Here is a 56704-nt window from a genome sequence, read left to right as displayed (position 1 = left end):
TGTGAAATTATTTCCCTTGATAGTATTGTAGAAGGAAGGGGGATAGGTTCATTGCTTGTACAAGTAGTTGAAGAAAATGCATTCGAACAAGGCTGTACAATGATTACCCTCATTACGACAAATGATAATTTACACGCGATAAAATTTTATCAAAAGCGAGGCTATCACTTAGTCGAAATCATACAAAACGCGGTCGAGCAAGCAAGAGCATATAAACCTGAAATCCCTTTCATCGGCAATGATGGGATTCCAATACGTGATGAAATACGTTTAGCAAAGCAATCTGGCTTATATTGAGTCAGATTGTTTTTATTTGGGTATAAAATTCAGCGAAGACAAAGAAGTTAGGTGGAAGTGAAGAAAAATCCTTACTGTATATTTCAAGCTTTCATCACCTACGATTTCTCGCTATACTTGATAGGTAGCAAGAAAGTGAGGAATGACATGAAAAAATTACTATTTGTTTTATTATTTAGCGTTCTAGTGGTGGGAGCGGCCTTCATCATTTATTTAAAAAGCAATCCACCACTTGTCATGAACAGCTATACGAATCCTACAGATAATTCAACTATAAGAATTGTAGAGATAGAGAATAAAGGACTGCGTGAGATAGAGCTTCAACAAATTCTCGTTAATGATAAAGTGCCTAAAAATGCCGAGCTTGTCGTGAGTAAGTCTGAACCGTTTGAAGCAGAAACAAAGCTGGTGGGTAATCCAAATATTACCTATCATAAATTAAGGCAGGTAACTATTTTTCCTAGTCAATACATAGATCGCCAGGCCATTGGCAAGCAGCCTCAGCATTATGCAGTAAAGGTTGAGGCACCTTCTATTAAAAAAATAACGATTAAATACGATTATTTAAAAATACCATTTACTTTAACAGCTGAGTTACAAACGACAAAGTAAAGTGAAACTAAAATCAGTGGGGGTTTCTTACCCCACTGATTTTTAGTTTTCACCAATCGCACTTTTACGGGCAGTTGACCTTTCGTTTCATTTCATAGCTTTCACTATTTTTTTGGGTGGAATACTTGTACCAGTCGCTTCGCTTATTACGGCATGTAAAAGCGGGTTTGAATGGCTAAGTTAGTCCATTCTCGTTTTTTGTCTTATCATTTATGCCTATGTCATTTCATAAGATTGTTTGGTGAAAAAATACCATTATTCCTAAAACATGGTAATCTAATAGTAACAGCAATTGCAATGTCGGGAGGGACTAAATGGGATTTATCGTCGTTAGTATAGTACTTGTTATCTGTATTTTCACTGTGACTTTAGTGGTTATTCTAAAGCATTCGAAGGAGGATATTAAGCTAGAAGTAACTGCTGTATGTGAAGGGGAAAATGAATTAGGTCAAGCTATTATGAAGATATATTTTACATTTTCAATTGGCAAACTGGCTCAACGTAAAAAAGAAATAATAGGCAGTATTGATTGGTCAAAAGGATGGATGCCTGTTTGCTATAATTTAAAGGAAAATGGGGCCTATCAGGAGCAACGATTACTCTTTGCTACAAATGAGACAACCTATATAACCTTCGAAATAAACGCTATAGATGATCTAGGACGGGGGGAGGGGTATGTTGTATTAGTATTAGAGGATCCTATTTCTACAGATATATCTAGAGCGGGTGTGATTCTTGCTGTAACTGCCAATATGGTGACTTATCAACTATCTGATTCAACTAGCTGGAATAATGACTTTGCTGTTAATCATTAAATATTGACAAAAGCTATTCATTAGGGAAAAAGTGCCTAATGAATAGCTTTTCTATTTGGTAGGAAAATAACGGAACCTATTAGAGTATATTTCGTAGAATATATTAAAAGGAAGGAGTGTCTCAGTAAAATTCATTATTATAAGGAAAAACAAAATGAAGAGGAACTTCATCAATATGCCCTAAAGCACATCGCCATATAACCTATGGCAATACAAGCCTTTGAAGAAATTATTGCAACCTATTTAAGAGTGGAGAGTTGTGAGGGGCCAAATAAATTCAATATAAGATATGATACATATGATGACGATGTGAAAAGTCTCCATAGGAATCATTGGATTTCTAGTATTCAAATGGAAGTAAGAGGCATACATTGCCAGAAAAAATGCAATCGCTTTCTCTATCAGTACAATTCCTCATAAAGAATGGGGAGTATATGAACGAGATTGGATCAAACGATTACTCAAATTCATGCAAGAGTGTCGACCAATCAACAACCGAAAAGAAGGTAACAGACTTTGGATATTTTGACAGAAAAATTAATAATGATTGCTTTGTTTATTCTCATCATCCATTCGATAGAGACACTTGCGTATGCAGTTCGATTATCGGGTGCACGTGTGAAATTATTAGCCTCTGCACTATCCTTGTTTAATGTGATGGTCATGTTTTCGAGGCTGGCAAATATGATGCAGCAGCCTTTTACTGGCAGTCTGACTGATACAGCACCAAAGGAAAACACGCTGGCATTTGTGGAGCAGCAATTCCGAGTACTTATTGGCGCCGCTTCACTAGGTACATTAGTAGGCATTCTACTATTGCCTACATTTGTAGCGATATTTTCAAGGGCTATTATACATTTGTCTGAGGAAAGAGGCTCCATTCCAGCATTATTCAAAAAAGGCTTTAGTATCGAGTATTTCAAACGCGGGATAAAGCATATTCGCCTGCCGAGTTTTTCGTATTTAAAGGGGATTAGTTGGCGCGATATTCCCCTTAAATTATTTATCGTTAATGTCGTTATTACGGCCATCTATACAATTGGAGTACTGTCTGCACTTTACGCCGCATTATTAGTTCCTGAAAGATCGAATACAGCTGTGATGTCGTCAGGGCTTATTAATGGTATAGCAACGATGTTATTGATTATTTTTATTGACCCTAAAATTTCCATTCTAGCAGATGATGTTATCAATCAAAGAGGAAGCTACTTAAGTCTTAAACAAGCTTCTGTGATGATGATGGGTTCAAGGCTGCTAGGAACATGTTTGGCGCAGCTATTATTTATTCCCGGGGCAAAATATATTGCATGGTTTACACAATATATGACTTAGGAAGATTTACATGAATCAAGAATCGTATGACAGACCAACAGATTATTATGATGACCAGCTTGTTACTATTGATGAACAAATTTGTGCGCTCATAAAGCAGCGTAACCATCTATCAAATAACAATCCCAGTTTTTCACCAGAGGAAGCGCTTTCTCGTTGGGCTAAAAAATATGGTTTTTATGAGGCTTATCTTGCATCATTATTCGGGATGATGAGAACGGAAGAGTATTATAAACCTCGCGTGGAGCCGACCGCTTTTAGTAAGCATATCTCAGTTTTAAAGTCCGTAGAAGTTGATGAACGATTCTATACGGTAACTTATATTCGGCAATATAAAAATGCAAGTGTTGTACAGCTATTAACGGATTGGGATCCAAGACAAGAATCAAAATGTTTATATTAATGAAACACACAACATTTTTGAGTTGTTTGTAGGAGAAGAATACGACTGTTGGATAGATAGTGGAGGGGGAACAAATGGACATGAAAGTTGCACTTTTATCATCTCACCTCCGTTACCTGACAATATAAAAGGTCTAGATTTTGTCTTTAAAGAATCTAGCGACGCCTTTGGAGAAAAAACGACTGGATTGGTGATTACTTTTTAACTTATTTCAGTAGATGTCACGGAATTGGAAAGAAGTTCTTAGGGGATGTTAGCCTAAAATCATCGCATCCATGCGATAACGGCTAACTGACCTGCTTCGTGCAGGCCTAAGTACAAAGCCTATTCCGGTCGCAATTATGCCGAGGCATAACTGATGCTGAATAACACCTTACTCTAGGAATTAAGAAGGATAGATTGAAGTTGATATTATCATGATAACTTTCAAGGAAAGGGAAATCGAGATCCAATGAAAAAATTATGCTTCCTAATTTTAATGATGTTTGTGTTAGTTGCTTGTAGTACGAATCAACAAGAGGAGGTGCATTACATAGCGAAAAGTGAGCACTGGAAGGCCGTATATCATAGTAATGCGGAGGAGGGCTTACGGCTTTTTTATCTTGGTGAAGGTAAAGACTTGGGTGATTTACAAATAACGATTGAAGGGTCTAAAGAATCACTAACTATTGATGACGCCCGAGTGAATATAGATAAACAATTTGCCTTAAAGAAAAAAGAAAGTGCGAAAATTTTTAAAAAGGATGCTGCCCCAAGCATTCAAATTCAATGGCAGTCTCACAATGAGACTTTAGAAGTGCGAAATAGCTGAAATAGATGAAGACATGAGCATAGGAGTGCCCAGACACCATCGCTCAAAAAATTCAGTGATCGACATCGCTACTTTCCTGCTATGCATTTGCAATAAAAACACCTTAAATTGTTTCATGAAAACGAATTTTCGAACATTGACAAGTAATGGAGCATTCGTTATAGTAGATAACAATTTCACAAAGCAATGAAATTGGCGATGAGAAGGACACGAGTTTTGAAGAACGATTCATAGAGAGGGAGGCCTTGGCTGAAAGCTTCCTAATGCAGCTATCAAAACTTACTACCTTTGAGCAGTGCTTGGAAACTTGCACCGTTAATGCAACGTTACTGCATTTCAATGAGCCACTAGTGCATCTAGTGGGAATTTGGGTGGAACCACGGGTAATCAACACATGCTCGTCCCTTTATGGGGCGAATATGTGTTTTTTTTATTTTAAAATAAAGGAGTAGAGAACATGTCAAATCAAGTTATTAACATTCAATTTCCAGATGGTAAACAACAAACATTTTCAAAAGGTGTTACATTAACCGACATTGCACAAGCGATTAGTCCCGCTTTACGTAAAAAGGCAATCGTAGGGAGTGTGAACGGAACCATCATTGATTTGACGCGCCCGATTTTGGAGGATACACAAATTTCCCTGTACGATGCTAGCACAAAAGAAGGAATTCAAGTGATTCGTCATTCAACAGCCCATTTATTAGCCCAAGCGATAAAACGTTTATACCCTGATGCTCAATTTGGGGTCGGACCAGTAATAGAAAATGGGTTTTATTATGATATCGACGTTGCGCATTCCTTTGCGCCTAGTGATTTGCAACAAATTGAAAAAATGATGAAGCAAATTGTTCAAGAAAATATACAAATACAGCGCAAAGAAGTAACAAGAACAGAGGCACAACAGCTATTTGCTCATGATGCGCTAAAGCTAGAGTTATTAGAGGATATTCCTGAACATGAAGTTGTGACGGTTTATGAACAAGGAGACTTTTATGATTTATGTCGTGGACCCCATGTACCTTCTACAGGTAAATTACAACACTTTAAATTAATGAATGTGTCAGGTGCTTACTGGCGTGGAGATAGCAATAATCAAATGCTTCAGCGTATATACGGTGTAGCATTTGCCTCAAAAAAAGAGCTTGAGGAATATTTTGTTTTCCTAGAAGAGGCGGAAAAGCGGAATCACCGAAAGCTAGGAAAAGAACTAGCGTTATTTATGTTTTCAGAGGAAGCGCCAGGGATGCCATTTTATTTAGCAAATGGCCAAATTATTCGTAACGAATTGGAGTCTTATTTACGTCATTTACAAGAAAAATTTGATTATCAAGAAGTACGCACACCATTCATGATGAACCAGCGTCTATGGGAGCAGTCCGGACATTGGGATCACTACAAAGACAATATGTACTTTACACATGTAGATGACCAAAGCTTTGCATTAAAGCCTATGAATTGCCCTGGGCATATGTTGATTTATAAAAATGATTACCATTCATATAGAGATTTACCGATTCGTATGGCTGAATTTGGTCAAGTTCATCGACATGAATTTAGTGGCGCATTAAATGGCCTTTTACGAGTTCGTACGTTTTGTCAGGATGATGCACATATTTTTGTTACGCCACAGCAAATTGAAGATGAAATTGCGCTTGCACTGAAGATTATTGATGAGGTATACAAGGTTTTTGGCTTCCAATATGATATTGAATTATCAACACGTCCTGCTGATTATATGGGTGAACTTGAACTTTGGAATCAAGCCGAAGCGGCGTTAGAAAACGTACTAACGAATCTAGGCTTTCCATTTACAATAAATGAAGGTGACGGAGCGTTTTATGGACCAAAAATTGATATTCATATTAAAGATGCCATTCATCGCAGTCATCAATGTGCAACGGTGCAGCTCGATTTCCAACTACCTGAAAAATTCGACTTAACGTATGTCAATGAACAAAATGAAAAAGTAAGACCTGTCGTTATTCATCGAGCAGTATTCGGTTCTATTGATCGCTTCTTAGGCATATTGATTGAGCATTTTGGAGGGGCGTTCCCAACGTGGCTTGCACCTCAGCAAGTAAAAGTCATTGGGGTTGCAGATAAGCATCGAGAATATGTACAGCAAGTTGTTGAGGCTTTACAAAATGAACAAATCCGTGTAAGTATTGACGATCGACAAGAAAAGCTAGGTAAAAAAATTCGTGAAGCTCAAATGAAAAAAATACCTTATATTTTAGTGCTTGGTGATCAAGAAATGGATACTGAAAATGTCACTGTTCGTAAATATGGTCAGCAAGCATTAATTGAAAAATCATTGCAACAGTTTATAGTGGAAATAAAGCAAGAAATACAGCAAAAGGCCTTATCTTAAATAGGGATAAACGATTCCTATAAAACAAATTAGCTCGACTCTAAGGGAAGTCACTACCCCCGAAAGTCGAGCTATAACAGCCATGGAATATATGTTATTTTCAGAATCCGCTTAAAAATGTTGATTTTTTCTTCGAATGTGCTACTATTAATCAATTTTCAAGCATACAATAAATTAAACAACAAACGAAATACAATTATTTGATGGTGTTACTTTGGTAATTACTATTTCCTAAAAGGATAGTTTGTGTTTCAGCGTCAATGACCAGGTATTTATGATAAGTCTCCTGATCCAATTGCTTATAGGATGCTAAAAAATATACTTGTCGATTGGGATGAATAAAAGTATGTTGAGAGAGGTCTGTTTTTTTACGTATGAAATTTGTCTTTAGATTAAATGTTTCCTCAGCCTTCGATACGTCCTTAAAGGCTATTCTTTGACGAATGTTCAAGGTAGCATTGTTATATTCCTCATAGATTGTCCTATCTAATTGATGATAAAAATCATTCTCAGTACGAAATGCTTGATATTGATTATTTGGATATTTATAAGATGTAGTTACAGAAGGTATGCAAAGAATCGGTGCTGTGTTTTCTACTGAATCTTGAGGCTGTTGTAGTAAAAAGCTTGAAGCGACCAATGATAAAATAAATACCTGCATTAATAGGCCTCCTTTTTCCTGTCATAAAGAAGATAGCCCATTTCTATGTTATTTATACGTATCTTTACAACAGCAATAGGAATTTGATGTCTATTTTATAACCGGAAACTAATACAGGATAAAACTAGAAGAGTTATCGGAAATAGTTTTAGCTGGCTTTATTGATCGCTTTTGAATATTTATTTAGTAGGACATCTAATTCTTGGCTACAATCTACTACACTAGGATGGGTGAAACCTAAAGCCTTAGCCTTTCTATACATAATTTTTCTTTTAATTTCAATCTCCATCTTCAAGAATTGTTTATGCGTTAAATAGTTAACCAAAATCATTTCCCCCTATTATTTTTTCTCCATATTCTTGAAATACATTGACCTCGATTCAACTTTTTCATTGTATCTCACCTAAAATGAAAAATATGTCACATTGTGTATAGGTTGAGAAATTCGTAATTTAGTCATAGAAGAATATATTTATTCTTATATTGGGAAAAAAATTAAAAATAGCAACGATGATTATTTCGGACTATTTAAATTACTTTTATTGTATTATTTATGTATTTTATTACCCTGTATACTAGAATATTAGGGTTTTTTTTTGGCCAGATTTTAGAAAAGGTACAGAGTGATATTTAATAGATTAGCGTCCTTTTTACTATAAAAATTGTTGCCTTCATCGACTGAAAATTTAATAGTCTTCGTATCTTGTCACAATTTATCAAATAAGCTTCTTTGTTGTTTGTTATTGAGGAGATTTCATTTTGATTGAAAATGTTGAGAATTTTCGAAAAATATAGAATGGTGGATATATAGGGTTGAATCTATTAAATAATAGGGGGGATACCGTGTTGAAGTTAAGGTTGCAATTTTTAAGTGTTATTATCTTATCTTGTTTAATGTTAATCGCCTGTTCAGAAGTGAAAACAAAAACAGGAGAATCTCCCGGATCAACGGCAGTTACTAACCATTCTGTTCAACACGTGGAAGAATCAAAACCGACACCTCCAGTCATTGATAGGGATTATGATTTTACATATTTAGAGGAATTTACAGAAGAAAAAAGAGCTTTATATGAAGAATTTTTAAGCAATGGGAATATGAATAGTTTAAAGACTTTTACACCAGAGGAAATGGTGTTAATTATGATGAATTTAATATTTGAGAATAATTTCGATAAACTCTATGCAATTACTTACAATAACAATGAGCTTCCAGATAAACAAACTTTTATATCAGAGTATATAGATTTTTTATTTGATGAGGATATACAAAATTATTTAATGTACAGATACTACGATAATATTTCTTTGAATAAAGATTCTAGCACCGAAAGTATAGCAATTGTTCAATTGGAGATAATTTTTGGAAGCTCGCACTATCTCAAGAATTATGCCTTATTAAAAGAGGATGATATGTGGAAGGTTGATATATATAATTATATGAAAGAAAAGAAGGCAAAATCCGAAGAAAAATTGAGGAGATATTAATGACCGTAATATATTTTGTAAGACACGCTCATTCTCACTATACAGCTGATGAGTACAATCGTCCGCTTTCCGACAAAGGGTTTAAGGATAGGAATCGTATTACTAAATTATTTACAAATAAAATAATCCATACTGTATATTCAAGTCCCTATAAAAGAGCTGTTCAGACGGTGGAAGGTATAGCACAAGAACATAAGTTAGAAATAAATACGATATATTCTTTGAAAGAAAGAATACTATCTAAAGGGAATCTACTTGACTTTGACACTGCGATTCATCAAGTGTGGCGTCATCCGAATTTCGCGTTTGAGGGTGGAGAATCAAATGAAGTCGCCAAGGAACGAGCTATTACTACCTTGCAAAAAATTATCCTTGCACATCCAAATGACAATATAGTGATTGGTACACACGGCAATATAATGGTCTTAATGATGCAATACTTTGATGCGCAGTATGACTACTGGTTTTGGAAAAAACTTTCAATGCCTGATGTGTATCAACTTACATTCCAGCATTTCGTGTTAAGTGATGTTCAAAGAGTTTGGGAAGAATAAGAGAAGGGGCTGTCTTCTGGCAGCCCCTTGGTTCATTTTATCGAGAAGAATCTACAATTTATCGACGAGAAATGTGGATTTATCGAGAAAGCCGAAGTATTTCCACACTGAGGAAAAAAGCTTATCCTATTTGATTCCATTCTTCCCGTAAAAGGCCAAATAACACTACATCATGAAATTGACCGAAGCGGAAAAGCTCATTGCGTAAAATACCTTCTTTTGTAAAGCCACACTTTTCATAAGAGCGAATAGCTCCTTTATTAAAGCTGAAAACCTGAAGCTTGATTTTATTAATGGAAATATAATTAAAAATAAAGTGAATAAGAGTATTCATTGCATCCGTTCCAAGCCCTTTACCATGCCATTGTTCGCCAATTGAAATGCCTACAAAGCAAGTACTGTTTTTCCAGTTGATTCCATAGACAGCGCAGGAACCGATAAGCTCATTTGACGACTTTTCGAATATACCGAAGATAAACTCCTCTTTTTTTCCACTAATACTTTGAAAGAATGAAGAATGATCCTCAAAAGTATTAGGAAAGGGAATGTCGTCATTAGCCAGTAACAACGTTTTCTGTTCACTTTCAATTTTTACAAATGCTTCTAAGTCGGAAGAAGTCATTTGCTGTAAAGTAATAGATTGCCCTGTAAGAAATTCTTTAAAATAGTTTTCCATTTGTTTTCTCCCTTGTTCAAGGGCTGCAGTTTGAGTTTACATCCCTTTGAATATTTGTTGTATAAACAAAATATCTACTGCACTTTTCGCACTCATATTCACAACCCCTTACGTTTAGATAACTTTATAGTAGCATTTTTGGTGATTAGTGGAAATAAATATTTTTAATGGCTCATCTCCATATCGAGGGGTTGATTTCCGTTCCAACTGGGCGCTTTGTTGCTGCCGCTACGTTAGCACTACGCTTTCGCACAGAGCAAAGCTTCCTGGGGGCGTCCGATGAGCCGCTTTTGTTGTTGCTGTCGCTACGCTTTCGCACAGATAAAACATTTGCTGCCGCTACGTTAGCACTACACTTTCGCACAGAAAACATCCGCTCCGCTGCAGGGTCTCGGGCCAACACGATGTTGGTCACGAAGGCGTTATCACAGGAAGTGATGCTTTTAGCCTTCGTTCCTCTATTGCTGATCCCCAAGGAGTCGCCCAGTCGTAACGAAGATCAACTTATACCAAATAGTAACCATTAAATGGTGTTTCCAAATAATTACGATACTTTAATTCTAAAAATTTTCGAATTGCTAGTTAAATCAGATAATATAGTCATAGCTTCTGCTGCATTAGGGCGAACACAAAATGTTTCGATATCGATATTTTAATCCACTAGTAAATCATACGCTGTAGCGCCGACAACATAAGCTTGTCCAATAGTATTCCATTTTTCTATCAGTTCCAATTCTTCTAGAATAAGATTAGCAGTTTCTTTTCGCTTTGAAGCTCTCTCAATTAGTGCCAAAATTTACACCTACTCTAAAATAAATTTCTAAATCATGCTAGAATACATTATATTTTCTATTTATTCAATATATTATTATGGAAATAAACTGTATTAAATGCGTATTTTCAATCTATAAATGAATTATCATAATCCGGTCGCGTTGTTTATCTGGCGAAAGTGAACCGTCAGTGGCGAATCTTTTGTGTAGCAAAAGCAAAGCGACAGATACAATTACGCCAAGGTGGAACGACGACTAAAGAGGAAAAGGGGAGCTTTGATGAGATTAAAATTTTATGAAAAAAAAGATGATCACTTAATTGAACGATATACGATTACAAAGGAGCAGCTTCGTTATACGATGTCTCCGAAAGAGAGCATTGAACTAGTGCAGCAGGATAAAAATCGTCATGCCGTTCTTGTAATAGATGAAGACAGGCTCGTGACATTCTTTGTGTTGCATGAAAAAGAGGGCGTTACGCCATATTCCTCAAATGAACAGGCGATATTAATCCGTGCCTTTTCGACAGACTTTTATGAACAGGGTAAAGGCTACGCAAAAACGGCATTACAGCTTTTGCCGGACTTTATTTTGGAGCATTTTCCAACTATTAATGAGCTTGTGTTAGGCGTTAATAGTCCGAATACTGCCGCACAGTCACTTTATAAAAAATGCGGATTTGTCGATGAAGGAAGGCTGGCAAAGGGGTTCAGGGGTGAGATTAAAGTGATGAGTTATTCCTTAATTAAAAGTAACAGCTAAAAATTTGATTAGAAATGTTGTACTTGTACGATGATGGGGCTACTTAATGTTTAAATCAATCTTTTCGTATATAAAAGAAATGAGGTGACAGAATGATAGATTTGCTGGAAGCACGTATGGAGCATCTCGATGAAATATGTGCGATTGATCAAGAAGTAATGGGGGATTTTTCGAGAAGCGGATATTTGCGTACAGCAATTAACGAAAAACGTTGTATCATTCAACAAACTGAAAAAGGAATTGCTGGTTTTCTTATTTTTACGAATGACTTCTTTGAAAACTGCTTCATCTCATTAGTTATTGTCAAGCTATCTGAAAGAAGACAGGGTGTTGCCACAGCATTATTAAACTTTTATGTAGAAATGGCTGCCACTCCCAAAATCTTTTCATCTACAAACCAATCAAATACTAGTATGCATAAAGTATTTGAAACGGCAGGATTTATAAAAAGTGGGTTTATTGAAAACTTAGACGAGGGAGATCCGGAAATTATTTATGTGAAATTAAAAAATTAGCAAGGCCTCGCAGTAGAAGTACTGCTGCGAGACCTTACCATATGAAAGATTATTTTCTTGCTCGTATTACTAAAAAGGAGGGGCGACGATGTTCTTTTTCTAAGGAAGGCAGTTTTTGAATAGCCTCTGAATCAGGAATCGGCTCTAGTATTTTTTCTATCGTTAAGTCATGTTCGATCAATGTATTGATGATTGTAGAAATGCTACGGTGATATTTAACAACACCATCCACAAACCAAGTTCGCTCACGCAAGCCCTCATCTTGGTAATTGTCAATCGCGTAATGGCACCTATTGCGACTGTTGTCATACATCCAATTATCCTCCATTGTTTTACGAGCTGAAGCAATCGGATGCTCCACAGAAAAAACAAATACGCAACCTGGACGAAGCATTTTCGCAATTTTACCAATCGCAGCACTAAAATCCTTTATATAATGCAAGGAAAGAGAGCTTGTTATACAGTCAAAGCTGTCAGGAGCTGCATGAAAATCCTCTATTGCTCGCAATAAGTACTCTATATGCGGATGGGCATGTTCACGTTGAGCCATTGCCAGCATATTTTTTGAAACATCTATAGCCGTTACATGCTGTGCGTTATTTTCTATACAATAGTACGCGAATTGTCCCATTCCACAGCCGATATCAAGCATCTGTAAATTAGTTAAATTAGGAAGTAAGGATTTTAACGCTGGTTGTTCAAGTAAGTTATTGTAGTTATATGGTGCTTGACGTAGCTTTTGATATTGGTGGAAAAATTCCGGATGGTCATAAATATTTTGTTTCATGGCTAACCTCCACTTGTCTCACATAACGTTATGTAACATTTGCGCATATTTATTGTCACATAGCTACCTTAAAAGAAATAGACTTTTATTTCAACTTTTAGTAAGATGTAGGTAGAGTCATGCCATCTTTTTGTAATTTGCCATCTATTTGCATATATAGATGGTTTATTTTTTTGACATGAGGACGTCTTTAAGAGATTTATTCGCTATTTTATGTCACGGGATTGTAACAATTCTGAAAAAATAAAATTATTTAAAGGGAAATGATGGCACTTACTTCGATGAATAACGTTATTTTTATTGGAAGCTACTATATAGTTTCCTCAAAAAATGGATCATCACAAAAGGGTGAGGAGGGCAATACCATTTATATAAGTCGGAACGGAAATCAACCTCACATTATGGTGATGAGCAAAAAAATACTTTGGAGGATTTTACATTGAGTAAAGAAACATTATTAAGTTTAAGTAGTAATTCATTGTTCGTGGCATTTATTTTACTACTGATCGCGATTATACCGATTGGACTTGCCGTGAAATCAAAAGGGAAGATGTTTGGAAAAGTCGGTCTTCTACTTACATATATTGCTTTTGCTTTACAGCTAGTTTATTTCATTTTAAGATGGATTGCTGTTGATCATGCACCTGTAAGTAATATGTATGAGTTTATGACGTTCTTTGGCATCATGCTTACTGGTAGTTATTTGATCATTCATTTTTTATATAAGCAAATTGTTGTAGGCTTGTTTGCGATCCCTGTGTCATTAATTATTCTCGGTTATGGAAGCGTTTTTACAAAAACGGTTTCACCACTTGTTCCATCACTGCAAAGCAATTGGTTAACGATTCATGTTATGACAGTTGCATTTTCAAGTGCTGTTTTATCGATCTCATTTGCAACAGGTATTATTTATTTGTTAAGAACATTAGATGTTTCTAAATTTTCGATGAGTACAGTTGCCTTGGAATTTGTTATGTATTGTTTAATTGTTGTGATTGGCTTTATCGGGGTGGGCACTTATTTTAATTTAGCAGGAGACAAAATCGAGGTTCAATTTGAAAATAAGCTAGAGAAGAAAGAAACAGCAGTTTATACGATGACGCCGCTGATTGTCAATAAAGATGCAGTCACAACTAGTGGGGATCAGGTTGGCGCTTTGCAGATTACTAATAAGTTAGATGCGAAGAAATTGAATTCTATTGTATGGTCATTTATCGTTGGAACAATTTTATATGGGGTAATTGTACTTATTACGAGAAGACGATTAATTGTTTTATTAAAGCCATTAACAAACCGTGTACAACCAGCATTAATGGATGAAATTACATATCGAGCAGTTGTTATAGGTTTCCCATTGTTTGCCCTAGGAGGTTTATTGTTTGCTATGATTTGGGCACAGATTGCTTGGAGCAGGTATTGGGGGTGGGATCCTAAGGAAGTGTGGGCACTTATCACATTTTTATTTTATGCCGCTTTCCTTCATTTCCGACTTTCTAAAGGCTGGGAAGGGGAAAAGACAGCTTGGTTAGCGATTATTGGCTTTGGCATTATCGTGTTTAATCAAGTATTTGTAAATTTAGTCATTGCAGGGTTACATTCTTACGCATAAGAGAGCTTGCCAATTTCCTAAATTGAATATAGTGAACTAAAAAAGAGACATCCGCAATTGGGATGTCTCTTGAATTTTGCACTCTACATGCTAAAGCTATAAATTAAAGCTTTACAACATTAGTAGCCTGAGGTCCGCGATTACCTTCTTCTACGCCGAACTCAACTTTTTGGCCTTCATCTAAAGTTTTAAAGCCATCTGTTTGAATAGCAGAGAAATGTACAAATACATCATTTCCACCTTCTACCTCGATAAAACCAAAACCTTTTTCTGCGTTAAACCATTTTACTGTACCTTGTGTCATGTGAACAACCTCCCAAAAAAATTAAACAATCATATTGCTTCGATAACTTGCAAAAAAATCACATATTCAAAAGCTCGTATTACTTTTGAATACGTGATTTTAGCGGTTAAGATGAAGTAATGTAATTATTGTTTTGATTATATAACAGTTTCAGACATTTATCCAGTATATTCCGATTTTAGTAATATAAAATTTACATTAACGTAATTTAACGATAATTAGTTGATCCATGCCTTCTCTTTAGCGACGATTACAGCCTCTGCACGAGATTCTACCTTTAGTTTGACAAAAAGTTTGGATAAATAATTTTCTACAGTGCGCTGTGTGACCCCAATGGCTGAAGCAATTGCTTTATTTGTACAGCCTTGTGCGACAAGTTGTAAAATTTCTTGCTCCTTGTTACTTAGTAAAACATCTTGTTGCATGTTTGGAAGATTGGTACGCTGCTGTACAAAATCTAAAAAATCAGCTGCTAGTAGAATCTCGCCCCTTAGTGCAGCTTCAATAGTTTGAATCACTTGCTGTTTCGTGGCAAGTTTTGATAATAGTCCATCGATCTTTTTCTCGATCAGTAGTTCGTAATAATCGGAAAGCTCATATCCTGTATAGAGTAAAATAAGTGATTCTGGTTGCTTTTTCTTAATCATTTCTGAAAGCTGGATGCCGTTGATTGGTTTCATGTTAATATCGATTAAAAATAATTGAAAATCTTGAAAATCCATTCTCGACAGAACAGCGGCACTATCCTGCTCTGTGTCTATATGGACATTTGTTAAATCTTGTAATAATGTTTTTGTACCATCTAAAACGACAGGATGGTCATCTATAATAAGAATATTAATCATCTGAATCCACGTCCTCTTGTATTTGAATAAATATATGCATTCCTTCATTTAAATTGGAAGTTATCGTGATGTCCCCATTAAAAGCACGGACTCGTTCTCGAATACCATTAATGCCCATAGAAGCTGAAGATTGCATTAAACCTTCAATATTACAGCCAATACCATTATCATCATATTGGAGGATGAAGCCACGATTGATCGCTTGTAATCTTAGTGAAACTTCGGTTGCCTCAGCATGCTTAATGGCATTATTTAAGAGCTCCTGCACAAGGCGATAGACGACTAAATGTAAAGTTACATCCTGAAATTGGACACGTTCTATTTGGGCATTTAACAAAAAGTCTGCTCGTATTTTCACCTTTTGAATTAGTTTTTTTAAGGCGATTTGTAGCCCAAATGTGTCTAACAAAGGAGGGCTTAAATTCTCACAATACTCACGTAAGTCCTTCGATGCATTCAGCAACTGCTCACGAATATCTAACACCTTTTCTTTTTTTATAACAGGCGAGCTAGCAAGTACATCTAACTCTCTCGCTAAATGAAGTTGTTCTTGCAAAATAGTATCATGTAATTCCTGCGCTAAAATACTTTTCTCTTTTTCAATGATATTCCATAATAATTTGTCGAGCCAAGGAAGCTGAGTATCATTGTGATCCTTCATAAGCTTTATTTCATATACTAAATCTTCAATGAGCTTTAAATTATCTATAAACATGGAAACATAGAGGGCCAGTAACTCTAGCCAAAGAAGCTCTTCTTTTTGTAATATATGTCTAATGTTTAACATGATTTTTTCTTCACCTGTATCATGTAATAGTAGGTGATTCCCTATGTTGACTTCATCACGAGCGAAGGGCGCATCTTCCGTTATTATTGTAATCGTAAAGGCTGTAGTACCAAGCTTTTCTGTTATTTCATACTTGAATTGTTCCAGTAATTCTTGTTGATTTTTTGCTTTCCCCATACGATTAACAGCAGCATATAAATTATGTACATAATTGCCAGTGGATGAAAAAATAATCTTTCGATATTTAAAATCAAGCTGCTCTTTTATATAGAAACTAGCAATGATAACAAGGAATACTAGTATAAAAACACCCGTAATTTTAACGATCGATAATTTGTCAATAAACAGGAGAGTAATGCCCGTAGTTAATAGTAATGCACAAAAAAAAGCAAGTGTTGAATAATAACGTAAACGAGATAATTGATATTCAATATCGAATAATCGTTCATTCACTTGAATGAAGATAAATGAAAAAGGAATAAATAATAAGGATGATGCAGCTACCTCAGCATGTAAAATAGGATCCAGACCAAATATTAGAGGTATGACGAAAAACAGTAAAAACGGCAAGAAAGGCGTAATAAACGCAATAGTAATCAAACGGATTTTTTCCAGTCTAGTTCGTAAATAACTCGTTAGTAAAATATAAATCGCATAGAGAACAAGTACAGCAAACATTCCTAACTTAATTAATGATATGATTGTCCAAAAGTCAGAATTAACTATTCTTATGAAATCACAGCAAAGTATAAATGGTAGTGTTAAATAAAGCCACTTTGTATTGAGGCACGGCCATTCTATACGTAGGTAGCGGAAATAAAATTGTAAGAAGTGAATAAAAAGCACTATGCATAAAACTATACCAATACCTATTACGAATCCGCCAATTAGATTTCCTCTAACTGAGGCTCCTGTACTTATATAAGCTAAAGAACAGGTTAATAAAAATAATGTTAGTAGACTAGTTAGTAGATTATCAGTATTTCTTCGCCATAAATAGATAGCAACGCCAAAAGATAGAACAAAATAAAAAAGTGGAAAAATAATTTGCAAATAAAATTCTTCCGGAATATCTTTATGCTTAACTGAAACAGCATGAACATCTCCATTAGGCTTCATAAACGTTAGTTCTTTTGCACAACGTACAGAAGAATCGAGTTGATTAGAACGAACGGGCTTGCCGTCGATTGTCAGTAGTAGATCCCCTTTTTCAATATTATGTTGCTGTGCCCAATTTGGATAATAGAACTCGGTCATGACGGGTTGTTCGCTAGTTGTGTCTAGTGAAATACCAATATAAGGTATTTTTGATGCAACTACAAGTACATAAATACCGAGGAGTAGGTAGGTTATGAAAATACTATATGTCCATTTACTCATCGTTTTCTCTCAATTTTTTGCATGATAATAATGCCCCATTTCAATCTTAAGTACTACTATATTATCCATAATTTTTGGTAATTTTGGAATACCGAAAAAGTTGTTTCGGAAAACCACTATTGCTTTTTCGGAATAACGAAATAGTTTTTTCGGTGTAGCCTATGATAATGTAAATCTATCATATGTGACGAAAAGGGGGAGCGTTGCATGACAAAGAAAGGATTATCACTAGTCCTTTTTCTAGTAGTCATAATGTCGTACCCGATGACAGCAATCGCTAAGAACTTTGAGAATGATGCGGTGAAAGTAGATATCTGCATTATTGGGGGTGACAATCGTTTTGTCTATAAAATTCCAAAGAATTTACATAATGATACGCCGTATGTTGACATGAAAAATAACATTGAATCTTCCTTAGCGAGTCATTGGAAGATCGAGGATGCTCGTTATGAAGCCCACCAGACAGATGTTGCGTATACTTTTTCCATTAAAGATTTAATTAATGAAAAACAAGATGGGCAAATGAAGGTAGCGATACCATATACTTTTTTAGTAGGAATGTTTGGAGAAAATGATGCCATTCAATTACGCATTTTGGCTAGTAAATTAATCGACTGGAAAGCCAACTCAAAGGATTGGGCAACGCTCGGCTTTATGGAACCGTCGCCCACTTATTTTAGTGAGCAGGAATATGTTTATGAGGGAGCGGTCAACGAGCTACTTCAGCAGCGGGTAGGACATTTTAATGGCACGGTTATGAAAGGGCAAATGGTTTTACATAGTGTTATTTATTTTAGCTTTATTATTGCACAGCTAATCGCCTGTATAATTTTATCAAGACGCTTAAAAAAGAGAATTATAGAAGATCCAGAAAGCATGCATCAGTTCCGAAAGCTTAACTATATGTACCAAATCATTCCGTTTATGATTATCGGTGTGCAAACTGTCTTTCTAGTCATGTCAGGGTTACTGACTGCTTTTGGTCTCTATTTTTCCCCAGGGATGGATCTCTTACTGATTATAGTTCCTATTTTATTTAATATTATTTTGTTACCAACGTTTTTTATCACGATTGAGAGTGAAATCTCAAAGGAGTTGGAAAACAATTCCTTCGGCTCGGATATGTAAATATTGTTTTTATTTTTGGGCGTCCAAATGTAGTTATTAGATGTTATAATGGTCAACAGCATACTTGAAGGAGCTGTTGATTGACATGGCGCATCCAGAAATCGCGTACTTAAATTTACTACAACATATATTAGAGAATGGTGTTAAAAAGGAAGATCGTACAGGAACTGGTACATATAGTGTATTTGGCTATCAAATGCGATTTGATTTAAGCAAAGGCTTTCCTCTTTTAACGACGAAACGTGTACCATTCAAGCTTGTAGCAAGTGAGCTACTTTGGTTCATCAAAGGGGATACAAATATTCGTTATCTACTGCAAAACAACAACCATATTTGGGATGAATGGGCTTTTAAAAAATGGGTTGAGTCTGATGAATATTCAGGTCCGGACATGACAGACTTTGGTCGTCGTTGTTTAGTGGACGAGTCTTTCAATGCTGACTACAAAAAAGAGTTAGCATCATTTTGTGAGCGTGTTTTAACAGACGATGAATTTGCACGTAAATACGGAGAGCTTGGAAATGTTTATGGCAAGCAGTGGCGTAATTGGACAACAACAACAGGAGAAAGCATCGATCAATTGCAAGATGTCATCCATCAAATCAAGCACAATCCAGATTCACGACGCATAATTGTCAATGCATGGAATCCAGAGGATGTTATTAATGCGGGTGCAAAGGGCAGTAAAGCGGCACTACCTCCGTGTCACGTGATGTTCCAATTTTATGTCGCAAATGGCAAATTGAGCTGTCAACTAATGCAAAGAAGCCTCGATACATTACTAGGCTGTCCATTTAATATTGCGTCATATGCATTACTGACACATTTAATCGCTCATGAATGTGGTTTAGAAGTCGGCGAATTTATTCATAGCATTGGGGATGCTCATATATATTCAAATCACGTGGAGCAAGTAAAAGAACAGCTTTCCCGCGAGCCTAAGGACCTACCAACCTTAAAAATCAATCCGAATAAAGCGTCAATTTTCGACATAGAGCTCGAAGATCTTTCAATTGAGGGCTATGATCCACACCCAACAATTAAAGCACCAATTGCCGTTTAACTTGAAGCAGCAGCCGTTTTGGTTGCTGTTTTTTTAAGCAATCAAACAGTAAAGGAGTGGAGATACAGTTCAGGGCGACGGATAGAATTGGCAAAGTGAAGGATAGATAGGCCGAAGTCGTGGATAGAATCGTCGAAGTGATGGATAGAATCGGCAAAGTCGTGGATAGAAGTCAGAGCGACGGAAAGAACATCCGAAGTGACGGAAAGAAGAGTCAAAGCGACGGATAGAATTGGCAAAGTGAAGGATAGATAGGCCGAAGTGATGGATAGAATCGGCAAAATCGTGGATAGAAGTCAAAGCGACGAATAAAAATACCAAAAGAGAAACCCTTATTATTTATAATAGAGCCAAACTTTCTAATAAAAATATGAAGGATGTTTAAATTTATGAAATTTTTACCGATATAAGTTTTAATCTGGAAATCCAAATAAAAATTTTAGAGGTGAATGATGTGAGGAGATCATTGATTTTTCAAATAGACGGAAGAGAGCGTGAGCAGCGTTTAAGGCCGAAATTGCTTACGAATACTCCTCAAGCAAAAGAGGGATCTGAGCTACCACACATCTCTACAAAATTAACATTGGAGCAAATACATATAATGATGCAAGTCGTTGAGGAAATTCGCCTGAAACGTTATAAAGAAAGACTATAAATGTAAGCGCCTTCTAAGCTATAATAGCTGAGGAGGTGTTTTATAATGAACGTGGTATTTGTAGATTCGGTTTTAGGTACAGAGCTTTTGCATATGGTATCACATGATGTGGCAGGGACATTAGCTGCAGCGCAGGGGGAAAGTGTGACGTTTCCTGTTGGCCATTTTAAGTATGAATTTCATAACTTAGATTTTTATGAGGAAGATGGAGAAATACGACAAGAATTAGTCATTTACGTAAAGAAAGTATAATACTTCGTAAAATGAAAAAAATAAATGCAGGTGCAAATAGAGCAATTTGTTTGCTTTTATTCAAACCTGTAACTATAATAGTTACAACGGGTGGTGATACATATGGTGAACAGTCGATTTTCGGTAGCGATCCATATACTTTCGCTTATTGCAACAACATCTGATAAAAGTCAGCTAACGTCTGAGTACATTGCTGGAAGTGTGAATACAAATCCAGTTGTTGTGCGACGTATGATTGGTGTACTGAAAAAAGCGGGCTTGCTTACCTCGCAATCAGGTATTGCAGGCTATGACCTTTTAGTAGAGCCAAAAGATTTAACGCTATTAGCTATTTACCATGCGATTGATGGACCAGAGCAGCTATTTGCGATTCATGATGAGCCAAATCCAGCATGTACAGTTGGTCAAAAAATCCAACGGACATTGGAAGGTGTTTATACATCTGTTTGGCATGCAATGGAAGAACAACTTCAAGCACAAACTTTACAGGATGTGCTAGATCAACTTCGTTAAATCAACGAAGTCGATCTTTTGTATCTAATCTGTAACTGAAATGGTTACAATTGAAAAATAGGAGGAATTATAATGATGAAAATTGCAGTAATTGGTGCAACAGGGAAAGCAGGACAAAAGATTGTAGAGGAGTCACTGCAACGTGGTCATGATGTAACCGCGATTGTTCGCTTAGCTTCCAAAGTAACAGCAAATATTCCAGTAATTGAAAAGGATGTTTTTGCATTATCTCAAGAAGATGTGAAAGGCTTTGACGTAGTCGTAAATGCGTTTGGTGCTCCTTTTGGTCAGGAGGAATTACATGTGAAAGCTGGCCGTCATTTAATTGATATTTTCACGGGTATTGATACAAAATTATTTGTTGTCGGTGGTGCGGGAAGTTTGTTTGTAGACCCAGAGAAAACTGTACGCGTAATGGATACACCAGATTTTCCAGAAATGTTTTATGCGACAGCTAAAAACCAAGGTGAAAATTTACACGACTTACAACAAACAGCCATTACTTGGACATTTTTAAGCCCATCTGCTTTCTTTGATCCAGAAGGTCCACGTACAGGTAGCTATACTGCTGGAGAAGATCATTTATTAGTAAATGATGCTGGGGAAAGCTATGTAAGCTATGCAGATTATGCCGTTGCTGTGTTAAATGAAATTGAAAATCCCAAACATGTTAACAGCCGTTTTACAGTGTCTTCTAATAAATAATCATTAACCGAGCGTTTTAAATTTATTATAAGTCAAGAATTAAAGTCATATCTTTATCACAGCAGTGTTCTTGTTATAAGGTACAACATTATAATAGTCAAATTTAGCTGAACTAATACAACCAATTAGTTCAGCTTTTTTGATTGTGGTCCGTGAACAATTGGGAATATTTGTACGTTATATAAATAATGAGGTAGGCTGTTTTAAGAATTAATTATTTTTATTGCAAAATTTTGAAGAATAGGATGAGTAAACGTTTTATCAAATTCATTTTCAAAGAGGGCGGAATTTTGAAGTTAATAAATATTCGTTAATAGGAACCTTGTTAATTGGGTCATTGAAGATTGTGGTGACCAATCGAGAGTTAAGGGGGAGCATAATGAGTATGGATGAGAATATCGAACTGTATCCTGTTAAACAAACGATGAAAAGTCTCTTAAAAGGTTGTCTTGTTTTTGGTCTAATTGTCTCCATTTTAGTGTTGATCGCTATTATCATTTTTATCTATATAATAAAATTTAAGGAAAAGGAAATAATGACCAGTGAGTCACCGGATGGGATAAATGTCATTAAAGTCGTAGAAAAAGGAGAAACAGCTTTATTTTTCCCGTCCACGGTTAGAGTAAAATATAGAGATAAATATATCGAACGAATTGTTAAAAATGATGGAAAGAATCTTGACGATTCAAATGTTACGATCAGTTGGAAAAATGATGCTGAAGCAACGATTACGTTATATGGAGAAGAACAAAACCCCGACGTCATTAAATTTAATGCTGAAGAATTTATCCCGTTTAAAATAGTACACGACGGACAAAGTTCATTTACGTTTAAAACGAGTGATTCACCGGGGCTTGTAAATATCATTGAGTTTAGGGAAGTAATTCCATCAATTGAATCCGGTCTCTCGGCAACGGTCCATATCTATTATGGAAAAAGGGGAAGTGTTTTAGAAAAATATATTGAGTACATTCCTAGTGATATGTATGCTCCAGACAACTTCAAGATCGAATGGAAAAACGATGAACAAGGTAAAATCAATGTCATGCGGGAAAATGAAAAAGGAGAAATCTATATAGAAGAATCCATAGAGATTGATAGTAACGAATAAGTGAAACCTTATAATCAGGTTAGGACGATATTAACCATCTTCAACCATCTTCAACCATCATGTACATGTATTTTCTTTATTGTTTCAGAGTAGATCTCGGCTTTTAAGGAATAAATAATAATGTCTTTTCAGGAATTTTTCATTTTACAGACAAATGACTGTTTACAATACGGCAGTTATTAGCTACTATCAAGTGTGAGGATTACATAAAAGGAGACGACAATTATGTCCACACAACGTATAGAAAAAGACTTTTTAGGTGAACGTGCCTTACCAAGCAATGCTTACTACGGAATCCAAACGCTTCGTGCAACTGAAAATTTCCCGATTACAGGGTATTCAATTCATTCAGCACTTATTAAAGCAATGGGTATTGTTAAAAAAGCAGCTGCATTGAGTAATATGGAGGTACACCTACTTTCAAAAGAAATCGGAGATGCAATTGTCGAGGCTGCACAAGAAGTTATTGATGGCGAGTGGGATGCTGAATTTATCGTTGACCCAATCCAAGGCGGTGCTGGCACATCGATTAATATGAATGCCAACGAAGTGATTGCTAACCGTGCCCTAGAGATTTTAGGCAAAGAAAAAGGGGACTACCATGCAATTAGCCCAAACAGCCATGTAAATATGTCACAATCAACAAACGATGCTTTCCCAACAGCAATTCATATTGCTGTGTTGAATTTGATAGATGAACTACTTCTTACAATGGAAAACATGCAAGCTGTGTTCCACCAAAAAGCGGAGCAATTTGCGCATGTTATTAAAATGGGTCGTACGCATTTACAAGATGCTGTACCGATTCGATTAGGGCAAGAATTTGAAGCATATTGCCGTGTAATCACTCGTGATATTGCGCGCATTCGCCAAACTCGCCCGAATTTATATGATGTAAATATGGGAGCGACAGCTGTTGGTACAGGATTAAATGCATTCCCTGACTATATTCAATCAGTTGATATTCATCTTGCTGAAATTTCAGGATTGCCGCTTAAAGGCGCTACTCACTTAGTAGATGCAACACAAAATACGGATGCTTATACAGAAGTATCAGGCGCATTAAAAATTTGTATGATTAATATGTCGAAAATTGCTAATGATCTTCGTTTAATGGCTTCTGGTCCACGTGCTGGATTAGGGGAAATCATTTTACCAGCGCGTCAACCTGGATCGTCTATTATGCCAGGGAAAGTAAATCCTGTTATGCCAGAGGTACTTAACCAAGTGGCCTTCCAAGTAATTGGTAATGATCAAACGATTTCTTTAGCATCTGAAGCAGGACAATTAGAATTAAACGTAATGGAGCCTGTACTAGTCTTTAACTTAATTCAATCTATTAGTATTATGAATAATGTGTTCCGAGCATTTACACAAAATTGCTTGAAGGATATTGAAGCAAACGAAGACCGCATGAAAGAATATGTGGAAAAAAGCGTTGGCGTACTAACAGCAGTGAACCCACATATTGGCTATGAAGTAGCTGCACGACTTGCACGCGAAGCAATCCTATCTGGTCGTTCAATTCGTGAGCTATGCCTTGAAGAGGGTGTACTAACGAAAGAACAATTAGATTTAATTCTAGATCCATATGAGATGACACATCCAGGTATTGCCGGATCAAGTATTATGAAATTAAAATAATTGATGATGAAAGCACTTTGTCTAGCGCAAAGTGCTTTTTATAATTCTTATTTCTTACAAAAGTTGGACTTTTTTCTATGAATTTTAGGAGATTTAAACTATAATTGTTTCTAGGAATAATATTATAGTTGGGGGAATTTAGTATGAGTTTACGAAGAAAAAGTATAATTGGCTTTTCTACTTTAAATGTTCTCATGGGTGTTATTTTGATTATAGACCTAACAAATTTAACATCTTTAGAATGGCTATCCACTTTATTAACAGTAATAGGAATTACAATGACAATTTCGTGTATTTTCTATGTGAAATATAAAATTATTAAGCCAATTAAACAATTAGCAACATCCGCTCAAGCTATCGCTGAGGGGAATTTGCACAGTTCTCCTATTGAGATAAATTCCAATGATGAGGTTTCAGAGTTAGCTAAAGCGTTTATTGAGATGAAGGAACAACTACATACGATGACACAAAAAATTGCAAGTAGTTCTACAGAATTATCAGCGAGCATAGAGGAGCTATCAGCAAGTACAAATGAAATTACAGATGCAGTAAACGAAGTTGATTCACAAATGGAGAATACAACTGATGGTCTTAAGAAAGCAGCACAGTCTGCAAATGAGAGTGCTATAGCTATGCAGGAAACTGCTGATGGCATTGAGCGTATTACCGTCGCAACGCAAGATGTATTTGATCATGCAAAAGAAGCAAATGACATTGCAGGCAATGGTGCGGAAATTTTACATGTAGCTAAAAATCAAATGGAATTCATTTCGGATTCTACTGAAAAAACAAGTCAATTAATGCAACAATTATCAGGCAAAATGACAGATATAAAATCTATGACCGAAATGATTACGGCCATTACAGATCAAACGAATTTGCTTGCATTAAATGCAGCGATTGAAGCGGCGCGTGCGGGAGAGCATGGTAAAGGCTTTGCAGTAGTAGCGGAGGAAGTCCGAAAATTGGCAGAGCAATCTAAGCATTCGGCTATTCAAATTGTCGAGCTAGTAGTTGGTATTGAAAGCGATACAAAACAAGTAGCTACCTCTGTCGAAGAAGACTTGAAAAACGTTCAACAGGGCGTCTATGTTATTGATGAGGCTACAAAGTCGTTTGGTACGATCTCTCAGCATGTTAGCAAAATGACGAACCAGCTAGAGGATATATCCACAACCTCTGAAGAGCTTACAAGTAGTGCGAATGAGGTTACAAAACTAGTTTCGACTATCGCAAATGGAATGGATAGTTTAACTAATTCCACAGAAGTCGTTCTACAGTCAGTTGATGAGCAAAGTGCCTCCATGCAAGCGGTCAACATGGTAGTGTCACAAGACCTATGTGTACAAGCTGAAAATTTACAAAAGCTTACACAGAGATTTAGTGGACATTAACGTGTAACATTATCCATCAAAAAAGGCTATTTTGCAGAGGGATTTTCTGCGAAATAGCCTTTTCTATTTAAAGAGAGGTCTAGTCAATTTCCTGAGGTTAATAGCTTTCGAATTAACTATTAAATAAGCCGAAAAAATCAGTTTTTATCGTCAAAAATACGATGCAAATCATAAACATCATTTCTGCGATAGTAGCAACAAAGTCTTTTCTATTTTCTGCGTATTTCCATTCCATAAATGCTCGTAAAATTTCAGAGGATACTAAAAAGACAATTATGATAAACCATGTTTCAAAATACCATGCAATTTCAACCGTATCATTGTTAATTGTGTAATACTCGCTAATTAATACTAGAGTCATAAAAAGTAGTCGTACCAACAGATCTAGTTTTTTATGTCTTTCGTTCAGGTAATCAGTAGAAAACCATTTCTTCCTCTCGGCACCTAAGAATTTCCTTGCTACAAAACCAAAAAGAGGAATTATTAAAAGTAGCACAATTAGAAAAAGTATTAATGTTCTTAGTTCAATAATAGTATTCAATGTCATTCACCTCTCAAACGTGCCTTTTCTTAGGCTAAAGCAGCTCCGGATTAATTATTCATTTTTTTCCAAACCTTCACTGACATGTTGAAATATAAGCCAAGCCAAATAAGCACATTACGACACCCTAAATGCCCCTAAGCATCTTCAATGATCCCCAACCCTGACTCTGTCCAAACTAACTGAAAATTCTATATGTATAGAGAGTGTAGCACAATACAGTATGGTTTGGTAGCGAATTGGAAAATATGCAACCAATGAAATTACCCCGTTGTATACAAAATGCGAGCTTGCGGAGCATGATACAAGGGTTTGGCTAAAAGGATTGCTTTATGTTGCCTACTAATCCTGAGAAGGTTAGGCGGGGATCTCTAAGGAAAGGTTTCGAAATCATACAAGGTGTTTAGGAATATTTATAGAATAGAATAAACATAGCATTAAAAAATTTGAAACAAAAGACTTTAAGGGAGTTGATGTAAATATTAACATTTATCGCATTATTTATTCCTTTATATGCGATGTTTATTTGGCAATTCTTCAAACCTGAGAAAGCAATTTTAAACGGACAAGTAACGCTATTTCGATATTTTAAAGACAAGAGTGCAATAGAGGGGCAGAAACGTAAGAACTTTAAAAGAGATCTGACCGAGAAAGAAATAGTGCAAACAAAAATTAGTTCTGTTATAGGTGTTGTATTTTTAACGATAATTCTATTAATGATAAGCCTAATATAAATGTTTAGACTAAAGTAATTAAATACTATAATGATAGAAGAAGCGTATCGATTTGTATTGAAAGCAAGGGGGAACTTAAATGGGGATAAAGTTTAATAGCTTTTTTAGAGAAGAATTGTCAGTAATTGATATTCAGGTAGCTTTGGAACATGGTGAGATTACATCAAAAGAATTAACAATGTATTATTTACACAGAATTGCTAAGTATGATCAAGATGGACAGAGAATTAATTCTATGCTTGAAATTAATCCTGAAGCGATATTTATTGCTGAGGCATTAGATGAAGAAAGACGAACAAAAGGGGCTAGAGGGCCTCTACATGGAATTCCGGTTGTTTTAAAAGACAATATCGAAACGAAAGATTTTATGCATACTAGTGCAGGAGCAATAGCATTAGAAAACTATGTAGCTGGGCAGGATGCATTTCTAGTAAAAAAGCTCCGTGAAGCGGGGGCTGTTATTTTAGGGAAAGCAAATATGACTGAATTAGCGAATGGTATGTCGAGTACGATGTGGGCGGGGTATAGTTCTCGAGCTGGACAAACACTTAATCCTTATGGAGATCCAGAACTTTATGTGGGAGGATCCAGCTCGGGGTCGGCGGTAGCAGTGGCATCGAATTTTGCTGTTCTATCAATTGGAACGGAGACAGATGCCTCGATTTTAAGTCCTGCTATTACAAATTCAGTAGTCGGCATAAAACCGACTGTAGGGCTCATAAGTCGTCAGGGCATTATTCCATTTACATACTCTCAAGACACAGCAGGACCAATGGCAAGAACGGTTACAGATGCAGCTATTTTATTGGGCGTATTAACAGGAGTAGATAAAGACGACGTAGCTACATATAAAAGTGAAAGAAGGATACAGCAAGACTACTCCATCTTTTTAGATGCTACAGGATTAAAGGGCGCTAGAATTGGTGTTTATACGAATGCCTCCAAAACTTATTATGAGTCAGAGGAATATGACGAAACCCTTTTTAATAATGCAATTCAGGTTTTAAGAGAGCAAGGGGCCGTTATTAATGAAGACATCGAAATCCCTTCTTTTCACAGAGACTGGAAAAGGGGAGTAATGCTCTATGAATTAAAGCATAGTTTAAATAATTTCCTTGTAAATTTACCTTCTCACATGCCTGTAAATTCTATCTCTGAGTTAATTCAATTTAATAAACGTTCAAGAGAAAAGTCGTTGAAATATGGGCAGGACAAATTGGAATCAATAGAGAATTTACCGAACATGTTAAGAGATTCTGACTATTTAAATGCCAAATTAGAGGACTTGTATTTTTCTCAAGAGCAAGGAATAGATTATACATTAAAAAAATATGAGCTAGATGCGATAATGTTTCCATCATATATAGGCTCGACAATTAGCGCGAAAGCCGGATATCCGTCTATTGCCGTCCCAGCGGGGTATATGGAAAATGGGAGACCGTTTGGCATAACATTCGCAGGCACTGCATTTAGTGAGGATGTTTTAATAAAACTCGCATTTGCATACGAACAAGCAAGTAAATTACGAAAAGCTCCGAAGTTGTATGAAGATCCTACCAGACTCAACTAACTTTAAAAATGGCTGTTTTCCTAAAGATTGGTGCTGTTAAAAGAAAAAGGCAGATTTAATCTACTAAACGTGAAGAAATTTTATCTTTTTATATTTCGTGAATCATTAGGTTCCGTTAGTTGAATAATTCATTTGTTCATTTTTGGGTTAAATTGTATACAATAGTTGTAAAGAAATCTTTACTTTTGGAAGCGTGGACAGGATGATTATAATTTTAGAGCCTTGGCATCATTTCAGGCCAAATTATTTAGAAATGAAGCTGGATTAATACAAGAACAATTTGCTAAAGAACTAAGAATAACGGGACAAACAGTAATTGCAATAGAAAATCACCTACAATCCTAGTTAAAAGTTGGGCTCTCTAAGATTTTTTTATGAAAATGTAGAGAATATTTTCATTTTTGAGGAGGATGAGTCTAGTGCATTCTGACAGAAAAAAATCGATAAGTATTTGGTTGTGCGTTGCGACTTTAGTTGTAATTAATTTGTTAGTTGCTCTATTTGAACAGCCATACTCATACGGGTCTATACCTATGAGTATAATTTTGCTTTTGGGCGTTATCCGATATTACAACGGAAAAAGAGAACGAGATAATTGAAGACGAACGCACAATTCAAAATAGGAATAGGTACAATCAAAATTTACTTTTCTGGTCGATCATCATTGTATTAGCTGTTCTAGCTATACTACTTCTAAATGGTATTAAATCTGTTTCAATAGAGAACATTATTTTAGCTTTTTGTATGATATTGCTCGGAGGTTTTACATTCAACAGTTATATTTCAAGGGAAAAATAGGCGCCCAGAAATGGACACCTATTTTTTTATTTGAAGGGAGCAAAAATTTTAGAAACACCGAGACTACAAGGTATTAGATGAAAGATTGTTGCTCTTCAACTAACGTCGCAGGTTCGTTGAAGAAGGAATTAAAAACTTATGTCTTCAAAGGAACATCTTTGATGCAAAGATTAAAGGCAAATCCATAGACGGTTTCCTATATAATTTTAAAATTTTTGAACGAAATGAAGCATCGCTCCGTCTAATGGAGGAAGGAGGCGAAAAGGATGGAATTTGAAATCGTGCAGCGTGCTATTCGTGGGGATCATCAAGCGATACTTTCACTTATTGAAATGGATGAAGATATTTTATATCGCATGGCTTTTACATATTTGAAAAATGAGCAAGACGCTTTAGACGTGATGCAGGACCTAGTTTACAAGGCACTGAAAAAAATGCATACCGTTAAACAGCACGAATATGCCAGAACATGGCTCGTGCGCGTCTTAATCAATTGTTGTAAAGACCATTTACGAAAACGTCAACCAACCGTTTCAATTCAGGAACATCACCAAGTTGAATGGGTCATCTACTCTGATATGGAGCGGCTATTGGAACATTTATCCTTGTCGGAGCAGCAACTCGTCTATATGAAATATTTTCAGCAACTAAAAAACAAAGAAATTGCCGAACTAAATCAAATTCCGGAGGGTACTGTAAAGTCTAAGCTTCATTACATACTAAAGAAGCTTAGAAACTTCGCTGGAGAAAAGGAGGACTGGCTATGAGTAAACTACCGATTGACGTTCCAAAGGAGAAACTTCAACAAGTACGGATGGATATGTTTCGTAAAGTTCAACGAGAAAAAAGAGCAAAGAAGCGCATTGTTTCGGTTTCAATAGCCTTTTTGTTTTGCTTAAGCTTTTTATTTTCAATTCGTGTTTCTCCTACGATTGCTAGCCATGTTGCAAAAATACCTGGCTTTCAAGTAATTGTATCTGCGGTTGTAAGAGATAAAGGAATAAAAGATATTGTGGACAATGACTACTTTGAAGAAATCAATGTGACGCAGTCTAAAAATGGACTATCGCTTACTTTGCAAGGCGCGATTGCTGATAATTCGGGATTAGTACTTTACTATGACGCCGATGCCTCATTTGATATTTCGGAATTACACTTGGAGGGAGTTCAATTGTTCCAAGGGGACAAAGAAATTGAAGGCGGAGGTTCATTTACGGGCAATCAATCCTATCAAACACGCATCTCTTCTTCAGTAGATTATAGTTTTTCTGAGCCTTTCGCTTATACATCAAAGGATTTTAAAGCGGTTTTTCATTTTTATGAAAAAGATAAGGGGAATATTGAAATTTCGATTCCGTTTTCACTACAAAATGAAATCGCTAAGGAGAAAATTTTTACTGCGAATCGTACTGTAAATGTCGATGGTCAGAAATTTACGATTACAAAAATTCGCCGATCTCCATTAAGAATGGCACTCGATATTGAATTAGATGAAGCGAATACGATGCAAATTTTATCGCTTGAAAATATTGCGGTTGTGACGGAAAATGGGGAGCGAAGAGAAGAAGGCGTTAAAAATGGCATGTTTATAGGCAGAAATATTCGCGACGGTAAATTCACACTAAATTTACAAAGTAACTATTTCCATGATTCAGATTCACTCAAAATATTAATTGGAGCTGTTCATGCCGTTCCAAAGGGCAAGGATTTTATCGAAGTTGATTTTGGTACAAAAGAAGTACTCACGAAGCCCGATTATTTGGATTGGGATATTTCTGTAGCGCAGCAAGGTGTATCAGTTGCTGCAAAGAAATGGGATGATAGAAGTCGACATTCGTTTCTAAATAGTGCTGTAAAAGCAGATGGCACGACGTTAGAATATACAAGTGGCTCGTACTCAGATGATGAGCAGTACCTATTTGCGACGGAGAACTTTGAAAATTATGATGGCAAAGCAAAAATATATTTAAACTATTACTTCAATCCTATCGGAAAAAATATTGAACTGAATATTCCATTGCAATAAAGTAAAGATGTTCAAAAAGGCTCTCCTTTTTGAACATCTTATTAATTGTTGCAAAAGACTTGCAATGCACAAAGGTATCAGCAGAAGAACAAACAGTAGCTACTTCAAAACAAACAGACATTACTTTTACTAACGGTGCGGATTTTCTAATTATAGGCCGTAATAATTTATAGAGGGAGGGAAAAGTTGTTTAAGTATATATTGCAACTTATAATTGGAAGTTTTATTTTAGCTGTATCAACATTTATAACTTGGTATGAGGGAAGTACCATTATAGAAAAATCTTAGAATGGACGTATTCAACACCGTTTACAGAATTATTTAACATTGAGATTACTTGCAACTCGATTATTTTGTTTATTCAGCTAAATACCAGCCTTTATTTCCTACTATTATGAAAAACAAGCAACCAATAAAATTGATCGCTTGTTTTTTGTACAGCAGTTTGTTAAAAATAAAACCACTATTGAGGGATATATAACAATACTCATTTATTTAAATGAAATTTTGAGGAACACATTCACGAACACCAGAATTTCTCAATGAGTTAAATAATGCTGCACCGATTCTTAATAAAACATTGTTATCTGTTCCATTTTCTAAATCATAAATTACGTAGTATGCATTATCTACTGAAAAAATACATTTTCGTTCTAATTTAAATCCAGGTGGTACAGTTGGAAGAGTAATAACAGGTCGAATCACAGGTGTATCTCCTTCATCTCTGATAAAATTGAAAGTCTGTTGGTCAATCTCATAGATATTAACTGGATCAATCTCTACACCTTGAGCTGGAATTGTAATTTCATCTTCAACTAATAGGAAAAAGCGTTCGTTTCGAAAATTGAAAAGACTTCTCGCTCCAATTACAAATGATGCCATTTTATATATTCACCTCCTCTTCTATAGAATATTTTATTCATATTGAATACAGTTGTTTGGACAAAAAGGAAGGTGGAGTGAAGAATAATTATAATAACAATTTATAGTAATTGTTCTAGCATGACTGGTAAAAGGCGGATGGATAAATGATTGTGGTTACAGCATTTGGTTTGAAAGATATGATTGGCATGGGAGAAGAACAGACTATTAACAGGTCGTTCAAATAAAAATAATCACAATTGACTTGCTATTAACTAGAACACCCTTTACTATTAAAGGGAATAATTAGAAAAGAATATGTCTTGTCTGATCTATTTAACAACTGAATAGCGTGGAGTAATAGGTGTAAATTGCGTGCAATTTACTTAAAAGGGAAGTCGGTGCAAATCCGACACTGTCCCGCAACTGTAAATGTGAGCGACTTTTCAGATACCACTGTTTAACGACGGGAAGGGGAAAAGTAGCGATGATCATGAGTCAGGATACCTGCCTATTATGAGTACACACCATAACCCTACGAGGAATAGGAGGTGGCATGTTGACAAAACAGAATGCTCTGTTCGTCACTGTACGTCAAACGCCCAAAATAAAAGAAGGTAGTCGCTTTCGAGGCAATTCTTTTATGCTTGGGTATAATTTGACATTATGTGACGAATGAAAAAGATAGAATGAAGGATTTCCTCTAGTTGTAGGAGATCCTTTTTTTATGCGAAAGAATACTTCCGTTTTGAAAAATATGTACGAAAAGAGGATGCAAGTATGACGAATATTCATGTATGTACAGCACAAGAATCGCAATATGTAGATATGGAAATTTGTAAGCAACCACGCACTGAAGTTGCCAAGAAAGCTACAACAAGAATGGTCGTAGAATCACTGGTCGATCAATTAATAGCTAACAATCTTATTAGTAATGAAAGATTGTTTGATCAAATTTTATATAACAAAGATATTATTTGGATTCAAAATGAACGTTTTAATGGGCACCTTTTTGGCAAGGCGAATATTACAGATCAGCTTAAAACAAAAACAAATGATTTTATGATGTATATGCCGACAAATCCAATTGTGTACGAGGTGAATGGTGAGCAGTATCATTTAATTACACGCATCGATTCGACTCGTGCAAAACCAAATTTAGAGCGACTTTCCCAAGTCCCTAAGGCAATACTAAGTGCTGCTCGGGTCAATGATTTATTGTGTTCGATAGTGATGCGCTTTTATGAAGTATATGTAGAGGATTTATCGCAAGTAGCTCATAAAAATAAACAACTGATCAATTTTGTAGAGCAAGAGTACCATCAATTTTTAAAAGCGGTGAAGGAACTAAATGATTATCATTTAAACTGGCACCCACGTGGTAATGGTCATCAGCTATTGGTTGAATTGATAGATAATTTGCAACTTTTAAAAAGTCGCCCTGGCAAGGTTTTAATGGATTTCTCTAATTCCCATAGCTGTGTTGTCGTAGAACGTTCATTTCCCATTTTCAAACAGACACAGAAAACGAAACAAGCTTTGTGAATCTAAGATGCGGGGGATAAGATGAATGTCCCCAGGAGAAAGGTATATTCCTTGCATGATCGTAGAATGGCGTCGCCAGCATAGGATTGATATCCGCGTGGGGCAAGAGAATACCCGCGGAAGGAAGGAAAATACCCGCGAAAGCAGGAGAAATACCCGCGGAAGGAAGGAAAATACCCGCGAAAGCAGGAGAAATACCCGCGGAAGGAAGGAAAATACCCGCGGAAGCAGGGGAAATACCCGCGCGAAGCAAGAATACCTGCGGAAGGAAGGAAAATACCCGCGAAAGCAGGGTAAATACCCGCGCGAGGCAGGGGAATACCCACGGTAGCAAAATAACTCTCCACGAAATATAAAAAAACCCCGTAAAAGTTAGATAGGTGTCTAACTTTTTCGGGGCAGTTTAAACAAATCATGTCCTGTTTCTATAAATTTAGTCAATACAGTGCATCGCAGCTTGTGCCTCATGCCATGGAACGGAGTAGCCCTTGCCTTTTGCACAAAAAATACTAGAGGATGTATATTCGGGATCGGCGTTCTTATCGTAGCCAATTTGCGCAATAATGTCTTCTGTATTGTGACACGCGTCATAGCCATCAAATTGTAGTGAAAGTACGCCCTTCCCATTGGTGTAGGCGGCAAATGTTGTGCTGTAGTTCATAAATGTTGCGACAGGAGCTCGACCGGTTACAATCGCATCATGTTCAGTTAAGATTGGTGCGTCAAATGTACCGGCAGCTTGCTGAATATCGGTCATCATGCGTCCAATAAAATCACTAGGGGCTTTAAGTTTAAAGCGGTAATACGGCTCTAGTAATACATTTTCAGCTTGCTCCAGCCCTTGCCGTAATGAACGGAATGTTGCTTCACGGAAATCGCCACCTTCAGTATGTTTATTATGTGCGCGTCCCGTTAAAAGCGTGAAGCGTATATCTGTCACGGGAAAACCAGTTAACAGCCCATGATGATCGCGCTCGAATAAATGTTTTTCGATAAGTCGTTGATGTCCAACTGATAAATCATCCGCATGGCATGCATTGACAAATGTATTGCCGGAACCGCGTGTATTTGGCTCCATTAATAAATGGACTTCTGCATAATGTTTTAATGGCTCAAAATGACCATAGCCTGTCACAATTGTGGCGATCGTTTCCATATACAAAATCTGTGGTTCGCTAAATGAAATGTTTAGCGAGAAGCGTGTATGAAGCACTTCGATAAGCACCTCGAGTTGGATGACGCCCATAATATGTACATGAATTTTTTGGAATTTTTCATGCCATAGCACACGTAATGAAGGTTCTTCTGCTTCAAGTGTGCGGAACATTTTTAATACTTCCTTTATATGCTGATCACCTTCATAGTGTACTTTTGCCTGTAACGTCGGTACTAACTCATAAGGTTGTGGATTACTAGAATAACCAATGATATCGCCGATGTTTGCTTGGCTAATCCCTTTAACTGCAAATATTTCCCCAGCTTTAACCTCTTGAGCTGTCTCATAACGACTGCCATTGTATAGTCGAATTTCCGTCACTTTTTCAGTCTCGTCCCCAAATGAAAGTTCATCACGGACATGTAACGTTCCTTGCAAAGCCTTGATAAACGTTAAGCGTTGATGCCCATCGTGACGAATTTTAAACACCTCACCTTGAAACGGAGCATTGTACTTAAAATGTGTCTCTGATAATAGGGGGAGCTGTGATAGGAATTCCTTTATCCCAATATCTTTTAAGGCAGAGCCAGTAAAACATAAAAAGGCCTTTTCTTGTTTAATCATTTGATGTAAATGAGTAATGCAGTTTGAGCTATCCAATGTCTCATTAAGAAAAGCATCGAGTAGCTGCTCATTACGTTCAGCAAGCCATTCTTTCATGTCGTTTGAAACATAGTCAGAACGGAGCGGTTCGTCTACGAATAGAACATCCGCAGAGCAATCCTTTTGAAGCTGCGCCATAACGGCTTCAACATCTGCCCCTTCACGGTCAATTTTGTTGATAAAGAAGAAGGTTGGGACGTGATATTGGCGTAAAAGTTGCCACACTGTTTCCGTATGACCTTGTATTCCTTCGACGGCACTAACAATGATGATGGCATAATCCATAACCCGAATGGCACGCTCCATCTCTGGAGAGAAATCGACGTGCCCAGGTGTATCGATTAACGTATATGTATCATCTCCAAGCGTCATGCGACCTTGCTCCGCAAAAATCGTAATGCCTCGCTGACGCTCCAGCTCATGATTATCTAGAAATGTGTCTTGGTGATCCACTCGCCCACGAGCTTGAATACTGTTTGTATGAAATAGTAATTGCTCAGAAAATGTTGTTTTTCCTGCATCCACGTGAGCAAGTACTCCAATTGTTACATGCATAAAAAAATCCTCGTTTCTATTCATTCATTTATCAACATTGTAACAGAATTGGGATGAAAAATATTTCGTATAGTGTTTATATATTTATGGTTATGATTTGTTGATATTTTGCGGGACGTACAGTCAGTAAAACTGCATAGCTTATAAGGATAATAGCTATAGAACTATACAAAATTTTTTACCGTTTTTTCTTAAAAAGATAGATCGAATCACAAAAAATAACTCTGTTGTTTTTGCCACATATCCATCTCCTAATTAAATCTATTTTAAGAGATTCTTTTATTATAGCTAATGTAGTATAACATCTCTCTAGGAGTGCTCTCTTTATTGATGGGGATTTGACTTTCTACTTGCTAAAAAAATGGCGATTTAACTATGTCATTCCATGTAAATCATTTGATAAACAATTTCTTCTTAAAAGAAGGAATAATACTTAGGGCGTCGAAATATTGTACTAGGTAATGAAATTTTCACACAAAGGGGATAGGGAAATTATGACGTTGAAACAAGGGATGAAACCAGAAGATCTATATCAATTAAAATCAGTGGCAGATCCACAAGTATCACCTGATGGAACAGAAGTTGTATATGTACAGACTCATATTGATGAAAAGAAAAAGGACTATGTGTCTAATTTATTTTACATAAACTTGAATGATAAAAAACCGCAACAATGGACATTTGGTGAAGATAAAACGAATTCACCTGTTTGGTCTCCGGATGGCAGTAAAATCGCGTTTGTGTCAACGAGGAATGGCAAGCCGCAAATTTTTGTTCTTTCAAAAGCAGGTGGGGAAGCGAAACAAGTTACGAATTGTAAAAACGGTGCGACATCGCCTGTTTGGTCTCCATGTGCTAAGAATATAGCATTCTCAGTAAAGCTGGGAAAAAATGAAAGCATTGATGATAAAACTGATAATGATAAGAAAGATGATAAAGAACTTAAACCACTTGTAATAGAAAAGATGAAATATAAGTCAGATGCTGCTGGGTTTATTGATATGGAGCAATTTTCTCAAATTGCAATCGTCAATCTGGAATCTGGAGAATTAGAGCTAGTGACGGAAGGAAAACATAATTTACAACTTGGTACATGGTCTCCAAACGGAAAATATCTTTCTTACTCGGCAGACTTAACAGAGGATCTAGATTTTTCATTCATAAGTGATATTTACTTATTGGATTTAGAGACGAAACATGGTCGCAAGCTAACGGAAGGAACGGGGATGTTCTATCTTACTTCATGGTCTCCGAATAGCCGCTACGTAGCTTATGTTGGCAGTGAACGAGAATTTGAAAATGCGACACAAGCAAAGCTGTGGATTTATGATTTGGACAATAACAATACGACATGTGTAACGAGTGAATTTGACGCGCCAGTCGGTGATTTTGTTGTCGGTGATTTCCTGCAAGGTGTAGTTGCTCCGCGTGTACAATGGTTGGAGGATAATAAAAGCTTTTACTTCCAAGTGACAGACCATGGAAATACAGCTATTTATTTTGGCAATCTTTCTGGAGAATTATATCCAGCGATTAACGATGATCAGTATGTCTATGGTTTTTCACTTGATCATAAAAATGACAAAGCGGTAGTCGCAATCAGCACGACTACAAATCCTGGCGATCTATTTTACGTAAATTTAAATACTGGTGAAAAGGAACAGCTTACGACAGTTAATGAAGAATTTTTAATGTCGAGAGCATTATCTGTTCCAGAAGCAATTGAATATGAAGGGGCAGATGGCTGGAAAGTAAGCGGTTGGATGATGAAGCCTATTGGCTATAAGGAAGGGAAAAAGTATCCACTTATTCTTGAAATCCATGGTGGACCGCACGCTATGTATGCCAACTCCTATTTTAACGAATTCCAAATCCTTGCTGCACAAGGTTATGCTGTTCTCTTTACGAATCCGCGTGGAAGCCATGGATATGGTCAAAAATTTGTGGATGCAGTTCGTGGCGATTATGGCGGCAATGATTATAATGATCTTATGGCCGCTGTTGATTATGCATTGGAGCATTATGATTTCATTGATCAAAACCGTCTTGGTGTTACAGGTGGGAGCTATGGGGGCTTCATGACAAACTGGATTGTCGGTCATACAAATCGCTTTAAAGCTGCTGTTACGCAACGTTGCATTTCTAACTGGATTAGCTTTTACGGCGTAAGTGATATCGGCTATTATTTCAATGACTGGCAAATCCAAGCGGGGCTAGACAATATAGAGAAACTATGGTATCATTCGCCACTTAAATATGTAGACAATGTGGAGACGCCACTGTTAATTTTACACAGTGAAAAAGACTATCGCTGTCCTATTGAACAAGCAGAGCAATTATTTATTGCCTTGAAACATCGTAAAAAAGAAACTAAATTTGTTCGCTTCCCTGAATCCAATCACGAACTTTCTAGGAGCGGAAAACCAACGTTAAGAATCAATAGACTGGAATACATTAGGGATTGGTTTGTGGAATATCTATAAGAGAAAATTTGGTGGCCTAAGAGGTGAAAGTACTTCTTAGGCCACCTTTTATTTTAAATTAAGGTGAAGGAACTAAATGGTTGGAAACATCTTTTTGAGAAACTGGGCTATTCATTAATAATTCCATAATACACCAAATCCTCGTATTTTCCGTCTTTAATGATATGATCTTTTAAAATGCCTTCTTGTTTCATGCCAATCTTCTCCATCACTTTTCCTGAAGCGGGGTTTGTTGAAAAATATCGGGCAAACACTTTGTGAAGTTTCTTTTCTTCAAAAGCAAATTGAATAATCGATTGCGCCGCCTCCGTGGCATAGCCTTTTCCCCAATATTCCTCGCCAATCCAATAGGCGATTTCACCTTGATTAAAATGTTGATTATTCGATAATGCAATGGCTCCATATAATTCGCCGGTTTCCTTATCTGTAACTGCAAACTCATACGAAATATCCTGCATAAAATGATCATAATGATGCTCCATCCACGATAAGGCATCATTTAAACAATATGGATAAGGTAGGTACATGGTGCTTTTGTAAATATTATAGTTATTACAAAGCTTAGCAACGGTTTCTGCATCGGATGTTTGAAATAATCTAAGAACGAGTCTTTCTGTTGTAATCAATAATTTTTCACGAACATATCCCATACAATCATCTCCATTTATCGATATTTGATAGAAGCAGTTGAAAATCCTTTTTCTGTTTATTTGTAGAAGAGCATATACAGTAATCTTTTTTTATGTTTACGAACCCAATATTTTAGCAAGGAATAAGTAAAATCCATAGAGACCGAAAGATGCAACACATAAGCAGATAACAAAGATGGACATAATGTTATCAAATGAACTATTTGTTTTATAATTCTTTAAAATAAATAATCCGAAAACGATTCCTAGTAGAAATAGTAAAGGCCAAAAATTAGAAATGACATTAAGTGAAAAAATAGTAGATGTTGAATTAATAAAATAAATTGTACAGATCAATCCAAAAGTTAATGAAGTCATTGTCATAAAGATTGAATTCATTTTTAAAAATCCCAATCTAATTCACACCTTCTTTAGTTTTCTTCCATTGTTTGCCGGCTCGTACCAGCAAAGTTGAAGATGACAAATGTTAAAACGTATGCGCCCAGTCGGAACAGAAACAAACCCTATGATATGGTTATAGAACAATAATTTGTAAATAACATTATATAACATTCTGAGAATTCGAACAATATAACAAAAGGGTTCATCTTAGTATTTCTGCCAAACAAAAAGACAGAATCATTAGGAAACGATTCTGTCTAGGTTCATTTAGTTAAGTTTTTTAATAAAAACAACCTTTAGGTAATTGAATTCTGGATATTCTCGTGTGGCACGGAAATCCTTTGGTAAGCTGTATTCTTCAACAATTTTATAGGCTGTTTTAGTTTCTTTAAAGGCTTGGTCAATAAAGCTCTTGAACTTTTTCATCCCAAAGCTTGCATTGTTTGTTGAGGCAACAATTATACCGTTTTTCTCCGTAATAGCAATTGTATCTACGAGTAATTTAGGGTAGTCTTTCGCAGTTGAGAACGTTCTTTCTTTCGTGCGTGCAAAGCTTGGTGGATCTAAAACAACTAGATCATATTTTAAATTGTGGCGCTGTGCATATTTAAAATAATGAAAGACATCCATAACTTTAATATCTTGTGATTCGTAGTCAATACTATTGACGCTAAATTGCTCAATTGTTTTGGCTAAACTACGCTTTGCCACATCTACACTTGTTGTTTTTACTGCTCCTCCAAGTGCCGCGGCGACAGAAAATGCTCCTGTATATGAGAAGGTATTGAGCATATTTTTACCTTCTGCATAACGTTCACGAATAGCAAGTCTCACTTCTCGTTGATCAAGGAAAATACCTGTCATGGCTCCATCGTTTAAATTGACAGCGTATTTCATATTATTTTCCGATACGATAATTGGGAATTCGCCAGGCGTTCCCATGACAAAATCGTCCTGTTCCATATACTGGCCTTTCGTATCGAAACGTTTTTTCTCATAAATTGCCTTGTAGTCTACAGTTTCTGCAAGTGCTTCATATACTTCTTCTTTAAATGAATAAATGCCGGCGCTATACCAGCTCACCATATAGTAAGAATCGAAAAAGTCGATGGTTAAACCGCCAATGCCATCACCCTCGCCATTAAAGATTCGGAAGGCTGTTGTGTGAGGATTGTTGAAAAATGCTTCACGATTTTGTAGTGCTTTTTTAAATTTTTTCATAAAAAAGGCTTTGTCTATTTTTTCGTTAGCATCGGTTGTTAGCACCCAACCAATACCTTTGTTTTGTAAGCCGTAGTATCCTGTGCCAATAAAACGGTTATGAATATCCGTGAGTCTCAGTATTGCACCTTCCTCATTTGGAAGATGACGTGCATCAACTGCATCTTTTGAAATGAGAGGATAGCCTTTTTTTAATTGATTAGAAAATGGATTGTTAATTTGTAAAGCAATAGTTTGTGTCATGTTGTCATCCTTTAAAAAACATTTTGCTCTATTATCGCATTATTTTATGCTGATAGACAAACTTATTTTACGAAATTAGCAATTTTTTCAGCTGTTTCAATCGTCGCTTGCTCGAAAAAATTCATTTTACTAAAGTAGCTATGGATTAAACCGGTCATGTTTACATGTTCAACAGTCACTCCGGCATCCGTAAGTTTTTGGGCATATGCATGACCTTCATCGTAGAGAACATCTGCCTCTGCAGCAATAATGATCGTTTTTGGTAAAACACTTAAATCTTCAATCTGAAGTGGAGAAACAAGTGGATCCATATAGTTTTGTTCATCTGTGTAATGGCCCGCAAACCACTGCATTCCTTGTTTGTCTAAGCCAAAGTGTTCGCCGTATGCATTGTAAGAAGTCGTTGTAAAATCAACATTGACTACAGGATAAATAAGTGCCTGCGCTTTAATCACTGGTCCATTTAATGTAGCAGCTAAATAGGCAGCTACCGTTGCTAAGTTTCCGCCCGCGCTATCACCAGCGATTGTCAGATTTGCAGTATCTCCACCGAAATTTTGGATGTTTTCGCTAACCCACACTAAAGCGTCATAGGCATCGTAAAGCGGTGTAGGGAATGGGTATTCTGGAGCTAGGCGATAATCAACCGAGACAACGATTGCTTGTGCTTTTTCTGCTAGTAGCTGACAGCCTGCATCGGTAGAGTCTACATTTCCAAATACCCAACCGCCTCCATGATAATAAACAATGACAGGAAGCTTTTTGTCTAAAATAGGTCTATAAATGCGCACATTAATTTGTGCGCCATCTCGAACTGTTATTTTTCTATTGTCAATTGCCGCAAGCTGTGGTGCGTGTGGTGACGTCCATTTTGGCACAACTCGAATGGCTCTCGCTTCTTGTGGTGTTAAATCATAGTATTGTTTAGAAGAATCACTTGCTTTAATATAACGGATCGCTTCATCTCTTAACTTCGTCATCTTCATCAATCCTTTAAATTTCTTTTATTAATCTTATTATAAACTATTCTTATAAAATTACTAGGATTTAATATCGGATAAGAAAATAATTTAATTTCTCAGCAGAAATAATCTGATTGTAAAGTAAAATTATGTTTATAATATAATGAACGATAGAATTTGGAGGGACAAGATGATTTCTTTAATTGTGGCACATGATAATAATAATGTGATTGGTTATGAAAATGGCATGCCATGGCATTTGCCTGGGGATTTAAAATATTTTAAAGATAAAACGATGGGGAAACCAATGATTATGGGGCGTAAAACATTCGAATCTATCGGTAGACCGCTTCCTGGTCGACGCAATATTGTCATTACTCGTGACGCAAGTTATCATGCGGACGGGATTGAAGTGGTGACAAGCTTAGAGGGTGCCCTCGCCCTTGCTGGGGATGTTCCAGAAATTATGATTATTGGCGGCGAGCAAATTTTCCTCTTATGCATGGATATCGCAGATCGCTTGTACATTACAAAAATCAATCATGCATTTAATGGGGATACATACTTCCCGGAATATGAGCAGGATTTTGTAGAAGTTTCCTCAGAGGAGCCAGAAACTGCACCAGAGGGTTACACATTCCAATATCAGATTTTTGAGCGTAAGAACTAAAGAAAATAGGTACTACGAAGCACGGTTATGCATGACCGTGCTTTTTTTCGTTCCTAAATAAAGGTGTTTGGAAATATTTGTAGAATAAATGATTGTAAAGCTCATCAGCATAACGTGGGGTTGATTTACGTTCCGGCTGAGCTCTTTAAATTCGATACGTCCATCGCAGTGCCGGAAGAGTCTTCGAAGCGACGGAAAGAAACGTCGAAGTGACGGAAAGAGCCACCAAAGCGACGGAAAGAAACGTCGGAGTGACGGAAAGAGTCGTCGAAGCGACAGAAGAGCAATCAAGCGACGGAAAGAAACGTCGAAGTGACGGAAAGAGTCGTCGAAGCGACGGAAGAGCAATCAAGCGACGGATAGAAACGACGAAACGACGGAAGGGGCCACCAAAGCGACGGAAAGAAACGTCGGTGTGACGGAAGAGCAATCAAGCGACGGAAAGAAACGTCGAAGTGACGGAAAGAGCCACCAAAGCGACGGAAAGAAACGTCGGAGTGACGGAAAGAGTCGTCGAAGCGACGGAAGAGCAATCAAGCGACGGAAAGAAACGTCGAAGTGACGGAAAGAGCCACCAAAGCGACGGAAAGAAACGTCGAAGTGACGGAAGAGCAATCAAGCGACGGATAGAAACGACGAAGCGACGGAAAGGGCCACCAAAGCGACGGATAGAAACGACGAAACGACGAATAATTGACCCTTATAATGGGGAAAAAACGCTTAACATTCCAATTGTTGAATCAAACAAAAGGGGAACATCTATGAGAAAAATAACCTTATCAAATGGAGAAACGGTAGAAGTTGAATGTTTGAGCTGTGCAATTACAAGCGGACTCATCGAACCAGATGGGGGCGTAGTGATTGAAACAGACTATTTTCATGCCCATCAAGATGTTGCTTATCCGATAAAAGGATTAATCATCTTGGCTTCTAAGCGCCATATTAAATGTTTTGATGAGCTAAACGATGAGGAAAAAATGGATTATATAAACCTTTTATCTAAAATTAGAAAGGCTCAAAGGGATGTTCTAGGAATAGAATATGTTTATTATTTTTATAATGAAGATACGACACATCATTTTCATACTTGGATGGTGCCGCGCTATGAATGGATGTATGATTTTGGACGTTCAGTAGAATCGGTTAGACCTGTTTTACTTCATGCTCGAAATGAAATGAATAATAAAGAAGATATGCAAGAAATGATATGGGCAATAAAGGCATTAACGAAGGAATTAATAGGTAATAACAAATAACAAAAATCGCTTCTTTTTTACGGAAGCGATTTTTGTTATTTATAAGTAAAAATAAACACAAGCATACATCGCGCCACATCCAGCTAGCACAAATAGATGCCAAATCGTATGATTGTAGGGAAGTGAACGCCATGCGTAAAAGAGCGCTCCAATCGTATAGAAAAGCCCACCTGCTAATAGTAAAGCAAAACCATGAAAACCTAAGAAAAGATAGACAGGTTTAACGGCAAATATAATCAGCCAGCCCATACCGATGTAAAAAATTAAAGAAAGCTTCTCAAATCGATTAATAAAAAAGCATTTAAAAATAACACCTAGTATCGCAAGTGACCAAATAATACATAATAACGTAATACCTAGCGTGCCACCAATTGCGATTAAAAGGAAAGGTGTATACGTTCCTGCAATTAAAATGTAAATAGAAGAATGGTCCAGAATGGCGAAAAAGTGCTTGTATTTTTCTGGCATGCTATGTAGCAACGTTGACATTAAAAATAAAATGATCACAGAGGCACCAAAAATAGTAAACGTAGTAATTTGGAGTGCGCTACCGGTTTGTACAGCTGCTAAAATAAGAACAACTAGTGCTGGAATACTTGCGATAAATCCAATGCCATGTGTAATGGCATTCCACAATTCTTCCTTCCATGTTTTATAGTCAAAAGAATCAATCATATCGAACACTCCTTTCGTGTATACATTTACTATACCCCAATAATTTTCATCCTAGTATTTACATTTGTCATGTTTTCGACATCAAAAGTGTCATATAAATGTGAAATGCATGGGGACATTGTTAGACAAGGGCTTAACAAAGCGCTATAGTATCCAAGGTAACGATTTCATAATGGACTGCAATGAGTGAAACCTAATGACAAATGTCATGTTTACATAATGATTCATTAGTCTATATAATAAATTTTAATGAAGTAAAAGGATGTGTCGAAGTGGGACGAATTCATATAGTAACGGACTCAACTTGTGATTTAACAAAAGAAGAAGTAGCGCAGCATGGTATACATATTGTGCCTTTAACAATTCAAATTGATGATAAAACTTATATAGATGGTGTTGATTTAGAGCCACAACCTTTTTTAGGTTTAATGAAAAATGCTAAAAACCTACCAAAAAGTTCACAACCTGCACCGGGAAAATTTAAAGAATTATACGATGAGCTAGGGAAAGACGGAGATCAAATTATTTCCATTCATATGACAGGTAGTATGAGCGGAACAGTGGAATCAGCTCGTCAGGCAGCGCAAATGTCCGACTCCGATGTAACTGTAATCGATTCACGTTTTATTACCACAGGTCTAGCCATTCAAATTCGAGAGGCTATTAAAATGCGCGATGCAGGTGCTACTGTCGAGGAAATTATTAAGCGTCTTGAGAAAGTGCGCGAAAATACGTATTTATATGTTATTGTCGACACACTTGAAAATTTAATTAAAGGCGGACGAATTGGGAAAGGTACAGGGTTTATCGGTTCTTTGCTGAACATAAAAGTTATTGCAAACTTAGAAGGTGGCGCATACAATCCCGTATCCAAAGTACGTAGCCATAAACAGGTTGTGAACTACTTATTTAAACAATTCCAAGCTGACACTGCTGGAAAAACAGTAAAAACAGTTGGAATTTCTCATGCTGAGGGTCTAACAACGATGGGTGGACCTTTAAAAGAATTAATCGAGGGAACAGGTTTTAATGACGTAGAAATTAACTTTACTTCACCAATCATCTCGACACATACTGGCCCAGGTGCAATCGGTTTTATTTATTTTGCAGAATAATATATGAGAGCTACTACATAAATAATTGTAGTGGCTTTTTATTTTAGGAATGGTGCATGCCTCTTTATACGAAAAAAGCTGTAAACATACATTTTTACTCAATACTTAGGTATAGTCACTTTTCATTGCAGCATGAACTATTCTATAATAGAAGTAAGCAAATGATGGAAGGTGGTCAAATGAGCATTTGGCGAATAATAGTTTTGTCATGTTTGACCGTCTTAGTACTAAGTGGTTGTGCAATATCAATAGATGAACCGAATCCGCAAGCTGAACCAGAAGGGGAGCACGCAGGGACGGAGCAAGATATGAAACAGGATGAGCAACAAACAGAAAATGAGGAAAAAACCTCAAAGAATGTATTGACGCAAATTTTTGAACATTTTTTTGAGCCATCACCTGAGGATTTACGGAAAATTGATAATAATAACGCAAAGCAACTACATTACTTAGCACTCGGAGATTCTTTAACAGCAGGTGTGGGTGATGAGTATAGTAAAGACGGTTATGTTGGAAGATTAACAGATTCAATAAAAGCTTGGCCCTCTATTTCTGAGGTTGAAGTCGATAATCGAGGAAAAAGAGGAAGACGTAGTGATCAGCTATTAAAATTAGTGGAAAAAGGGCATTATGATGAAGAGTTGCAAAAAGCACAGTTCATTTCCATTACAATGGGTGGAAACGATGTCATGAAAATCGTTAAACACGATCTGTTTAATTTGAAACGAAATGCTTTTGATAAAGAATTGCGGGCGTATAAGAAACGCTATAGTAAAATTATTGAAGGCATACGAGAGAAAAATTCAACAGTGCCTTTATTACTTATCGGTTTTTATAATCCATTCTCGATCGTGACAAATGAAGCGAATGAATTTGATTCGATTATTACGGAGTGGAATAAAGTCATTGAGGACATAGCAAAGAAAGATAAGAATGCATGCTATGTATCAGTGGAAGACCTGTTTGATTCAAATAAAGAGCTCGTTTATCATACGGATTTCTTCCATCCAAATGCAAAAGGCTATGACAAAATGAATGAGCGAATTTTAAAGGCAATGGAGAAGTGTAACATGGAACAAAAGATTAACAAGGAAATAGGCTACGAGGAGTGACAAAATGAATAAGTGGAAATTTGCATTTTTTGCTTTAGCGGGCACACTGCTTTTTGCAATCCTCCTCGTCGTTTTTTTAGCAACTAGACCAGTAGATGGAGTAAATTTAGCGGAAAGTTCAAAAGCTGAAAGTGAAGTAAAAGGAAATGTACTTGTTGTGCAAACAACAAGGAAGGAATTGGAATCTATATCGAAGAAGTATTTAAAGGATGCGGGATCACCATTACCGTTGGACTTTACGATTGGTGACGATATTCAATTGAAAAGTACATTAAAGGTTTTCTATACAGAAATCGACATTTCTATGAACTTCGATCCGATAGTTGATGAGAAAGGAAATATTATTTTAAAACAGACAGGAATGAATGTTGGGCTGTTAAATATTCCACCTGAGACAACCATGAAAATTATGCGAGACACGGTGGATTTCCCTTCATGGATTTCAATTAATCCAAATAAGGCAGAAATCTATATTGACTTATCACGCATTAACATTGCTTCAGGATCTCGTATCAAGGCAAAAGAAGTAGACTTGCCAAAGGATAAAATTTTACTAGAAATTATTGTTCCCGGTGAATAAGGAGTGAGATAAATGGCAAAGCAATACGCAACATTTGCAGGTGGTTGTTTTTGGTGTATGGTCAAGCCCTTTGACGAAACACCTGGCATTGAATCAGTAATTTCCGGTTATACGGGTGGACATGTTGTCAATCCAACATATGAACAAGTATGCTCCGAAACGACAGGGCATGTTGAAGCGGTGCAAATTCTGTTTGATGATGAGCTATACTCTTATGAACAATTACTCGCGACATTTTGGACATTAATTGATCCAACAGACGCTGGGGGACAATTTTATGATCGTGGAGAATCCTACACAACCGCGATTTTTTATCACAATGATGAGCAACATGAGTTGGCTGAACGTTCTAAAGCAGATTTACAGGCATCCGGTAAATTCGATAAGCCTATCGCAGTGAAAATTTTACCAGCAAGTTCGTTTTACCCGGCTGAAGGCTATCATCAATATTATTATAAAAAAAATCCAATGCACTATGAGCGCTATGCTGTCGGGTCTGGTCGCAAAGCGTTTCAGGAGACACACTGGGGGCTGAAAAATGAGTAAAGAACAACGTTTACAACAGTTAACGGACTTGCAATATTACGTGACACAGGAAAATGGTACAGAGCCACCGTTCCGTAATGAATATGACAAGCACTTTGAAGAAGGTATTTATGTAGATATCGTGTCAGGGAAGCCATTATTTAGCTCGCTTGATAAATTCGATTCGGGCTGTGGCTGGCCAGCATTTGCCAAGCCGGTTGAAAAGGAAGAAGTCACGGAGCATTTCGATACATCTCATGGAATGCGTCGCGTAGAAGTTCGAAGCAAAGAAGCCGATTCCCATTTAGGACATGTCTTTCCTGATGGACCAAGTGATCTTGGAGGCTTACGCTATTGTATTAACTCCGCTGCTCTCCGCTTTGTACCAAAAGAGGATTTAGAAAAAGAAGGCTATGCAGAATACCTTTCGTTATTTAAATAATAAAAACTCCTAGCATGGATATATCGTGCTAGGAGTTTTTTTATGGTTTTAAAATGATTTTGGTATCGTGAGTGACGGATAGAAATGTCGAAGCGACGGAAAGGGTCATTGTAGCGACGGATAGACTTGTCCAAACGACGGAAAGAGCAAACGTAACGACGGAAAGAAATGTCGAAGTGACGGAAAGAGTCATCGTAACGACGGATGACCAATCAAGCGATGGATAGACTCGTCAAAACGACGGAAAGAGCAAATGTAACGACGGAAAGAAATGTCGAAGTGACGGAAAGAGTCATCGGAACGACGGATGACCAATCAAGCGGCGGATAGACTTGTCCAAACGACGGAAAGAGCAAACATAACGACGGAAAGAAACGTCCAAGTGACGGAAAGAATCATCGGAACGACGGATGACCAATCAAGCGACGGATAGACTTGTCAAAGCACTAATTGAATGTCATTAAATTAGGTTCCAGAACGTTTGGGAAAGCTCGATATTGGGCTTCACCCAAACATGTGATAGAGAACCTATTAGGGCGCTTTAAACTTTAAATTCACTGACAAGATTTCGCAGACTATCTGCTTGTTGAGCAAGCTCTGTGGCAGCGGCATTAATTTCCTGCATGGATGCAGATCCTTGAGTTGCCGCAGCAGCAGAAGTGACTGTGTTGGTAGCTGATTGTTCAGCATAGGCATTCACATGGACAAAATCATTCGCTACAGCGTTACTATAATCAAGTGTTAGTGCAATTTTCTCCACCATAGTCGCGATAATTGTCGTCGTTTCTTTCGTATGCGTTAAAATATTGGTTAAAGATTGGTTTGTTTCATTCGTTACTTCAACGCCACGAATAACAGACGATACACCCTCGTGGTTTTGAGAGATGATGGATGTTACTTCGTCTTGAATGGACGTTACAATGGATGTTACTTCTTTTGCGGCAGTTTGCGATTGTACTGCTAGCTTTCGAACTTCATCAGCGACAACGGCAAAGCCTAGTCCGTGTTCACCAGCGCGTGCTGCCTCAATCGCAGCATTTAAGGCAAGTAAATTTGTTTGCTCTGAAATGGCAGTAATTGTGCCGATAATAGATGTTATGTCGGCGGATTTTCGACCAAGTGCTTCAACTGTGGTAGTCGTGGAGGCCATCGTTTCTTCTATAGCTTGCATGACTAATGAAGATTGTTGAACGGAGCGACTGCCATCATTAGCCGCTTGCTGCATAGCGAATGATGCACGCTGAACAGCATTTGCTTGCTCATTTAACTGGTGCACAGAATGCTCAAGATCACTCATTTTTTGTTGCGCGCTCGTCATACTTGAAATCGTATTCTCGCTATCGCATGCAATATCAGCTGTAGCATCTGCAATATTCTGTATAGTATGGGCATTTTCATCGGCTAAAGACATTAGCTCTTGGCTACTGCTGGAAACGTGGTCCGCCAGATTACTAACACGTTTCATCAAATTAGATATCGATTCAATCAGCGTATTGGTTGAAGCGGCAATAGTTGAGAACTCGTCATGATTACGAACTTTAACACGTCGTGTCAAATCGCCACCAGCTTGTGCAATATCGAGAATGGAATGGTTAATAGCCTGGGTATTGTTTCTTAATGATTTAAATAACATATAACCAAAAATGATAATGGCAATAAATCCAAGTATTGAAATGAAGAAGAAAGAAGTAATAGATAGTGTAACTTGCTTGTTAAGCTTATCTAATTTTGCTTTATTTGCATCATCCATAACCTCATTAATAGACTCGATATTTTTATCAATATACACCTTCATTGTTTCTCCAGTACCGCCCATCATGAGCTTACGGGCTTGTTCGAGACCAAGTTCATCACGCATTGTCATTACCTTTTTAGAATATTCAAGGTAATTTTTATAATATTGATCAATTGCCTGTATATGACCTAACTCTAGCTCTCTTTCTGTAAACTGCATTTCTAGGGATTTCATTTTTTTATCGATGGAATCAATTTTCATATTATAAGAAGTAGAAAAGTTCCCATTCCCGGTAATTAAATAGGCTTGTTCTAAATTGGTGAGCCTCGCAATTTCATACGCAAGTTGGTTAACGGTTAATTGTTCCTGAACGTTTTTCTCAGTAAAATCCTTCATTTGGCTTTGCAGATTTTGAATATTGATATACGATAATAAACCCATTGTGCCATTTATAACGATAAGGAGAGAAAATATAATAAGTACTTTGCCTCGAATTAAATGGTAAAAACGTTGTCGTTTTTCTTTGGTGTGAGGGAGATTATGCCTATTGCCTTCTAAAACATTTGCGTTCTTTTTTGAAAAGCTGTTTTTAAAGAGAGACGGGCGCTTCTTTACGGAGTTTCTGTATTTATGAGAGTTTTTCATCGCCATCACCTTCCTATTTTTGAATAGTTGATTTAAATTTTACCTTATTTTACTAGGTATTTCTATTCCTTTTTTCTAATAATTTTCATTTTTCAGATAAAAAATACATATTATTTTTCTGTGAGGAAAGTCCAGTGAAATTGTAAGTTTGTTCTACTAATTATAGTAGGAGAAAATACTTAATGGATATTTTTGTGACTATGAAGGTATTTTTTGATAAACTAGCGGAAAGTAGATGAGTAAGAAGGGGATTTAAGTATGAAAAAGAGCTTTTATTTGTATGCACTAACATTCAGAGGTGGGGATTGGTCAGATGCGAGGGTGCGATTTGCAGAGGAAGTGTTCAATGAGCATAATTTTCCGAAGCAGAGCATGGACTTTGATGAGCTTTCTTCCTATATCGAATCTTACGCCACAGATAACTTAAAAATAGAAGTATTTGATGAGTTGTGGTCATTATACGCAGATCTCGCATGACATAAGTTAAAACAATTAAATTTATTTCAAGTTGCTAGACGTCTAGCGTTGCGAAAATACGAGAAACACAGTATTATTTATAGTGATAACTGACAGAAAAGAGGGATTGCAGTATGAGTATTCATATTAATGCAAAAAAAGGCGAAATCGCTGACACAATTTTACTTCCAGGAGATCCATTACGTGCTAAGTACATTGCTGAAACGTTTTTAGAAGATGTTACTTGCTATAACGAAGTTCGTAACATGTTTGGTTATACAGGTACGTACAAAGGTAAACGTATTTCTGTACAAGGTACTGGTATGGGTGTGCCTTCAATCTCGATTTACGCTACAGAATTAATGCAAGAATATGATGTTCAAAAATTAATCCGCGTAGGTACTTGTGGTGCAATTCAAAAAGATGTAAAAGTTCGTGACGTCATTTTAGCGCAAGCAGCAACATCTGATACACGTATGAACCAAATCATTTGGGGTGGCGCTATCGACTTCGCACCAATCTCTGACTTTGATTTATTATTAAAAGCATACAATGCAGGTAAAGAGGCAGGTTTAAACTTACAAGTAGGTAATATCTTTACAGCAGATATGTTCTATTCTGATGAAAATCAAAACGAAAAATTAGCTCAATACGGCGTACTTGCTGTAGAAATGGAATCAGCAGCTCTTTACACATTAGCAGCAAAACATGGCCGTAAAGCACTTTCTATTCTAACAGTAAGTGACCACATTTTAACTGGCGAAGTAACAACATCTGAAGAACGCCAAACTACATTCAACGATATGATCGTTGTTGCTTTAGAGGCAGCGATTCAAGAGTAGTTGTATCAAGGATTTGGAGTTTGGAATAAATTCAAAGAGACTAACCCTTTAAGTCTTATAGTAATTGCCTGTTAGGTGACTGAATAACTCAGCGCCTAATGGGCTTTTTTATTTATTACAAATTATCGAAAAGGACACTTGCTTGAGCCTTTTGGTTATCTGATATGTGTGAATAGGTATTTAGTGTTTCGTTGACGCGTTCACCCAAATTTTAACAGAATCTTTGTTTTGATTTTACATACTTCCTTAGCTCTGTCATAAGTAGCCTTGGGTTATGTGCAATACAACGAAATTGATAGGGGTATATAAAAAGTAAAAATATGTTTAATTTTGAAACTTATTCCCAAATTTTACGTATAATTATTAGAGGGGGATATAACTTGGCTAATAAACGTAAAAATTCAATTCCATTTTGGAAAAAATCGTGGGTAGTACTTATTTGTTCATTTTTATTGTCACAGATACTATTTATTACATTTGAAGTAACAGGGTGGATACCTAATTTGAAAGATATTGATGGAACTCTATTCGGAAGAATTGCGGAATCTTCAATTTTCAATGAGTGGTTTGCTTTCTATGACACAATACATTTTAATTTATTTACTGTCTTTTTTGGTATAGTACTTCTTGTGCCAGGAATAATAAATGCAATAATAGATATTTTTTCTCCGAGGCTTAGATAGGTAAAGACACTCAAAAACTGTTATCGAGTAATAAATACGTATGCATTAGTTAATAATTGATAAAAGCGGAATTATATATAATTTTGAAATGCTTTTGAAAAATCTGTAATGTGCTGAGCTTAGAGATAAAAATAATCTGAAGTAATAATGTAAACACCCTCTGTTAGGCTTGCTTAAAAAAAGCTGATATCGGGATCAGCGGTGTTATATTGTTTTGGGAATAGAAATCCTGTGGTGTATGATGAAAATTGACCATTTAATCGGAAAGCTTTTTCAATTTCAACTGCAGCGCGACGTGCGTCTTCTACGGACCTCTTTCCGGTAACGATGTCATTCATCAAGTTTAAAGCCATAAAATTCGCTGCTTCTTGATCGCATTTCGCAGAAGTTTCACCTGCCGTTCGGTCCGGATATAAGCTGCCATCAAACTTTGCTAAATCATCAAAAAATTGAACAGGTACTTTATAATCTATGGTTTGTTCCAAATAATCAAGATGGGGAGTAGGTGTGTTATGAGGAACTGTATCAAGATGAACAATCGTACGCTTCCAAGGACCATTGTTATACCAGATGATTCTTCTAGAACTTGCTTCATTTGGTAAACCATATTTATTTATTAAAAAATAAACAGTATTTTTTGGTTCTCCAGTCCAGCTCTCCAAAATTTGATATAAATTTGGATGATAACCGCTTAACCCATAATACATTGATAATACCTCCAGATAGTTTTTTTATTATATGTTAAGTATTTGTACATAGTTACAGTGTAGTAAGTTGGAGAGTAACAACCAAAAATATTATGTTTAATTTACCTTGGGGTATGTACAATATGATTTTCACCTGTCTTTGTACAGTCTAAAAAAACGTTTCTCTAATTTGTCATATTGCAGTGTACAGTCGATAAAGATCGTATTGTTTGTAAAGCTAATGAATCAAAACGCCAACCATGTAATCTCACTCATACGCAAACCACAGATCATTACAGACTGATTTGTAATTGATGCCTGATGTAGAGATTAGGCATGATTGGTAAGACTTGTTGTATTTGTGTCTCGAATAACCCTGTTAAATCAGAATAGGAGTTCTATTCTAAATCCATGTCTACTATGATACTGTAGGAAATATTGAGCTTAGAAATAACCCAAGATTCAAAAATTTTATCTATTTTCTTTTTAATTTCTTCTTTGTGCATATTCTCATCAATATCTAATTCTTCAAAAGTAAACGTTTCTCGTATTCTATCTTCATATTTAGTATCAACCGCAAAAGTAAAGTGAGTATGTACAATCTTAATGAATTGTTAAAAGCTATTGTAGAGGCATTGAACCAAGAGTAGAGGTAGGTTGACTAATCGTTGCTACAGAGCTATTTGTAGGGGGGATTTAGGAATCAAAACAAAGGGACTTACAGATAGGAAGTTCAGTCCTAAACGCAAGTCCTAATCTTCTTAAACTAAATTCTACGTTAGTAAGAAAGTGCTTAATTCATAGAATTTCGTACTTTTTCAGGAATCATCACTACTTCAGTTTTTAAATCTACAGGTTTAAAAGTTTCATCAATACATTCATCCCAGTATTCAATGTGTTTTTTATCTATCCAATGTTCTGATTCATCGACATCCATTCCACCTGTCCCTTGAACAGCATACCAATACAAATATTCTTCTCCATTTAACACTTCTCGAAAAATCGTTTCAACGTACATTTTCTCGCCTTCAAGGGTAACTAGAACATCTTCCATATTTTCATTCAAGAAAGCTAACCACTCATTTACTTTTTCTGTTTTACCTTGTTTCACTCGAAATCGTGTGCACTCAATATTCATTGTACTTTGTTCCTTTCTATTTTTTCTCTATATTAATACTACTACATTTTAACATAGTAAATTTTATTTTCATATTTTTCTGAATTATGTTGTAGAGTCAACCGTAGAAATCTGATTGACTATTTTTATTCCATTTTAATAGTAGCTGGAGTAGAATGGACCTGCATGATCCCGTATAAAGGCGAAGATATGAATGACAAGGTAAATAGGGGTTATCCTGAATCATTATTTTCTAGGTACGACAACATCACATCTGTAATTATATTGGAATAAATTCCGTTGCTTTGAGAAGTCTAACAAAATAGATGCAGGATATGAAAGAAACCTTTTTACAAACATAATATGCGATGATACTATATATTAGGCGATAATTTCAAATGGAGGAATTCTTTCCTAGAATGACTGGATATTCTCTTTAGATATTTCGTTAATTAAAGAACGACAGAAGGTATAGTAAATAAAGTGACAAATCTAATGTATGTATTTTGTTTAATAGTATGGGGACTTAATTTTATTGCAGTGAAAATTCAAGGAACGCCAGTAAGCTTGGAATTATCCTTGACTTATCGACTAGTTATTACTGCATTTTTATTTATTGTACTAGTATTGTTTCTTAAGCCAAAAGGGATGCCTGCACGTAAAGATATACCTTTTATCATTGTGTTTGGTGTCTGTAACTTTGCTTTAAGTTACTTATGTTTATACTACGCAACAATATTAAGTTCAGCAGCAATTGTAACATTAATCTTTTCGTTAAAAGTGATATTGACGCCGCTAGCTCTTCGTATTTTCTTAAAAGAGCAACTACATCCTCGTGTTTTGTTTGGAGGAGTACTAGGAGTGTTGGGTGTTTGTGTTCTCATTTATCCTTCTTTAAGTAGTTTTTCTAGCTTAGCTGTTCTAAAAGGCATTTTGATTGCTCTTTTAGGTACAGTACTTACAGCTATTGGTGATGTAAGTTCTGCGAGAAACGCCAGAGTAAAGATTGACCCTATTTATTCGAATGCTATTGGTTTTACTGTTGGAAGTATTTTAATGTCAATTATTGTCTTGTTACAGGGGCAAAAGATCATCATTCCTACATCCATAACATACATATCAGCTTTATTGTACTTAACATTAATAGCATCTTTCTTAGCATGGCTATTTTATTTAAAGCTTGTTGAAAGAATAGGTGCTGCAAAAAGCGGGTACATGGTAGCTTTATTTCCGGTAATTGGAGGGATAGCCTCTGTTCTAATTGGAGAATCACCGCTTTCAATTTATTTGATAATAGGATGTCTATCTAGCTGTCTAGGTGCAGCTATAGCATTAGGGTTTAGAATTCCCCGTAGAATTAAACAAACGTAATTCTTATTTTTGGGACAACGTAAATGATATAAGGAATTATGATTATAGCAGGCCACCTCAGAATAAAGTGTACCCTTTGTAAAGGACATTTTGAAAAAAAGCTAGGCAACTTTTTGAAGCTGCTGTCTGTATTTTGCAGGCGGCAGCTTTTTCAAGTT

The 56704-nt window shown here is 36.4% G+C and carries 63 protein-coding genes and 1 riboswitch (1 of these 64 cut by a window edge); of the genes, 44 read left to right on the top strand and 19 right to left on the bottom strand.

The window, feature by feature from the left end; all coding sequences use genetic code 11:
- The 7 genes from ACFCYJ_RS10635 to thrS all read left to right on the top strand — a co-directional run.
- Positions 1-297: the 3' portion of a GNAT family N-acetyltransferase gene (locus ACFCYJ_RS10635; RefSeq protein ID WP_376073951.1), read on the top strand. Its footprint begins 189 nt before the window's first position; 297 of the gene's 486 nt are visible here — the last part of the coding sequence; the start codon falls outside the window, past its left edge; the stop codon is at positions 295-297.
- Between the two features lie 147 nt (positions 298-444).
- A complete protein-coding gene (locus ACFCYJ_RS10630) occupies positions 445-909 on the top strand; it encodes a hypothetical protein (RefSeq protein ID WP_376073950.1) in 465 nt (154 codons plus the stop codon).
- 314 nt (positions 910-1223) lie between these two features.
- Positions 1224-1724: a hypothetical protein gene (locus ACFCYJ_RS10625; RefSeq protein WP_376073949.1), complete on the top strand. Its 501-nt coding sequence runs from the start codon at positions 1224-1226 to the stop codon at positions 1722-1724.
- A 543-nt stretch (positions 1725-2267) separates the two neighbouring features.
- On the top strand, positions 2268-3056 hold the full coding sequence (locus ACFCYJ_RS10620) for a lipid II flippase Amj family protein (protein WP_376074038.1): 789 nt from the start codon (positions 2268-2270) through the stop codon (positions 3054-3056).
- Between the two features lie 10 nt (positions 3057-3066).
- Positions 3067-3459 (top strand): hypothetical protein, encoded by a 393-nt coding sequence (locus ACFCYJ_RS10615; protein ID WP_376073948.1) that lies wholly within the window; start codon positions 3067-3069, stop codon positions 3457-3459.
- A gap of 451 nt (positions 3460-3910) precedes the next feature.
- Positions 3911-4270 (top strand): hypothetical protein, encoded by a 360-nt coding sequence (locus ACFCYJ_RS10610; protein ID WP_376073947.1) that lies wholly within the window; start codon positions 3911-3913, stop codon positions 4268-4270.
- Positions 4271-4727: 457 nt separating this feature from the next.
- On the top strand, positions 4728-6644 hold the full coding sequence (gene thrS / locus ACFCYJ_RS10605) for a threonine--tRNA ligase (RefSeq protein WP_376073946.1): 1917 nt from the start codon (positions 4728-4730) through the stop codon (positions 6642-6644).
- Between the two features lie 196 nt (positions 6645-6840).
- Here thrS and ACFCYJ_RS10600 read toward each other — a convergent pair whose 3' ends face one another.
- Entirely contained in the window at positions 6841-7305 is a 465-nt protein-coding gene (locus tag ACFCYJ_RS10600) for a hypothetical protein (RefSeq protein ID WP_376073945.1), read from the bottom strand.
- Between the two features lie 148 nt (positions 7306-7453).
- Positions 7454-7630 carry a Spo0E family sporulation regulatory protein-aspartic acid phosphatase gene (locus ACFCYJ_RS10595; protein WP_376073944.1) on the bottom strand — a complete coding sequence of 59 codons (177 nt, stop codon included), beginning with the start codon at positions 7628-7630 and terminating at the stop codon, positions 7454-7456.
- A gap of 518 nt (positions 7631-8148) precedes the next feature.
- Here ACFCYJ_RS10595 and ACFCYJ_RS10590 point away from each other — a divergent pair.
- Together ACFCYJ_RS10590 and ACFCYJ_RS10585 are read left to right on the top strand one after the other, a co-directional pair.
- Positions 8149-8790 carry a hypothetical protein gene (locus ACFCYJ_RS10590; protein WP_376073943.1) on the top strand — a complete coding sequence of 214 codons (642 nt, stop codon included), beginning with the start codon at positions 8149-8151 and terminating at the stop codon, positions 8788-8790.
- Complete coding sequence (locus ACFCYJ_RS10585) at positions 8790-9344, top strand: histidine phosphatase family protein (RefSeq protein WP_376073942.1); 555 nt, start codon at positions 8790-8792, stop codon at positions 9342-9344. Before ACFCYJ_RS10590 ends, ACFCYJ_RS10585 begins: the two co-directional genes overlap by 1 nt.
- A 121-nt stretch (positions 9345-9465) precedes the next feature.
- On the opposite strand, the gene ACFCYJ_RS10580 is transcribed toward ACFCYJ_RS10585, so the two are convergent.
- Positions 9466-10020, bottom strand: a complete 555-nt coding sequence (locus tag ACFCYJ_RS10580) for a GNAT family N-acetyltransferase (protein ID WP_376073941.1) — start codon at positions 10018-10020, stop codon at positions 9466-9468.
- A gap of 172 nt (positions 10021-10192) precedes the next feature.
- A complete protein-coding gene (locus ACFCYJ_RS10575; RefSeq protein WP_376073939.1) occupies positions 10193-10384 on the bottom strand; it encodes a hypothetical protein in 192 nt (63 codons plus the stop codon).
- 40 nt (positions 10385-10424) lie between these two features.
- On the opposite strand from ACFCYJ_RS10575, the gene ACFCYJ_RS10570 reads away from it, so the two are divergent.
- Complete coding sequence (locus ACFCYJ_RS10570; protein ID WP_376073937.1) at positions 10425-10547, top strand: hypothetical protein; 123 nt, start codon at positions 10425-10427, stop codon at positions 10545-10547.
- 125 nt (positions 10548-10672) lie between these two features.
- On the opposite strand, the gene ACFCYJ_RS10565 is transcribed toward ACFCYJ_RS10570, so the two are convergent.
- Positions 10673-10813 (bottom strand): hypothetical protein, encoded by a 141-nt coding sequence (locus tag ACFCYJ_RS10565; RefSeq protein WP_376073935.1) that lies wholly within the window; start codon positions 10811-10813, stop codon positions 10673-10675.
- Between the two features lie 259 nt (positions 10814-11072).
- Between ACFCYJ_RS10565 and ACFCYJ_RS10560 the strand changes: the two genes are divergently transcribed.
- Positions 11073-11555, top strand: coding sequence for a GNAT family N-acetyltransferase (locus ACFCYJ_RS10560; RefSeq protein WP_376073934.1), 483 nt, complete (start codon positions 11073-11075; stop codon positions 11553-11555).
- Positions 11556-11647: 92 nt separating this feature from the next.
- Positions 11648-12070 (top strand): GNAT family N-acetyltransferase, encoded by a 423-nt coding sequence (locus tag ACFCYJ_RS10555; RefSeq protein ID WP_376073932.1) that lies wholly within the window; start codon positions 11648-11650, stop codon positions 12068-12070.
- A gap of 49 nt (positions 12071-12119) precedes the next feature.
- Here ACFCYJ_RS10555 and ACFCYJ_RS10550 read toward each other — a convergent pair whose 3' ends face one another.
- The gene (locus ACFCYJ_RS10550; RefSeq protein WP_376073930.1) at positions 12120-12857 is read right to left on the bottom strand and encodes a class I SAM-dependent methyltransferase; all 738 of its coding nucleotides are present in this window, start codon (positions 12855-12857) and stop codon (positions 12120-12122) included.
- 439 nt (positions 12858-13296) lie between these two features.
- Between ACFCYJ_RS10550 and ccsB the strand changes: the two genes are divergently transcribed.
- The gene (ccsB, locus tag ACFCYJ_RS10545; RefSeq protein WP_376073929.1) at positions 13297-14466 is read left to right on the top strand and encodes a c-type cytochrome biogenesis protein CcsB; all 1170 of its coding nucleotides are present in this window, start codon (positions 13297-13299) and stop codon (positions 14464-14466) included.
- Positions 14467-14569: 103 nt separating this feature from the next.
- Here the strand turns inward: ccsB and ACFCYJ_RS10540 are convergent, their stop codons facing one another.
- The 3 genes from ACFCYJ_RS10540 to ACFCYJ_RS10530 all read right to left on the bottom strand — a co-directional run bounded on the left by ACFCYJ_RS10540 (position 14570) and on the right by ACFCYJ_RS10530 (position 17782).
- The gene (locus tag ACFCYJ_RS10540; protein WP_049665562.1) at positions 14570-14770 is read right to left on the bottom strand and encodes a cold-shock protein; all 201 of its coding nucleotides are present in this window, start codon (positions 14768-14770) and stop codon (positions 14570-14572) included.
- Between the two features lie 218 nt (positions 14771-14988).
- Positions 14989-15615, bottom strand: coding sequence for a response regulator transcription factor (locus ACFCYJ_RS10535; protein ID WP_376073927.1), 627 nt, complete (start codon positions 15613-15615; stop codon positions 14989-14991).
- Complete coding sequence (locus ACFCYJ_RS10530) at positions 15608-17782, bottom strand: sensor histidine kinase (RefSeq protein ID WP_376073925.1); 2175 nt, start codon at positions 17780-17782, stop codon at positions 15608-15610. The genes ACFCYJ_RS10535 and ACFCYJ_RS10530 overlap by 8 nt, the downstream gene beginning before the upstream one ends.
- Before the next feature lie 207 nt (positions 17783-17989).
- On the opposite strand from ACFCYJ_RS10530, the gene ACFCYJ_RS10525 reads away from it, so the two are divergent.
- The 9 genes from ACFCYJ_RS10525 to ACFCYJ_RS10485 all read left to right on the top strand — a co-directional run bounded on the left by ACFCYJ_RS10525 (position 17990) and on the right by ACFCYJ_RS10485 (position 26247).
- Positions 17990-18910, top strand: a complete 921-nt coding sequence (locus ACFCYJ_RS10525; protein ID WP_376073923.1) for a hypothetical protein — start codon at positions 17990-17992, stop codon at positions 18908-18910.
- A gap of 85 nt (positions 18911-18995) precedes the next feature.
- Positions 18996-19973, top strand: a complete 978-nt coding sequence (locus ACFCYJ_RS10520; protein WP_376073921.1) for a thymidylate synthase — start codon at positions 18996-18998, stop codon at positions 19971-19973.
- Between the two features lie 466 nt (positions 19974-20439).
- Positions 20440-20628: a hypothetical protein gene (locus tag ACFCYJ_RS10515; protein ID WP_376073919.1), complete on the top strand. Its 189-nt coding sequence runs from the start codon at positions 20440-20442 to the stop codon at positions 20626-20628.
- A gap of 45 nt (positions 20629-20673) precedes the next feature.
- Entirely contained in the window at positions 20674-20880 is a 207-nt protein-coding gene (locus ACFCYJ_RS10510; protein WP_197143701.1) for a thymidylate synthase, read from the top strand.
- Between the two features lie 102 nt (positions 20881-20982).
- On the top strand, positions 20983-21393 hold the full coding sequence (locus tag ACFCYJ_RS10505; protein ID WP_323650102.1) for an Rrf2 family transcriptional regulator: 411 nt from the start codon (positions 20983-20985) through the stop codon (positions 21391-21393).
- Positions 21394-21468: 75 nt separating this feature from the next.
- Positions 21469-22098, top strand: coding sequence for an NAD(P)-dependent oxidoreductase (locus ACFCYJ_RS10500; protein ID WP_376074037.1), 630 nt, complete (start codon positions 21469-21471; stop codon positions 22096-22098).
- A 385-nt stretch (positions 22099-22483) separates the two neighbouring features.
- The gene (locus tag ACFCYJ_RS10495) at positions 22484-23209 is read left to right on the top strand and encodes a hypothetical protein (protein ID WP_376073916.1); all 726 of its coding nucleotides are present in this window, start codon (positions 22484-22486) and stop codon (positions 23207-23209) included.
- Positions 23210-23434: 225 nt separating this feature from the next.
- Positions 23435-24853 carry an aspartate ammonia-lyase gene (gene aspA, locus ACFCYJ_RS10490; RefSeq protein WP_376073914.1) on the top strand — a complete coding sequence of 473 codons (1419 nt, stop codon included), beginning with the start codon at positions 23435-23437 and terminating at the stop codon, positions 24851-24853.
- 143 nt (positions 24854-24996) lie between these two features.
- Positions 24997-26247: a methyl-accepting chemotaxis protein gene (locus ACFCYJ_RS10485; RefSeq protein ID WP_376073912.1), complete on the top strand. Its 1251-nt coding sequence runs from the start codon at positions 24997-24999 to the stop codon at positions 26245-26247.
- A gap of 112 nt (positions 26248-26359) precedes the next feature.
- On the opposite strand, the gene ACFCYJ_RS10480 is transcribed toward ACFCYJ_RS10485, so the two are convergent.
- Complete coding sequence (locus tag ACFCYJ_RS10480) at positions 26360-26794, bottom strand: DUF4181 domain-containing protein (RefSeq protein ID WP_376073910.1); 435 nt, start codon at positions 26792-26794, stop codon at positions 26360-26362.
- Positions 26795-27601: 807 nt separating this feature from the next.
- On the opposite strand from ACFCYJ_RS10480, the gene ACFCYJ_RS10475 reads away from it, so the two are divergent.
- From ACFCYJ_RS10475 to ACFCYJ_RS10465, 3 genes are all read left to right on the top strand, one after another.
- On the top strand, positions 27602-29092 hold the full coding sequence (locus tag ACFCYJ_RS10475) for an amidase family protein (RefSeq protein WP_376073908.1): 1491 nt from the start codon (positions 27602-27604) through the stop codon (positions 29090-29092).
- A 1064-nt stretch (positions 29093-30156) separates the two neighbouring features.
- Positions 30157-30657, top strand: a complete 501-nt coding sequence (locus tag ACFCYJ_RS10470) for a sigma-70 family RNA polymerase sigma factor (RefSeq protein ID WP_376073907.1) — start codon at positions 30157-30159, stop codon at positions 30655-30657.
- On the top strand, positions 30654-31916 hold the full coding sequence (locus ACFCYJ_RS10465; RefSeq protein WP_376073905.1) for a DUF4179 domain-containing protein: 1263 nt from the start codon (positions 30654-30656) through the stop codon (positions 31914-31916). Before ACFCYJ_RS10470 ends, ACFCYJ_RS10465 begins: the two co-directional genes overlap by 4 nt.
- Before the next feature lie 495 nt (positions 31917-32411).
- Here the strand turns inward: ACFCYJ_RS10465 and ACFCYJ_RS10460 are convergent, their stop codons facing one another.
- Positions 32412-32798 (bottom strand): spore coat protein, encoded by a 387-nt coding sequence (locus ACFCYJ_RS10460; protein WP_376073903.1) that lies wholly within the window; start codon positions 32796-32798, stop codon positions 32412-32414.
- A gap of 324 nt (positions 32799-33122) precedes the next feature.
- Positions 33123-33306, top strand: a riboswitch (cobalamin riboswitch).
- A 27-nt stretch (positions 33307-33333) separates the two neighbouring features.
- On the opposite strand from ACFCYJ_RS10460, the gene ACFCYJ_RS10455 reads away from it, so the two are divergent.
- The 3 genes from ACFCYJ_RS10455 to ACFCYJ_RS10445 all read left to right on the top strand — a co-directional run bounded on the left by ACFCYJ_RS10455 (position 33334) and on the right by ACFCYJ_RS10445 (position 34653).
- Positions 33334-33456 (top strand): hypothetical protein, encoded by a 123-nt coding sequence (locus ACFCYJ_RS10455; protein ID WP_376073902.1) that lies wholly within the window; start codon positions 33334-33336, stop codon positions 33454-33456.
- A 101-nt stretch (positions 33457-33557) separates the two neighbouring features.
- A complete protein-coding gene (locus ACFCYJ_RS10450) occupies positions 33558-34322 on the top strand; it encodes a hypothetical protein (RefSeq protein WP_376073900.1) in 765 nt (254 codons plus the stop codon).
- A gap of 55 nt (positions 34323-34377) precedes the next feature.
- Positions 34378-34653, top strand: coding sequence for a hypothetical protein (locus ACFCYJ_RS10445; RefSeq protein ID WP_376073898.1), 276 nt, complete (start codon positions 34378-34380; stop codon positions 34651-34653).
- Between the two features lie 102 nt (positions 34654-34755).
- Here the strand turns inward: ACFCYJ_RS10445 and ACFCYJ_RS10440 are convergent, their stop codons facing one another.
- On the bottom strand, positions 34756-36696 hold the full coding sequence (locus ACFCYJ_RS10440) for a GTP-binding protein (RefSeq protein WP_376073897.1): 1941 nt from the start codon (positions 36694-36696) through the stop codon (positions 34756-34758).
- A gap of 494 nt (positions 36697-37190) precedes the next feature.
- Between ACFCYJ_RS10440 and ACFCYJ_RS10435 the strand changes: the two genes are divergently transcribed.
- Positions 37191-39179 carry a S9 family peptidase gene (locus tag ACFCYJ_RS10435; RefSeq protein ID WP_376073895.1) on the top strand — a complete coding sequence of 663 codons (1989 nt, stop codon included), beginning with the start codon at positions 37191-37193 and terminating at the stop codon, positions 39177-39179.
- Positions 39180-39286: 107 nt separating this feature from the next.
- Here ACFCYJ_RS10435 and ACFCYJ_RS10430 read toward each other — a convergent pair whose 3' ends face one another.
- The 3 genes from ACFCYJ_RS10430 to ACFCYJ_RS10420 all read right to left on the bottom strand — a co-directional run bounded on the left by ACFCYJ_RS10430 (position 39287) and on the right by ACFCYJ_RS10420 (position 42654).
- Complete coding sequence (locus tag ACFCYJ_RS10430) at positions 39287-39829, bottom strand: GNAT family N-acetyltransferase (protein WP_376073893.1); 543 nt, start codon at positions 39827-39829, stop codon at positions 39287-39289.
- A 648-nt stretch (positions 39830-40477) separates the two neighbouring features.
- Positions 40478-41674 (bottom strand): class I SAM-dependent rRNA methyltransferase, encoded by a 1197-nt coding sequence (locus ACFCYJ_RS10425; RefSeq protein ID WP_376073892.1) that lies wholly within the window; start codon positions 41672-41674, stop codon positions 40478-40480.
- 62 nt (positions 41675-41736) lie between these two features.
- Positions 41737-42654 carry an alpha/beta hydrolase gene (locus tag ACFCYJ_RS10420; protein WP_376073890.1) on the bottom strand — a complete coding sequence of 306 codons (918 nt, stop codon included), beginning with the start codon at positions 42652-42654 and terminating at the stop codon, positions 41737-41739.
- Positions 42655-42826: 172 nt separating this feature from the next.
- On the opposite strand from ACFCYJ_RS10420, the gene ACFCYJ_RS10415 reads away from it, so the two are divergent.
- The 4 genes from ACFCYJ_RS10415 (at position 42827) to ACFCYJ_RS10400 (ending at position 44562) form a co-directional block, all read left to right on the top strand.
- Positions 42827-43306 (top strand): dihydrofolate reductase, encoded by a 480-nt coding sequence (locus ACFCYJ_RS10415; protein ID WP_376073888.1) that lies wholly within the window; start codon positions 42827-42829, stop codon positions 43304-43306.
- 209 nt (positions 43307-43515) lie between these two features.
- Positions 43516-43725 (top strand): hypothetical protein, encoded by a 210-nt coding sequence (locus tag ACFCYJ_RS10410; RefSeq protein WP_376073886.1) that lies wholly within the window; start codon positions 43516-43518, stop codon positions 43723-43725.
- Positions 43722-43868 carry a hypothetical protein gene (locus tag ACFCYJ_RS10405; RefSeq protein WP_376073884.1) on the top strand — a complete coding sequence of 49 codons (147 nt, stop codon included), beginning with the start codon at positions 43722-43724 and terminating at the stop codon, positions 43866-43868. Before ACFCYJ_RS10410 ends, ACFCYJ_RS10405 begins: the two co-directional genes overlap by 4 nt.
- A gap of 199 nt (positions 43869-44067) precedes the next feature.
- Positions 44068-44562, top strand: a complete 495-nt coding sequence (locus ACFCYJ_RS10400) for an HIT family protein (RefSeq protein WP_376074036.1) — start codon at positions 44068-44070, stop codon at positions 44560-44562.
- 39 nt (positions 44563-44601) lie between these two features.
- Here the strand turns inward: ACFCYJ_RS10400 and trhA are convergent, their stop codons facing one another.
- The gene (gene trhA, locus ACFCYJ_RS10395; RefSeq protein ID WP_376073882.1) at positions 44602-45237 is read right to left on the bottom strand and encodes a PAQR family membrane homeostasis protein TrhA; all 636 of its coding nucleotides are present in this window, start codon (positions 45235-45237) and stop codon (positions 44602-44604) included.
- Positions 45238-45509: 272 nt separating this feature from the next.
- Here trhA and ACFCYJ_RS10390 point away from each other — a divergent pair, with 272 nt between their 5' ends.
- From ACFCYJ_RS10390 to ACFCYJ_RS10360, 7 genes are all read left to right on the top strand, one after another.
- Positions 45510-46352: a DegV family protein gene (locus ACFCYJ_RS10390; RefSeq protein WP_376073880.1), complete on the top strand. Its 843-nt coding sequence runs from the start codon at positions 45510-45512 to the stop codon at positions 46350-46352.
- Between the two features lie 179 nt (positions 46353-46531).
- Positions 46532-47464 carry a GDSL-type esterase/lipase family protein gene (locus tag ACFCYJ_RS10385; protein ID WP_376073878.1) on the top strand — a complete coding sequence of 311 codons (933 nt, stop codon included), beginning with the start codon at positions 46532-46534 and terminating at the stop codon, positions 47462-47464.
- A gap of 4 nt (positions 47465-47468) precedes the next feature.
- Complete coding sequence (locus ACFCYJ_RS10380; RefSeq protein ID WP_376073876.1) at positions 47469-48044, top strand: YpmS family protein; 576 nt, start codon at positions 47469-47471, stop codon at positions 48042-48044.
- 12 nt (positions 48045-48056) lie between these two features.
- Entirely contained in the window at positions 48057-48590 is a 534-nt protein-coding gene (msrA, locus tag ACFCYJ_RS10375) for a peptide-methionine (S)-S-oxide reductase MsrA (protein WP_376073874.1), read from the top strand.
- Positions 48583-49011, top strand: a complete 429-nt coding sequence (gene msrB / locus ACFCYJ_RS10370) for a peptide-methionine (R)-S-oxide reductase MsrB (RefSeq protein WP_376073872.1) — start codon at positions 48583-48585, stop codon at positions 49009-49011. Before msrA ends, msrB begins: the two co-directional genes overlap by 8 nt.
- A 71-nt stretch (positions 49012-49082) precedes the next feature.
- On the top strand, positions 49083-49238 hold the full coding sequence (locus tag ACFCYJ_RS10365) for a hypothetical protein (protein WP_376073871.1): 156 nt from the start codon (positions 49083-49085) through the stop codon (positions 49236-49238).
- A gap of 80 nt (positions 49239-49318) precedes the next feature.
- Entirely contained in the window at positions 49319-49444 is a 126-nt protein-coding gene (locus tag ACFCYJ_RS10360) for a hypothetical protein (RefSeq protein WP_376073869.1), read from the top strand.
- Positions 49445-49552: 108 nt separating this feature from the next.
- Here the strand turns inward: ACFCYJ_RS10360 and ACFCYJ_RS10355 are convergent, their stop codons facing one another.
- Positions 49553-51391 carry a methyl-accepting chemotaxis protein gene (locus ACFCYJ_RS10355; RefSeq protein WP_376073867.1) on the bottom strand — a complete coding sequence of 613 codons (1839 nt, stop codon included), beginning with the start codon at positions 51389-51391 and terminating at the stop codon, positions 49553-49555.
- A gap of 258 nt (positions 51392-51649) precedes the next feature.
- Here ACFCYJ_RS10355 and ACFCYJ_RS10350 point away from each other — a divergent pair, with 258 nt between their 5' ends.
- The 3 genes from ACFCYJ_RS10350 (at position 51650) to ACFCYJ_RS10340 (ending at position 53372) form a co-directional block, all read left to right on the top strand.
- Complete coding sequence (locus ACFCYJ_RS10350; protein WP_376073865.1) at positions 51650-51868, top strand: YozE family protein; 219 nt, start codon at positions 51650-51652, stop codon at positions 51866-51868.
- 113 nt (positions 51869-51981) lie between these two features.
- Positions 51982-52689, top strand: coding sequence for a purine-nucleoside phosphorylase (gene deoD / locus ACFCYJ_RS10345; protein WP_053485916.1), 708 nt, complete (start codon positions 51982-51984; stop codon positions 52687-52689).
- Between the two features lie 380 nt (positions 52690-53069).
- On the top strand, positions 53070-53372 hold the full coding sequence (locus ACFCYJ_RS10340) for a YfzA family protein (protein ID WP_376073863.1): 303 nt from the start codon (positions 53070-53072) through the stop codon (positions 53370-53372).
- A gap of 173 nt (positions 53373-53545) precedes the next feature.
- Here the strand turns inward: ACFCYJ_RS10340 and ACFCYJ_RS10335 are convergent, their stop codons facing one another.
- Together ACFCYJ_RS10335 and ACFCYJ_RS10330 are read right to left on the bottom strand one after the other, a co-directional pair.
- Entirely contained in the window at positions 53546-54079 is a 534-nt protein-coding gene (locus ACFCYJ_RS10335; protein WP_376073861.1) for a hypothetical protein, read from the bottom strand.
- A 772-nt stretch (positions 54080-54851) separates the two neighbouring features.
- A complete protein-coding gene (locus ACFCYJ_RS10330; RefSeq protein ID WP_376073859.1) occupies positions 54852-55196 on the bottom strand; it encodes a DUF6176 family protein in 345 nt (114 codons plus the stop codon).
- Between the two features lie 462 nt (positions 55197-55658).
- Here ACFCYJ_RS10330 and ACFCYJ_RS10325 point away from each other — a divergent pair, with 462 nt between their 5' ends.
- Positions 55659-56546, top strand: coding sequence for a DMT family transporter (locus tag ACFCYJ_RS10325; RefSeq protein ID WP_376073857.1), 888 nt, complete (start codon positions 55659-55661; stop codon positions 56544-56546).
- Positions 56547-56704 lie beyond the last annotated feature (158 nt).

The sequence above is a fragment of the Lysinibacillus sp. NPDC056232 genome (genome assembly GCF_042267565.1).
In the GTDB taxonomy this organism is placed as follows: Bacteria; Bacillota; Bacilli; order Bacillales_A; family Planococcaceae; genus Lysinibacillus.
The sequence above is the reverse complement of the archived record's forward strand: the minus strand, read 5'-3'. Positions and strand labels throughout refer to the sequence as shown.

Excerpts from the sequence above, each read along its gene's own strand:
- ACFCYJ_RS10555 (WP_376073932.1), top strand. The coding sequence starts at position 11,648 with ATGATAGATTTGCTGGAAGCACGTATGGAGCATCTCGATGAAATATGT.
- ACFCYJ_RS10485 (WP_376073912.1), top strand. The coding sequence starts at position 24,997 with ATGAGTTTACGAAGAAAAAGTATAATTGGCTTTTCTACTTTAAATGTT.
- ACFCYJ_RS10520 (WP_376073921.1), top strand. The coding sequence starts at position 18,996 with ATGGCGCATCCAGAAATCGCGTACTTAAATTTACTACAACATATATTA.
- ACFCYJ_RS10540 (WP_049665562.1), bottom strand. The coding sequence starts at position 14,770 with ATGACACAAGGTACAGTAAAATGGTTTAACGCAGAAAAAGGTTTTGGT.
- ACFCYJ_RS10440 (WP_376073897.1), bottom strand. The coding sequence starts at position 36,696 with ATGCATGTAACAATTGGAGTACTTGCTCACGTGGATGCAGGAAAAACA.
- ACFCYJ_RS10580 (WP_376073941.1), bottom strand. The coding sequence starts at position 10,020 with ATGGAAAACTATTTTAAAGAATTTCTTACAGGGCAATCTATTACTTTA.
- ACFCYJ_RS10445 (WP_376073898.1), top strand. The coding sequence starts at position 34,378 with ATGATCGTAGAATGGCGTCGCCAGCATAGGATTGATATCCGCGTGGGG.
- ACFCYJ_RS10460 (WP_376073903.1), bottom strand. The coding sequence starts at position 32,798 with ATGGCATCATTTGTAATTGGAGCGAGAAGTCTTTTCAATTTTCGAAAC.
- ACFCYJ_RS10330 (WP_376073859.1), bottom strand. The coding sequence starts at position 55,196 with ATGAATATTGAGTGCACACGATTTCGAGTGAAACAAGGTAAAACAGAA.
- ACFCYJ_RS10380 (WP_376073876.1), top strand. The coding sequence starts at position 47,469 with ATGAATAAGTGGAAATTTGCATTTTTTGCTTTAGCGGGCACACTGCTT.
- ACFCYJ_RS10350 (WP_376073865.1), top strand. The coding sequence starts at position 51,650 with ATGAAAAAGAGCTTTTATTTGTATGCACTAACATTCAGAGGTGGGGAT.
- ACFCYJ_RS10625 (WP_376073949.1), top strand. The coding sequence starts at position 1,224 with ATGGGATTTATCGTCGTTAGTATAGTACTTGTTATCTGTATTTTCACT.
- ACFCYJ_RS10500 (WP_376074037.1), top strand. The coding sequence starts at position 21,469 with ATGAAAATTGCAGTAATTGGTGCAACAGGGAAAGCAGGACAAAAGATT.
- ACFCYJ_RS10570 (WP_376073937.1), top strand. The coding sequence starts at position 10,425 with ATGTTGGTCACGAAGGCGTTATCACAGGAAGTGATGCTTTTAGCCTTC.
- ACFCYJ_RS10600 (WP_376073945.1), bottom strand. The coding sequence starts at position 7,305 with ATGCAGGTATTTATTTTATCATTGGTCGCTTCAAGCTTTTTACTACAA.
- ACFCYJ_RS10355 (WP_376073867.1), bottom strand. The coding sequence starts at position 51,391 with ATGAAAAACTCTCATAAATACAGAAACTCCGTAAAGAAGCGCCCGTCT.
- deoD (WP_053485916.1), top strand. The coding sequence starts at position 51,982 with ATGAGTATTCATATTAATGCAAAAAAAGGCGAAATCGCTGACACAATT.
- ACFCYJ_RS10430 (WP_376073893.1), bottom strand. The coding sequence starts at position 39,829 with ATGGGATATGTTCGTGAAAAATTATTGATTACAACAGAAAGACTCGTT.
- ACFCYJ_RS10385 (WP_376073878.1), top strand. The coding sequence starts at position 46,532 with ATGAGCATTTGGCGAATAATAGTTTTGTCATGTTTGACCGTCTTAGTA.
- ACFCYJ_RS10470 (WP_376073907.1), top strand. The coding sequence starts at position 30,157 with ATGGAATTTGAAATCGTGCAGCGTGCTATTCGTGGGGATCATCAAGCG.
- aspA (WP_376073914.1), top strand. The coding sequence starts at position 23,435 with ATGTCCACACAACGTATAGAAAAAGACTTTTTAGGTGAACGTGCCTTA.
- ACFCYJ_RS10425 (WP_376073892.1), bottom strand. The coding sequence starts at position 41,674 with ATGACACAAACTATTGCTTTACAAATTAACAATCCATTTTCTAATCAA.
- ACFCYJ_RS10495 (WP_376073916.1), top strand. The coding sequence starts at position 22,484 with ATGGATGAGAATATCGAACTGTATCCTGTTAAACAAACGATGAAAAGT.
- ACFCYJ_RS10465 (WP_376073905.1), top strand. The coding sequence starts at position 30,654 with ATGAGTAAACTACCGATTGACGTTCCAAAGGAGAAACTTCAACAAGTA.
- ACFCYJ_RS10630 (WP_376073950.1), top strand. The coding sequence starts at position 445 with ATGAAAAAATTACTATTTGTTTTATTATTTAGCGTTCTAGTGGTGGGA.
- ACFCYJ_RS10435 (WP_376073895.1), top strand. The coding sequence starts at position 37,191 with ATGACGTTGAAACAAGGGATGAAACCAGAAGATCTATATCAATTAAAA.
- ACFCYJ_RS10450 (WP_376073900.1), top strand. The coding sequence starts at position 33,558 with ATGACGAATATTCATGTATGTACAGCACAAGAATCGCAATATGTAGAT.
- ACFCYJ_RS10535 (WP_376073927.1), bottom strand. The coding sequence starts at position 15,615 with ATGATTAATATTCTTATTATAGATGACCATCCTGTCGTTTTAGATGGT.
- ACFCYJ_RS10620 (WP_376074038.1), top strand. The coding sequence starts at position 2,268 with ATGATTGCTTTGTTTATTCTCATCATCCATTCGATAGAGACACTTGCG.
- trhA (WP_376073882.1), bottom strand. The coding sequence starts at position 45,237 with ATGATTGATTCTTTTGACTATAAAACATGGAAGGAAGAATTGTGGAAT.
- ACFCYJ_RS10420 (WP_376073890.1), bottom strand. The coding sequence starts at position 42,654 with ATGACGAAGTTAAGAGATGAAGCGATCCGTTATATTAAAGCAAGTGAT.
- ACFCYJ_RS10475 (WP_376073908.1), top strand. The coding sequence starts at position 27,602 with ATGGGGATAAAGTTTAATAGCTTTTTTAGAGAAGAATTGTCAGTAATT.
- ACFCYJ_RS10455 (WP_376073902.1), top strand. The coding sequence starts at position 33,334 with ATGTTGACAAAACAGAATGCTCTGTTCGTCACTGTACGTCAAACGCCC.
- ACFCYJ_RS10560 (WP_376073934.1), top strand. The coding sequence starts at position 11,073 with ATGAGATTAAAATTTTATGAAAAAAAAGATGATCACTTAATTGAACGA.
- ACFCYJ_RS10510 (WP_197143701.1), top strand. The coding sequence starts at position 20,674 with ATGAACGTGGTATTTGTAGATTCGGTTTTAGGTACAGAGCTTTTGCAT.
- ACFCYJ_RS10480 (WP_376073910.1), bottom strand. The coding sequence starts at position 26,794 with ATGACATTGAATACTATTATTGAACTAAGAACATTAATACTTTTTCTA.
- ACFCYJ_RS10360 (WP_376073869.1), top strand. The coding sequence starts at position 49,319 with ATGACCAATCAAGCGGCGGATAGACTTGTCCAAACGACGGAAAGAGCA.
- thrS (WP_376073946.1), top strand. The coding sequence starts at position 4,728 with ATGTCAAATCAAGTTATTAACATTCAATTTCCAGATGGTAAACAACAA.
- ACFCYJ_RS10530 (WP_376073925.1), bottom strand. The coding sequence starts at position 17,782 with ATGAGTAAATGGACATATAGTATTTTCATAACCTACCTACTCCTCGGT.
- ACFCYJ_RS10525 (WP_376073923.1), top strand. The coding sequence starts at position 17,990 with ATGACAAAGAAAGGATTATCACTAGTCCTTTTTCTAGTAGTCATAATG.
- ACFCYJ_RS10585 (WP_376073942.1), top strand. The coding sequence starts at position 8,790 with ATGACCGTAATATATTTTGTAAGACACGCTCATTCTCACTATACAGCT.
- ACFCYJ_RS10610 (WP_376073947.1), top strand. The coding sequence starts at position 3,911 with ATGAAAAAATTATGCTTCCTAATTTTAATGATGTTTGTGTTAGTTGCT.
- ACFCYJ_RS10415 (WP_376073888.1), top strand. The coding sequence starts at position 42,827 with ATGATTTCTTTAATTGTGGCACATGATAATAATAATGTGATTGGTTAT.
- msrA (WP_376073874.1), top strand. The coding sequence starts at position 48,057 with ATGGCAAAGCAATACGCAACATTTGCAGGTGGTTGTTTTTGGTGTATG.
- ACFCYJ_RS10550 (WP_376073930.1), bottom strand. The coding sequence starts at position 12,857 with ATGAAACAAAATATTTATGACCATCCGGAATTTTTCCACCAATATCAA.
- msrB (WP_376073872.1), top strand. The coding sequence starts at position 48,583 with ATGAGTAAAGAACAACGTTTACAACAGTTAACGGACTTGCAATATTAC.
- ACFCYJ_RS10400 (WP_376074036.1), top strand. The coding sequence starts at position 44,068 with ATGAGAAAAATAACCTTATCAAATGGAGAAACGGTAGAAGTTGAATGT.
- ACFCYJ_RS10615 (WP_376073948.1), top strand. The coding sequence starts at position 3,067 with ATGAATCAAGAATCGTATGACAGACCAACAGATTATTATGATGACCAG.
- ACFCYJ_RS10335 (WP_376073861.1), bottom strand. The coding sequence starts at position 54,079 with ATGTATTATGGGTTAAGCGGTTATCATCCAAATTTATATCAAATTTTG.
- ACFCYJ_RS10505 (WP_323650102.1), top strand. The coding sequence starts at position 20,983 with ATGGTGAACAGTCGATTTTCGGTAGCGATCCATATACTTTCGCTTATT.